At 71.9% G+C, this 57,191-nt stretch carries 50 protein-coding genes (2 of these 50 only partly in view); 26 read left to right on the plus strand and 24 right to left on the minus strand.

What is annotated here, in order from left to right:
• Both ACQEVJ_RS36335 and ACQEVJ_RS36340 read left to right on the plus strand, forming a co-directional pair.
• Positions 1-598, plus strand: partial view of a tetratricopeptide repeat protein gene (locus tag ACQEVJ_RS36335; protein ID WP_433109100.1) — the 3' portion only. Its footprint begins 92 nt before the window's first position; only the last 598 of its 690 coding nucleotides appear in the window; its start codon lies beyond the left edge, outside the window; its stop codon occupies positions 596-598.
• Between the two features lie 173 nt (positions 599-771).
• Complete coding sequence (locus ACQEVJ_RS36340; protein WP_433109103.1) at positions 772-1,638, plus strand: alpha/beta fold hydrolase; 867 nt, start codon at positions 772-774, stop codon at positions 1,636-1,638.
• A 14-nt stretch (positions 1,639-1,652) separates the two neighbouring features.
• Here the strand turns inward: ACQEVJ_RS36340 and ACQEVJ_RS36345 are convergent, their stop codons facing one another.
• The 3 genes from ACQEVJ_RS36345 to ACQEVJ_RS36355 are packed head-to-tail and all read right to left on the minus strand — an operon-like array spanning position 1,653 to position 7,578.
• Positions 1,653-3,197 (minus strand): N-acyl-D-amino-acid deacylase family protein, encoded by a 1,545-nt coding sequence (locus tag ACQEVJ_RS36345; RefSeq protein WP_433109105.1) that lies wholly within the window; start codon positions 3,195-3,197, stop codon positions 1,653-1,655.
• Positions 3,198-3,210: 13 nt separating this feature from the next.
• On the minus strand, positions 3,211-6,864 hold the full coding sequence (locus ACQEVJ_RS36350) for a DUF4153 domain-containing protein (protein ID WP_433109107.1): 3,654 nt from the start codon (positions 6,862-6,864) through the stop codon (positions 3,211-3,213).
• A 24-nt stretch (positions 6,865-6,888) separates the two neighbouring features.
• A complete protein-coding gene (locus ACQEVJ_RS36355) occupies positions 6,889-7,578 on the minus strand; it encodes a response regulator transcription factor (protein ID WP_079319272.1) in 690 nt (229 codons plus the stop codon).
• A gap of 199 nt (positions 7,579-7,777) precedes the next feature.
• On the opposite strand from ACQEVJ_RS36355, the gene ACQEVJ_RS36360 reads away from it, so the two are divergent.
• Positions 7,778-8,371 (plus strand): hemerythrin domain-containing protein, encoded by a 594-nt coding sequence (locus ACQEVJ_RS36360; RefSeq protein ID WP_433109109.1) that lies wholly within the window; start codon positions 7,778-7,780, stop codon positions 8,369-8,371.
• Positions 8,372-8,615: 244 nt separating this feature from the next.
• The gene (locus tag ACQEVJ_RS36365; RefSeq protein ID WP_433109111.1) at positions 8,616-8,810 is read left to right on the plus strand and encodes a hypothetical protein; all 195 of its coding nucleotides are present in this window, start codon (positions 8,616-8,618) and stop codon (positions 8,808-8,810) included.
• Positions 8,811-8,878: 68 nt separating this feature from the next.
• On the opposite strand, the gene ACQEVJ_RS36370 is transcribed toward ACQEVJ_RS36365, so the two are convergent.
• Together ACQEVJ_RS36370 and ACQEVJ_RS36375 are read right to left on the minus strand one after the other, a co-directional pair.
• Positions 8,879-9,199 carry a DUF3817 domain-containing protein gene (locus ACQEVJ_RS36370; protein WP_433109113.1) on the minus strand — a complete coding sequence of 107 codons (321 nt, stop codon included), beginning with the start codon at positions 9,197-9,199 and terminating at the stop codon, positions 8,879-8,881.
• Between the two features lie 68 nt (positions 9,200-9,267).
• Complete coding sequence (locus ACQEVJ_RS36375; protein ID WP_433109115.1) at positions 9,268-10,062, minus strand: SURF1 family protein; 795 nt, start codon at positions 10,060-10,062, stop codon at positions 9,268-9,270.
• A gap of 216 nt (positions 10,063-10,278) precedes the next feature.
• Between ACQEVJ_RS36375 and ACQEVJ_RS36380 the strand changes: the two genes are divergently transcribed.
• Positions 10,279-10,452 (plus strand): hypothetical protein, encoded by a 174-nt coding sequence (locus tag ACQEVJ_RS36380; protein ID WP_433109118.1) that lies wholly within the window; start codon positions 10,279-10,281, stop codon positions 10,450-10,452.
• A gap of 225 nt (positions 10,453-10,677) precedes the next feature.
• Positions 10,678-12,132, plus strand: coding sequence for a flavin-containing monooxygenase (locus ACQEVJ_RS36385; protein WP_433109120.1), 1,455 nt, complete (start codon positions 10,678-10,680; stop codon positions 12,130-12,132).
• A 10-nt stretch (positions 12,133-12,142) separates the two neighbouring features.
• Here the strand turns inward: ACQEVJ_RS36385 and ggt are convergent, their stop codons facing one another.
• Positions 12,143-13,915, minus strand: coding sequence for a gamma-glutamyltransferase (gene ggt, locus ACQEVJ_RS36390; RefSeq protein WP_433109122.1), 1,773 nt, complete (start codon positions 13,913-13,915; stop codon positions 12,143-12,145).
• A gap of 168 nt (positions 13,916-14,083) precedes the next feature.
• Here ggt and ACQEVJ_RS36395 point away from each other — a divergent pair, with 168 nt between their 5' ends.
• Positions 14,084-15,241, plus strand: coding sequence for a histidine kinase (locus ACQEVJ_RS36395; protein ID WP_433109124.1), 1,158 nt, complete (start codon positions 14,084-14,086; stop codon positions 15,239-15,241).
• On the plus strand, positions 15,238-15,900 hold the full coding sequence (locus ACQEVJ_RS36400) for a response regulator transcription factor (RefSeq protein WP_433109126.1): 663 nt from the start codon (positions 15,238-15,240) through the stop codon (positions 15,898-15,900). Before ACQEVJ_RS36395 ends, ACQEVJ_RS36400 begins: the two co-directional genes overlap by 4 nt.
• Before the next feature lie 74 nt (positions 15,901-15,974).
• Here the strand turns inward: ACQEVJ_RS36400 and ACQEVJ_RS36405 are convergent, their stop codons facing one another.
• Entirely contained in the window at positions 15,975-16,793 is an 819-nt protein-coding gene (locus ACQEVJ_RS36405) for a MerR family transcriptional regulator (protein ID WP_433109128.1), read from the minus strand.
• A 144-nt stretch (positions 16,794-16,937) separates the two neighbouring features.
• Here ACQEVJ_RS36405 and ACQEVJ_RS36410 point away from each other — a divergent pair, with 144 nt between their 5' ends.
• Positions 16,938-17,903: a MerR family transcriptional regulator gene (locus ACQEVJ_RS36410; RefSeq protein WP_433109130.1), complete on the plus strand. Its 966-nt coding sequence runs from the start codon at positions 16,938-16,940 to the stop codon at positions 17,901-17,903.
• 24 nt (positions 17,904-17,927) lie between these two features.
• Here the strand turns inward: ACQEVJ_RS36410 and ACQEVJ_RS36415 are convergent, their stop codons facing one another.
• Together ACQEVJ_RS36415 and ACQEVJ_RS36420 are read right to left on the minus strand one after the other, a co-directional pair.
• Entirely contained in the window at positions 17,928-19,079 is a 1,152-nt protein-coding gene (locus tag ACQEVJ_RS36415; RefSeq protein ID WP_433109132.1) for an anhydro-N-acetylmuramic acid kinase, read from the minus strand.
• A 38-nt stretch (positions 19,080-19,117) separates the two neighbouring features.
• Positions 19,118-19,747, minus strand: coding sequence for a TetR/AcrR family transcriptional regulator (locus ACQEVJ_RS36420; protein WP_433109134.1), 630 nt, complete (start codon positions 19,745-19,747; stop codon positions 19,118-19,120).
• Between the two features lie 76 nt (positions 19,748-19,823).
• Between ACQEVJ_RS36420 and ACQEVJ_RS36425 the strand changes: the two genes are divergently transcribed.
• A complete protein-coding gene (locus ACQEVJ_RS36425) occupies positions 19,824-20,543 on the plus strand; it encodes a carboxymuconolactone decarboxylase family protein (protein ID WP_433109136.1) in 720 nt (239 codons plus the stop codon).
• Between the two features lie 170 nt (positions 20,544-20,713).
• Here the strand turns inward: ACQEVJ_RS36425 and ACQEVJ_RS36430 are convergent, their stop codons facing one another.
• Positions 20,714-22,285: a glycoside hydrolase family 10 protein gene (locus ACQEVJ_RS36430; RefSeq protein WP_433109138.1), complete on the minus strand. Its 1,572-nt coding sequence runs from the start codon at positions 22,283-22,285 to the stop codon at positions 20,714-20,716.
• A 245-nt stretch (positions 22,286-22,530) separates the two neighbouring features.
• Here ACQEVJ_RS36430 and ACQEVJ_RS36435 point away from each other — a divergent pair, with 245 nt between their 5' ends.
• A complete protein-coding gene (locus ACQEVJ_RS36435) occupies positions 22,531-23,427 on the plus strand; it encodes a MurR/RpiR family transcriptional regulator (protein WP_433109141.1) in 897 nt (298 codons plus the stop codon).
• 32 nt (positions 23,428-23,459) lie between these two features.
• Here ACQEVJ_RS36435 and murQ read toward each other — a convergent pair whose 3' ends face one another.
• The 6 genes from murQ to ACQEVJ_RS36465 form a co-directional block, all read right to left on the minus strand.
• Positions 23,460-24,434, minus strand: a complete 975-nt coding sequence (gene murQ, locus ACQEVJ_RS36440; protein WP_433109143.1) for an N-acetylmuramic acid 6-phosphate etherase — start codon at positions 24,432-24,434, stop codon at positions 23,460-23,462.
• Positions 24,435-24,523: 89 nt separating this feature from the next.
• A complete protein-coding gene (locus ACQEVJ_RS36445) occupies positions 24,524-25,528 on the minus strand; it encodes an ABC transporter ATP-binding protein (RefSeq protein ID WP_433109145.1) in 1,005 nt (334 codons plus the stop codon).
• On the minus strand, positions 25,525-26,556 hold the full coding sequence (locus ACQEVJ_RS36450; RefSeq protein WP_433109147.1) for an ABC transporter ATP-binding protein: 1,032 nt from the start codon (positions 26,554-26,556) through the stop codon (positions 25,525-25,527). Before ACQEVJ_RS36450 ends, ACQEVJ_RS36445 begins: the two co-directional genes overlap by 4 nt.
• 2 nt (positions 26,557-26,558) lie before the next feature.
• Entirely contained in the window at positions 26,559-27,467 is a 909-nt protein-coding gene (locus ACQEVJ_RS36455; protein WP_433109149.1) for an ABC transporter permease, read from the minus strand.
• Positions 27,464-28,471 carry an ABC transporter permease gene (locus ACQEVJ_RS36460; protein ID WP_433109151.1) on the minus strand — a complete coding sequence of 336 codons (1,008 nt, stop codon included), beginning with the start codon at positions 28,469-28,471 and terminating at the stop codon, positions 27,464-27,466. Before ACQEVJ_RS36460 ends, ACQEVJ_RS36455 begins: the two co-directional genes overlap by 4 nt.
• Positions 28,472-28,474: 3 nt before the next feature.
• Complete coding sequence (locus ACQEVJ_RS36465; RefSeq protein ID WP_433109153.1) at positions 28,475-30,289, minus strand: ABC transporter substrate-binding protein; 1,815 nt, start codon at positions 30,287-30,289, stop codon at positions 28,475-28,477.
• A 256-nt stretch (positions 30,290-30,545) separates the two neighbouring features.
• Here ACQEVJ_RS36465 and ACQEVJ_RS36470 point away from each other — a divergent pair, with 256 nt between their 5' ends.
• The 3 genes from ACQEVJ_RS36470 to ACQEVJ_RS36480 are packed head-to-tail and all read left to right on the plus strand — an operon-like array spanning position 30,546 to position 33,339.
• A complete protein-coding gene (locus ACQEVJ_RS36470) occupies positions 30,546-30,746 on the plus strand; it encodes a hypothetical protein (protein WP_433109155.1) in 201 nt (66 codons plus the stop codon).
• A gap of 2 nt (positions 30,747-30,748) precedes the next feature.
• Positions 30,749-31,783 carry an urease accessory protein UreH domain-containing protein gene (locus ACQEVJ_RS36475; protein ID WP_433109157.1) on the plus strand — a complete coding sequence of 345 codons (1,035 nt, stop codon included), beginning with the start codon at positions 30,749-30,751 and terminating at the stop codon, positions 31,781-31,783.
• A 59-nt stretch (positions 31,784-31,842) separates the two neighbouring features.
• Positions 31,843-33,339, plus strand: a complete 1,497-nt coding sequence (locus tag ACQEVJ_RS36480; protein ID WP_433109159.1) for a tetratricopeptide repeat protein — start codon at positions 31,843-31,845, stop codon at positions 33,337-33,339.
• A gap of 16 nt (positions 33,340-33,355) precedes the next feature.
• On the opposite strand, the gene ald is transcribed toward ACQEVJ_RS36480, so the two are convergent.
• On the minus strand, positions 33,356-34,471 hold the full coding sequence (ald, locus tag ACQEVJ_RS36485) for an alanine dehydrogenase (RefSeq protein WP_433109161.1): 1,116 nt from the start codon (positions 34,469-34,471) through the stop codon (positions 33,356-33,358).
• Between the two features lie 68 nt (positions 34,472-34,539).
• Positions 34,540-35,922 carry an aspartate aminotransferase family protein gene (locus ACQEVJ_RS36490; protein WP_433109163.1) on the minus strand — a complete coding sequence of 461 codons (1,383 nt, stop codon included), beginning with the start codon at positions 35,920-35,922 and terminating at the stop codon, positions 34,540-34,542.
• A 242-nt stretch (positions 35,923-36,164) separates the two neighbouring features.
• Between ACQEVJ_RS36490 and ACQEVJ_RS36495 the strand changes: the two genes are divergently transcribed.
• Positions 36,165-37,517: a M20/M25/M40 family metallo-hydrolase gene (locus tag ACQEVJ_RS36495; RefSeq protein WP_433109165.1), complete on the plus strand. Its 1,353-nt coding sequence runs from the start codon at positions 36,165-36,167 to the stop codon at positions 37,515-37,517.
• Positions 37,518-37,629: 112 nt separating this feature from the next.
• Here the strand turns inward: ACQEVJ_RS36495 and ACQEVJ_RS36500 are convergent, their stop codons facing one another.
• Positions 37,630-38,877 carry a pectate lyase gene (locus ACQEVJ_RS36500; RefSeq protein WP_433109168.1) on the minus strand — a complete coding sequence of 416 codons (1,248 nt, stop codon included), beginning with the start codon at positions 38,875-38,877 and terminating at the stop codon, positions 37,630-37,632.
• A 431-nt stretch (positions 38,878-39,308) separates the two neighbouring features.
• Between ACQEVJ_RS36500 and ACQEVJ_RS36505 the strand changes: the two genes are divergently transcribed.
• The 7 genes from ACQEVJ_RS36505 (at position 39,309) to ACQEVJ_RS36535 (ending at position 49,428) form a co-directional block, all read left to right on the plus strand.
• Positions 39,309-40,256, plus strand: coding sequence for a LysR family transcriptional regulator (locus ACQEVJ_RS36505; RefSeq protein WP_433109170.1), 948 nt, complete (start codon positions 39,309-39,311; stop codon positions 40,254-40,256).
• A 287-nt stretch (positions 40,257-40,543) separates the two neighbouring features.
• Positions 40,544-43,729 carry a M28 family peptidase gene (locus ACQEVJ_RS36510; protein ID WP_433109172.1) on the plus strand — a complete coding sequence of 1,062 codons (3,186 nt, stop codon included), beginning with the start codon at positions 40,544-40,546 and terminating at the stop codon, positions 43,727-43,729.
• 166 nt (positions 43,730-43,895) lie between these two features.
• Positions 43,896-44,741, plus strand: a complete 846-nt coding sequence (locus ACQEVJ_RS36515) for a carbohydrate-binding protein (protein ID WP_433109174.1) — start codon at positions 43,896-43,898, stop codon at positions 44,739-44,741.
• A 233-nt stretch (positions 44,742-44,974) separates the two neighbouring features.
• On the plus strand, positions 44,975-45,808 hold the full coding sequence (locus ACQEVJ_RS36520; protein WP_433109176.1) for an ABC transporter ATP-binding protein: 834 nt from the start codon (positions 44,975-44,977) through the stop codon (positions 45,806-45,808).
• The gene (locus ACQEVJ_RS36525; protein ID WP_433109178.1) at positions 45,805-48,153 is read left to right on the plus strand and encodes a YhgE/Pip family protein; all 2,349 of its coding nucleotides are present in this window, start codon (positions 45,805-45,807) and stop codon (positions 48,151-48,153) included. Before ACQEVJ_RS36520 ends, ACQEVJ_RS36525 begins: the two co-directional genes overlap by 4 nt.
• Positions 48,150-48,764: a TetR/AcrR family transcriptional regulator gene (locus ACQEVJ_RS36530; RefSeq protein WP_433109180.1), complete on the plus strand. Its 615-nt coding sequence runs from the start codon at positions 48,150-48,152 to the stop codon at positions 48,762-48,764. The genes ACQEVJ_RS36525 and ACQEVJ_RS36530 overlap by 4 nt, the downstream gene beginning before the upstream one ends.
• Positions 48,765-48,897: 133 nt before the next feature.
• Positions 48,898-49,428 (plus strand): GNAT family N-acetyltransferase, encoded by a 531-nt coding sequence (locus ACQEVJ_RS36535; protein WP_433109182.1) that lies wholly within the window; start codon positions 48,898-48,900, stop codon positions 49,426-49,428.
• 113 nt (positions 49,429-49,541) lie between these two features.
• Here ACQEVJ_RS36535 and ACQEVJ_RS36540 read toward each other — a convergent pair whose 3' ends face one another.
• Positions 49,542-49,817 (minus strand): hypothetical protein, encoded by a 276-nt coding sequence (locus ACQEVJ_RS36540; protein WP_433109184.1) that lies wholly within the window; start codon positions 49,815-49,817, stop codon positions 49,542-49,544.
• 297 nt (positions 49,818-50,114) lie between these two features.
• On the opposite strand from ACQEVJ_RS36540, the gene ACQEVJ_RS36545 reads away from it, so the two are divergent.
• Positions 50,115-51,956: a substrate-binding and VWA domain-containing protein gene (locus ACQEVJ_RS36545; protein WP_433109186.1), complete on the plus strand. Its 1,842-nt coding sequence runs from the start codon at positions 50,115-50,117 to the stop codon at positions 51,954-51,956.
• Positions 51,957-51,986: 30 nt separating this feature from the next.
• Positions 51,987-52,739, plus strand: a complete 753-nt coding sequence (locus tag ACQEVJ_RS36550; RefSeq protein ID WP_433109188.1) for a hypothetical protein — start codon at positions 51,987-51,989, stop codon at positions 52,737-52,739.
• Between the two features lie 11 nt (positions 52,740-52,750).
• Here the strand turns inward: ACQEVJ_RS36550 and ACQEVJ_RS36555 are convergent, their stop codons facing one another.
• Genes ACQEVJ_RS36555 through ACQEVJ_RS36570 form a run of 4 tightly spaced genes read right to left on the minus strand, consistent with a single transcriptional unit; the run spans position 52,751 to position 55,234 of the window.
• A complete protein-coding gene (locus ACQEVJ_RS36555) occupies positions 52,751-53,128 on the minus strand; it encodes a hypothetical protein (RefSeq protein ID WP_433109190.1) in 378 nt (125 codons plus the stop codon).
• Complete coding sequence (locus ACQEVJ_RS36560; RefSeq protein WP_433109192.1) at positions 53,122-53,589, minus strand: acyl-CoA thioesterase; 468 nt, start codon at positions 53,587-53,589, stop codon at positions 53,122-53,124. The genes ACQEVJ_RS36555 and ACQEVJ_RS36560 overlap by 7 nt, the downstream gene beginning before the upstream one ends.
• A 1-nt stretch (position 53,590) precedes the next feature.
• A complete protein-coding gene (locus ACQEVJ_RS36565) occupies positions 53,591-54,223 on the minus strand; it encodes a TetR/AcrR family transcriptional regulator (RefSeq protein WP_433109194.1) in 633 nt (210 codons plus the stop codon).
• Positions 54,224-54,256: 33 nt separating this feature from the next.
• Complete coding sequence (locus ACQEVJ_RS36570; RefSeq protein ID WP_433109196.1) at positions 54,257-55,234, minus strand: threonine ammonia-lyase; 978 nt, start codon at positions 55,232-55,234, stop codon at positions 54,257-54,259.
• Positions 55,235-55,310: 76 nt separating this feature from the next.
• On the opposite strand from ACQEVJ_RS36570, the gene ACQEVJ_RS36575 reads away from it, so the two are divergent.
• Both ACQEVJ_RS36575 and ACQEVJ_RS36580 read left to right on the plus strand, forming a co-directional pair.
• A complete protein-coding gene (locus ACQEVJ_RS36575) occupies positions 55,311-56,189 on the plus strand; it encodes a LysR family transcriptional regulator (protein ID WP_433109198.1) in 879 nt (292 codons plus the stop codon).
• A gap of 88 nt (positions 56,190-56,277) precedes the next feature.
• Positions 56,278-57,191, plus strand: the 5' portion of a protein-coding gene (locus tag ACQEVJ_RS36580) for a serine hydrolase domain-containing protein (protein ID WP_433109200.1). Its footprint extends 325 nt past the window's final position; the window shows 914 of its 1,239 coding nt (coding positions 1-914); it begins with the start codon at positions 56,278-56,280; its stop codon lies off the right edge, out of view.

The raw sequence follows: 57,191 nt of genomic DNA on the forward strand, positions 1-57,191 counted from the left end.
GGAGCTGGACGCGGTGGAAGCCGACCTGGCCACGGTGGGGACGGGACGGGAGATCGGCGCGGTCGAGGCCGGTCTCGCGCTGGCCCGCGGCCGGATCGTCCACGCGCGGTTCCTCGAACACCGTGAGGAGGACCCACGCGAGCTCGAGCTGTTCGAGCGGGCCGCCGATCTCTATCGGCGGCTCGGCGACGTACGCGGCGAGGGCGAGGCGCTCTTCTGGATCGGCTGTTTCCACCAGGTCGTACGGCACGACGACGAGGCGGCCGGACCCGCGTTGAGGCGGTCGAACGAGCTCGCGGCGGCGGCCGGCGACAGGCTGACGATGTCCTACGCGCTCAGGCACCTGGGCATCGCCGAGCACAGGGCCGGACGGCTGGAGGCGGCGCGGGAACGGCTAAAGGAATCGGTGCGGCTGCGCCGGGAGATCGGTTTCCGCCCGGGTGTCGCCGCCAACCTGGTCGGGCTGGCCTACATCGCCGCCGCGGAGGAGCGCCGGGACGACGCTCTGCGGCTGCTCGACGAGGCGGCCGCCCTCGCGGAGGCGAGCGGAGCCCTGGGCATCGCGCGGCACGTGGAACAGGCGCGGACGGCCCTGTGACCCCGGCCCTGTGATCGCGGCCGGGCGACCCCGGGGGCGGGTCGCATCGTGCGTCCGCCGATTCCGCGGATCGGCCTTCATTCGATGACACGTTCGAGATAGGGTGTGATGGCCCTCACAGGGGCTATGTGTTTCCGCAGATCAGATCACGCGCGCCGAACAGGAGCGACTCCATGACCGAGCCCAGGACCCACACCCTTGAGGTGCCCGGCTGCGCTCTCCACTACGACGTACGCGAGGCCGAGGGAACCACCGAGCCGATCCTGCTGCTGATCGGATCGCCGATGGACGCCACCGGGTTCACCGCCCTTGCCCGGCGCTTCCAGGATCGGACGGTGGTCACCTACGACCCGCGGGGCATCGGGCGGAGCACACGCACCGACGGCGCCGCCGAATCGACCCCCGACCTGCACGCCGACGACCTGCACCGGCTGATCGACGCGCTCGGAGGCGGGCCGGTGGACATCTTCGCGAGCAGCGGAGGCGCGGTCAACGGGCTCGCGCTCGTGGCCCGGCATCCGGAACAGGTGCGCACGCTCGTGGCGCACGAGCCGCCCGCCGCCCAGGTGCTGCCGGACCGGGAGCAGGCGCTGGCCGCGATCGCGGACATCCGGCGGACGTACGAGCGGGAGGGTTTCGGCCCGGCGATGGTGAAGTTCATCACGGTCGTCGGCCTCCAGGGCGAGATCCCGTCGGACTTCGCCGATCAGCCCATGCAGAGCCCGGCCGCTTTCGGACTGCCCACGGAGGACGACGGCACTCGCGACGACCCCATGCTGCGGCAGAACCTCATGACCTGCACGCACCACGAGCACGACTTCGAGGCGCTCCGCGCGGCCCCGACCCGCGTCGTCGTCGGCGTGGGCGTCGAGTCGGAGGGCCAGATGGCCCGCCGTGCGGGCGAGGCGGTCGCCGAGCGGCTCGGCACCAAGCCGGTGACGTTCCCCAGCAACCACGGCGGGTTCCTCGACGACACGTTCGGCATGCCGGGCGACCCGGACAACTTCGCCGTCACGCTGCGCGAGGTCCTGGCCGAGTAGGCCCAGGATCGCTTTCAGGCGGGGCGCAGCGCGCGGCCGGGGGTGGCCCCGGTGAGTGCGCCGCCCCGCAGCACCGGCACGCCGCCGACGAGCACGTCGTCCACGCCCACGGCGAGCGATCGGGGCTTCTCGTAGGTCGCCGTGTCGGCCACCGTGGCCGGGTCGACGACGACCAGGTCCGCGACCTGACCACGCCGTACGAGGCCGCGGTCGGGCAGCCGGAAGCGGCGCGCCGGGTGTGAGGCCAGGTGCACGGCGGCCTGTTCCCAGGTGAGGTCGCCGAGTTCGCGTACGTGCCGGCCCAGGTAGCGGGCGAACGCGCCGAAGCCGCGCGGGTGCGGGTGGCCGCCCACGTAGATGCCGTCGGAGCCGCCGGTGTGGCCGGGGTCGCGCATGACGGCGCGCACCGACTCCTCCCCCGCCTGGCCCTCGTCGGGGCGGGCCTGCACGCAGCCCGCCTGGAGCCGGGTCTTCGCCAGCAGCACCCGGCAGAACTCCGCCGCCGTGACGCCGTACTCGGCCGCGGCGGCGGGCAGGGTCATCCCCTCGGCCCACTCGAACCCGGGGGCGTGCGAGAGCGTGATACGCGGCCACAGGTCGTCGCGTCCCGCCCACTCCTCGGCGAGGCGTTCGCGTTCGGAGGACAGCATCGCCACGGCGCGGTCGGGGTCGGCGGCGGGCACCCACGGCGGCAGCGTCACCATCGCCAGGATCGTGCTGCCGCGCAGGTAGGGATAGGTGTCGAAGGTCAGGTCGACGTCCCGCCGCCGGGCGTCCTCGACCAGCGGCAGCAGGATGGACGCCGGGCCGTGGAGGTGCGAGACGTGCGCGGCCGCGCCGGACCGCCGGGCGATCTCGACGACCTCCGTCATCCCCACCGACGCGGCCGGGCCGTACGCGCGCATGTGGGTCACGTACGGCAGGCCGCCCAGCGGGGTACACAACGCTGCCAGTTCGGCGGCGTCGGCATACCGGCCGGGGGCGTACTCCAGGCCCGACGACAGTCCGGCCGCCCCTTCCGCCAGGCCCGTCTCGACCGCACGCAGCATGGCGCGCAGTTCGTCCTCGTCCGCGGCCCGCTCCGCCGGGCCCATCGCGTCGAACCGGATCGTCGCGTGCGGCAGCAGATAGGCGGTGTTGAGTGCGGTCCTGCCGTCATATCCGGCGAGCAGATCGGCGACGCTCACCGGCCCGTCCACGTGCGGGTGCGCGCCGTTGACCGCCGCGAAGTAGCGGCTCGCGTACGCGAAGGCGGCCGGGGACGTGGCCGGCGCGAACGACAGCCCGTCCTGCCCGAGCACGAACGTCGTGACCCCCTGCCGCAGCGCGGCGTGCTGCACGAGAGGGTCGAACACGGCCGCGTCGCCGTGCGCGTGGCAGTCGACCAGGCCCGGCAGCACGCACCTGCCCGCCGCGTCGATCCGCACGGCCGCCTCGGCGGCGCCGAGCCGGCCCACCGCCTCGACGCGGCCCCCGCGCACGCCGACGTCGGCACGGAACGCGGGAGCCCCCGTGCCGTCGACGACGCGGCCACCTGTGATCAGCACATCGAAGGTCACGTCCCCGATTAGATCAGTCGGACGGGCCGGGCACACGTGACGAGCCGGGGCATCCACCGGGCCGCACGATGGGCCGCCGCTCCAGCACCTCGCGGGCGCGGGCGCGGGCGAGGTTCCAGCCGTTCCAGGGATCCGGCTTGGAGAGGTCGTTGACCGCCACCACGTCGCTCAGCACGCAGCTGCGGTCCGGCTCGGGCAGGCGGTCCAGGATCGGCACGGCCTCCGCCCCCAGCTCGCTCAGGTAGCCGTGGTCGAGCCGCTCCAGGCCCCTGACCGTGAGCTGGGTCTCGGCCACCCGCGCGTCGGGGTTCCACACCGCGAACGCCAGCAGCGACATCCCGGTGAGCAGCACGAGCGCGCGGAAGAACCAGGACGTGCCGCCGCCGGACAGGCGCACCGCTCCCGTCGCGAGCACCAGCACGAACACCGCGCCGAGCCACCAGATCGTCGCCTCCACCGAGGCCCGCAGCCGCGACAGGCCGTACGCGTCGGTGTAGAGGCCGAGCCGGTGCAGCGCCGAGGCGAGGATGACCAGCGTGAACGCGCACAGCAGGCCGAGCAGCACGGCGAGCAGCCAGCGGTCGGTCCGGTTCTCGCGGCGCAGCAGGGCGACCGCGGCCGCCACCACGCCGAGCACGAAGACGCTGACCGTGACGAGTTCGAAGAAGCCCGACCTCGCGTACTGCGCGTAGGTGAGCCCCGCCGTCGTCAGCACCCTCCGGCTCCCCCCGAACAACACCGTGATCTGCACGGTCACGAACGCCGCGAACAGCAGGTTCAGCCCGGCCAGCGGGATCACCCACACCTGGCGGCCGAGGGACATCCGCAGGTCGGGCGCGGCGGGCTCGGCCACCGGGCGCAGGCCCACCAGCACCGCCGCCCCGGCCAGCGCCGCGAACACGCCGAACACGAAGATCCGATATGGCAGGCTCTGCGCCCATTCCGGCGTCCGCAGCAGGTCGCTGAGGAAGGCCGAGAAGACGGCGTCGGCAGAGGAGAACAGCAGGCCGAAGACGGCCAGCAGGACGACGGTCACCGCGGCGCCGACCAGCGTGGGCAGCATCCGGCGGCGCCGCGCCAGGGTCCGGAGCGGCCCGGCCAGGAACCATGGCAGCGGCAGCACCGCGAACGCGACCGAGACCCCTCCCCTGATCACCGCGAGCCAGCCCCGCCCGCCGCCCGACAACGCGAGGGACCCGACTCCGAACGCGGCCAGCAGCATCGGCCCGACCAGCCAGTCGGCGTCGCGGAAGAGCGCCACGGAGACCAGCGCATACGCCAGGAGGCCGAAGGCCACCGTCCACGGCGTGATCCGGCCACGCCGGAGCGGCAGCACCGCCGCGAACGCCGCCGCGCCCATCGCGACCGCCGTCAGCACGAGGCCCAGCCCGGCCGGCGCGTACGGGAGGGCGACGGCGGCGACCAGGCCGGCCGCGGCGGCGGCCGGCAACAGCCACCGGGGCGCGTCCGGCAGCTCCGGCCGTGGGAACAGCGGCGGCGGCACGTACGCGGGGGGCGGCGGGTACCGCCCCGGCCCCTGCACGCCGGTCACGGACAGCTCCGGGGAGAGCGGCCGCTGCTCGGCCGGGGCGCCACCACCCGGGCCGCCACCACCTGCAGCGGGCACCGGGGGCGGCGGGGAGACGTCCATGCCCTGGGTGGCGGCCTCGGCGGAGCCCTGGGGCATGCGAGCGACCGGCGCGGGCGTCGGCCCGGGTGTCGGCCCAGGCATCGGCGCAGGCATCGGCCCAGGCATCGGCACGGAGGCGTGCCAGGGCGACGGCGGCGCGAACGCCGCCGCCGCTCGGTGGGCCGATGCCGCCGCGGCTCGCTGGGCCGATGCCGATCCGCGCATCACTCCCGCGACCGTGCCGACGGCGGTGAACAGCACCAGCGCTATGACGCCCGTGCCGAGGAAGACCGAGACGATCAGCCCGGTGAAGAATCCGGCGATCATGCCGACACCCGCCCCCAGCGCCACCCGCGCCAGGTGCCCGGCGCGATCGTAGGCGACGCCAGGGTTCGGCGCGAGCAGGTGCGGTGCGAGCAGGTGCGGTGCGAGCAGGTGCGGTGCGAGCGTCCGCGGGCCGGCGCCGCCGACCGGCGCGGCCGCGTACGGCTGGTCCGCTCCCGCATGGACGAGGTCCGGCCGCAGCGAGTCCTTCCGGTCCTCGCCGTCGTCGGCGGCGCCGGCGCCGTCCGAAGAGCGGCCGTGGTCCCCGATCTGGAGATCACCGCGCTCCGCGATCTCGGTCGGCCGCGACGGAGCCGGGACCTCGTGGAGGGCCTCCGATCTCTCCCCCTGGCGATCCTCTGGCCGCTCGCCACCGTCCGGGGTCCCGGGCGAGGACGGCCGCGCCCCCTCGTCCCCCGCGTCCTCGTCCCGCACGCCACCGTCCCGGGCGCCGTGCACGTGCTGCGCCGCGCCCCCGCCTGCCGGAGCGACCGCGTCACCGGTCTTCCCCGGCCCCCCGGCCGCGACGAGTGCGCCTTCGGTCAGGTCGGCACCGCCGTCCCCGGCTGAGCCCTTCCCGCCGGGCCGACCCGCAGTGCGGCCCGCATCCGCCTTCCTGACGTCCATGTCTCCCTTTCCTGCCTGGACGGGTCCGTCCGCGCTCTCCCCCGTCGCAGGCTCCCCGTGACGCGGAACCACGACGACCATCCGGCACCCCGGAGCCATCCCCCGGCCTCCCCCCGCGGGCCGTCTCGCGGCCGGGATCGGGTCGGTCACCGAGATCGATCCGCCGTGCAACTCGACGATCTCCTTGGCGATGGCCAGCCCGAGCCCGGCCCCGCCCGCGTCGGCGGCCCGTCCGGCGTCGAGCCGCGAGAAGCGCTCGAACACCCGGGCCCGCTCCGCCGGCGGAATGCCGGGGCCGTCGTCGGTCACGCTGATCTCCAGGTTCGGCCCGGCGGGCCGCGCCTCCACCCGGACCGTGCCGCCGGACGGGCTGTGCCGTACGGCGTTGTCGAGCAGGTTGGCCAGCACCTGGGCGAGCAGGGCCGCGTCGGCGGACAGCGCCGTCCCCCGCGCGACCGCGCTCACCACCGTGACGTCGTCACGCGCGAGAGCCGCCTCCGAGACGGCCTGGCGGCACAACGACGCCAGGTCCAGCTCCTCCGGCTCGATCAGCCGCGCCCCCGAGTCGAGCCGCGACAGGTCGAGGAGCTGGGCCACCAGGCGGCCGAGCCGCTGCGTCTGGGCGAGGGCCGTGCCCAGGGTGTCGAGGTCGGGCGGCGTGACGCCGTCCACGACGTTCTCCAGCACGGCCTGCAGTCCGGTGATCGGCGTGCGCAGCTCGTGGCTGACGTTGGCCACCAGCTCACGCCGTTGGCGATCGACCTCGGCGAGGTCGGCCGCCATGGCGTTGAAGGCCCGCGCCAGCTCCCCCACCTCGTCCCGGGACGTCGCGCTCACGCGCAGGCCATACCGGCCCTTGGCGATCGTCTGCGCGGCGGCGGCCATCTCGCGCAGCGGCCGGATCATGCCGCGGGCGAGGAGCTGCACCATGATCAGCGCGAGCACGACGGCGATCGCGATCCGCAGATCTCGGGACAGGCCGGAGTTGATGCCGACCTCGTTGACGACGAACGCCGCGACCACGGCGAGCACGATCACGATGCCGAGCTTGACCTTGATCCGGCCGAGGAAGTCGAGCGGCCTCAACGCCTGGCTCTCCCTAATGAAGCGTCATGAGCGGACGAGCGCGTATCCCACGCCGTGGACGGTGCGGACGACCTCCGGGCCGAGCTTGCGGCGCAGCGCGCGGACGTGGCTGTCCACGGTCCGGGTCGCGGCGGCCTCGGAGAAACCCCAGATGTCCGACAGCAGCCGTTCGCGCTCGAAGACCTGGCCGGGCCGCTCGGCGAGGCGCCGCAGCAGGTCGAACTCGGTCCGGGTGAGCTGGGCCTCTGCCCCGCGTACGAACACGCGGCGCTCGGCCGTGTTGATCTCGACGTCGCCGACCCGGATCACCGTGTCCTCATGGGCCAGCAGGCTGGCACGCTCCACCCGCCGCAGCAGCGCGTGGATCCTCGCGACGAGTTCCCGCATGCTGAACGGCTTGGTGATGTAGTCGTCGGCCCCCACGCCCAGCCCGACCAGCACATCCGTCTCCTCGCCGAGCGCGGTGAGCATGAGCACCGGCACCGGCCGGGCGGCCTGCATCCTGCGGCACACCTCGAGCCCGTCCAGGCCCGGCAGCAGCCGGTCGAGGACGACGACGTCGGGCTCCGCCTTCGCGTAGGCCGCCAGCGCCCCCTCGCCGTCGCTCGCGACGCGTACGTCGAAGCCCTCCGCCACGAGCCGGAGCCGTACGGCGTTCGCGATGGTGTCGTCGTCCTCGACCACCAGGACGCGACGTTGCTGAGGGGTAGCCATGGACGGAAGCGTAGATGCCCTCTGTGCAGAGCCGCCGTCCGGAAATGTGCAGATCCCGTGCATCGGAGAATGCCGGCCGCCCGCGCCGGCCGTGCCGGGGCTGCGGGCCGTGTCACCGCCCCCGTAAGCCGAATCCGCAGGTCAGGGGTTTCGCTCCCCGGTTACGGGTAGCCCCGATATGACCAGGAAGGAGGCGCTAATGGACCGCCAGTCAAGGCCGGAGACCATGCGGGAGAACGACGTGATCGATCTCCTGACACAGCAGCACGTTCGCATCCGGGAGCTGTTCGACGAGGTCGACAGGAGCCAGGGGGAGCAGCGCAAGGAGGCCTTCAGCCGCCTCGTCCGCCTGCTCGCCGTTCACGAGACGGCGGAGGAGGAGATCGTCCACCCCTACGCGCGGCGCAAGCTGGTCGGCGGCGACGCGATCGTGGACAACCGCCTCCAGGAGGAGGAAGAGGCCAAGGAGATGCTCAGCCGTCTCGACGACATGGACGTGACGACGGCGGAGTTCTCCCAGGAGCTGGAGAGGCTGCGAGCCGCCGTGTTCGCGCACGCCGCCGCCGAGGAGCGCTACGAGTTCTCCGAGCTCAAGGCGAGCACGTCCGAGGGCGAGCGCAAGGCGATGGCCGTGGGCGTCAAGGCAGCAGAGGCGATGGCTCCCACGCACCCGCACCCCGGGGTCGAGTCGGCGACGGCGAACATCCTGATGGGGACGCCGATCGCGATCATGGATCGCGCCCGCGACCTGATCCGCAAGGCGATGGGCAAGTCGGAGTCCGGCGAAGGCTGAGTCTCCGGACGGGCTCGTACGGGGTCGTAGCCGAGCCCGGCGAGGCCGGAGGCCGTACTGTGGACATCGGGAGCGCGGCGCCGCGGAGCCGGACGGGGACGATCACTCGTCTCCCGGGCACCGCGGCGCCGCGGCGCGGAAGAGCCGTCCACCCGCGTTCGCGGAACTCGGCCGGGACCTCGGACGTTCTCCCAGGCGACGCGGGACGACGCCCCGCGCGGGACCCGACACGAAAGGCCTGACGATGTCGCCACTGGGCAAGTACTACGTGGGCGCGGCGGTGGTGACCGTGCTGGTCTTCATCCTTCCGCTGCCGTCGCTCCTGGCCTGGCTGATCGCGATCGGCGCGCTGGGGGCGCCGATCGTCGCCTACTTCATGCTGGACGAGTCGCAGCGGGCGCGGCTGCGGCGCATCCGCCGCCGCCAGATCGGCGGCTGAGACCCCACAAAGACCGATGAAGGGACACGGCCGGGCCGCCCTCGCGGCGCCCGGCCGGTCCGCTTCGCTCAGGAAGCGGTGGCGATCCTCCTGCGAACCCGCTCGGTGACGTTCCGCTCCAGGACGAAGGACAGGAGCGGGATCGTGCCCGCGATGAGCACCAGCAGCAGGTAGCCGACCGGCCAGCGGGCCTTGATCAGGCCCAGGTTGATCGCGGCCACCAGATAGACCATGTACAGGAAGCCGTGGATCGGCCCGACGATCGCGACCATCGCGCCGTTGTCGAAACCGTACTTGACGACCATCGCGGCACACAGCACGAGCAGCATCACGCCGACGATGTACGCCATGACGCGGTAGAAGTTGAGCGCGGATTCCACGTCGATCATTACCTCTGCTGGGGAAACGGTCACCACACGATATCCGTGCCACCCGGTGGTCCCGGCCTCAGGGCCGCTCAGGCCTCCACGGGCGCGGCGGGCTCGGCCGGCTGCGGCTCCTCACGCTCCCGCTCCCCACGCCGGGCGTCGCGTACGAAGTGGAACCACATGTACACGGCGAACAGCGCGAAGATCCACCACTGGAGGGCGTAGGCCAGGTTGCGCCAGGTGAAGCCGCCGCCTTCGGTCGGCGGCGACACGGCCACCGGCGTCGCACGGGAGGGCGGCTCCTGCGCGGTCGCGACGACGAACCCGTCCCGCACCCGCGCGTCCGGCCACACGTTGATCAGCTCCGCCGTCGACACCGTCGCCACCTGGCCGCGTGGCAGGTTCCCGCTGCGCATCACGTCGTCGGTCTGCTCGGCCGGCCGCAGCCGCCCGGCCACGGTCACGGCGCCCTCGGGCACGGCCGCGGCGGGATCGGCCGCCGCGGGAACCCAGCCGCGTACGACGGGGACGACCGTGCCGTCCGCGAGCCGCAGCGGAGTGAGCAGCCAGAACCCGCTCCCCTGGGCCGCCCGGCCGCCGGGGGCGGCGACGTCGGCGACCCGGTCGGCCACCAGCAGCTGGTTCGCGGCGTCGTAGGTCCCCGTGGCGGTCACCCTGCGGCTGATCGCGTCACCGCTGACGTGCTGTCCCACCTGGGTCAGCTCGGTGACGGCCACGGGCGCGGGGTCGGGGGCCCGCCGTGGGGCGCCCGACGCCTCGAAGACGCCGAGTTGCCAGCGGCCGAGGAAGGTGAAGGACACGAGCACCCCGATGACCAGCAGGTGCAGGGCCACCAGCCGGGGAGCCAGGAGGGTGCGGAGCATGTATACAACGCTATCCGCCGCCCATACCGGTCCGGTATTCGCGCCGGTGTCAGGGCGGGGAGGAGCGGAGCTTCCGGCCGGTGCGGTGACGTCTCAACGACGACGCCAGGCACCCTGACCCCGCCGTACCACATCTTTCCCCGAGCCGTCGCCATGGAAGGTCAAAATCCGACAAATCACAGCCAGGGCGCACCATGTGTCGCTAGAGTCATGCTCATGTCCGACCCTCAGATCGACCCGGCCGGAAACACGCAGGCTTTCCGGGTGTTCGCGCAGCAGCAGGACGCGGAGGCCTCCAAGGAGCAGCCGTCCCGCCTGCCGATTTGGATCGCCGTCGGTGTGGCGCTCGTCGTGATCCTCGCCGTGGTGGCGTACCTCCTGGTTCGCTGACATACCTGTGCCAGCCGCCGACGACCGCGCCCGTCGGCGGCTTTGTCATGCCCGCTGACGCCTCGCCCCCGCTGACACGACATACAGTGACGGAGTGCTGCGAACGCCCGCACGACGGCCCCCGGGGGCACTCCCCTGCCGCTCGGGCCGTACGCGTCGGTCCCTGGACCCGGCCCACCCGCACGAATATATTGGACAAATCTTCCAATAGGACGGGGAGGACGCATGCCCAGTCCGGGCGTCACGATCATCGGTTCCGGGTTCGCCGGGCTGTGCATGGCCATCAAGCTCAAGGAAGCCGGCTATCACGACTTCGTGATCCTGGAGAAGGCCGGTGAGCTCGGCGGCACCTGGCGGGACAACACCTATCCCGGCTGTGCCTGCGACGTCCCGTCACCGATGTACTCCTTCTCGTTCGAGCTCAACCCCGGCTGGTCGCGGCTGTTCTCCCCGCAGGAGGAGATCTGGGACTACTTGCGGGCCTGCGCCCGCAAGTACGGCCTGGAGCCCCACCTGCGGTTCGGCAAGGAGGTCCGCGAGCTGGAGTACGACGACGAGCGGGCCCTGTGGCGGGTGTCGACCGGCGACGGGGAGACGTTCGAGACCCACGCCGTCGTGTCCGGCATCGGCGCCCTGCACGTGCCGTCGTTCCCCGACATCCCCGGCCGTGAGCGCTTCACCGGCGCGGCGTTCCACTCCGCCCAGTGGGACCACTCCGCCGACCTGAACGGCAGGCGCGTCGCGGTCGTCGGCACCGGCGCGTCGGCGGTCCAGTTCGTCCCGGTCGTCGCCGAGCAGGCGAGCCGGCTCACCGTCTTCCAGCGCACCCCTCCGTGGATCCAGCCGAAGCCGGACCTGCCGATCGGCGGGCGGCTGAAGCGGGCCATGGAGACGCCCGGCGCGGCCCGCCTGCTGCGCGACGCCGTCTACTGGCTGCTGGAGACCCGGGCCGTGGGCTTCACGATCGACCCACGGCTGATGAAGGTCCACCAGGCGATGGCCGAGCGGCACCTGGCCCGGCAGGTGCCCGACCCCGAACTGCGCGCGAAGCTGACGCCCGACTACACCATCGGCTGCAAGCGCATCCTGCAGTCCAACGACTACTATCCCACCCTGACCAGGGACAACGTCGAGCTGGTCACCGACAGGATCACCGAGATCAGGGAGCGGTCGGTCGTGGACGCGGCGGGGCGCGAGCACGAGGTCGACGTGATCGTGTACGGCACCGGCTTCCGAGTGGTCGACTCCCTCAACGAGCAGCGGATCGTCGGCAGGGACGGCGTCAAGATCCAGGACGCGTGGCGCGACGGCATCGAGGCCTACTACGGGATCACGACCGCGGGCTTCCCCAACCTGTTCTTCCTGCTCGGCCCCAACACCGGCCTCGGGCACACCTCGGTCGTCTTCATGATCGAGTCGCAGGTCCGGTACGTCTTGGACTGCCTGCGGCTGCTGTCCAGGACCAGGGCGAAGGCCCTGGACGTGCGGCCGTCGGCGCAGCGGGCCTACAACGACCGCCTGCAGCGGCGGCTCGACCGGCTGGTGTGGAGCGAGGGCGGCTGCACGAGCTGGTATCTGGACGAGCACGGCAAGAACCGCACGCTCTGGCCCGGCTTCACCTTCGAATACTGGGCGCGCACCCGGAAGGTGAAGCCGGAGGCCTACGAGCTCATCGGCTGAGCACCGGCCTTCACCGGTGTGAGCTGAGCACGAGGGCGCTGCCTCCCCCACGCCGGGCGGGCTCGGCGACCGCCTGCACGCGGCCGTTCCGGAGGAACTCCAGACCGGTCGCCGCGCCGATCTCCCCCGCCGGCGGCCCGGGGACGTCCGTCAGCGTGTGACCGAGCGCGGTCAGCTCCGCGCCGTACCGCTCGGTGAACGCGGGCTCGGCCTGGATGGCGGCGGTGTTGCGCTGCGAGGCGCGCGGCGCGGCCACGGCCTCCGGGAGCGACATGCCGAAGTCGAGCCGGTTCACCAGGATCTGCAGCACGGTCGTGATGATCGTCGCGCCGCCGGGCGAGCCGACGGCGAGCAGCGGCCTGCCGTCCTTGAGCACGATGGTGGGGGCCATGGACGACCTCGGGCGCTTGCCGGGAGCGGGCAGGTTGGGGTCGCCCGGCGCCGGGCCGAAGGTGAAGTCGGTCAGCTCGTTGTTGAGCAGGATGCCGCGGCCCGGCACCACGATCCCGCTGCCGCCGGTCTGCTCGATCGTGATGTTGTAGGCGGCCACGTCGCCCCACCGGTCGGTCACCACGAGGTGGGTGGTCTCGGGGCCCTCCTTCTTCTCCTCCGGGGCCGAGGCCGCCGGGGCGGCGGAGGCGCACGAGGAGTAGGAGCCGTCGGGCGACCCGGGCGCGGCGGGGTGCGGCATCGCCCGCGCGCCGATCAGGCAGGCACGCTCCTTGGCGAACCCGTCGGAGAGCAGCTGATCCAGTGGCACGTCCACGTACGCCGGGTCGCCGACGTAGGCGTTGCGGTCGGCGAAGGCGAGCCGGGACGCCTCCAGGTATTCGTGCAGGCCGACCTTCGGAAGGGCCTCCAGGATCTTCAGCGCCTCCCCGACGGTCGATCCGCCCGACGACGGGGGCGCCATGCCGTACACGTCGAGGCCCTTGTACGTGACCTTCGTGGGCGGCCGTTCGAGCGCCCGGTAGGCCGTGAGGTCGGACACCTCCATCAGCCCGGTCCTGACGTTCCTGGTGGCCCCCTGGCGCACCGGCGGCTTCTTCACCGTGGCGACGATCTCCCGGCCGAGCGCGCCGCCGTACAACCAGGCCGGGCCGCGAATGCCCAGCTCACGGTAGGTGCGCGCGAGGTCGGGATTGCGGAAGACCGATCCGACCGGCGGCGGCTGCCCGCCCGGCAGATAGAGCGAGGCGGTCGAGGTGAAGTCGGCGAACCGGTCGGCGTTCTGCTGCGTCTGGTCGTAGAACGTCTGGTCGACGACGAAGCCCTTCTCGGCGATCTCGATCGCGGGGCGCAGCGCCTGCCGCAGCGGCATCGTGCCGTATCTGCGCAGCGCCATGTCCCACTGCGCGACGCTGCCCGGGACGCCGACCGACAGCCCGCTGGTGACGGCCTCCGCGAACGGGATGCCCTCGAACGCCGTCGAGGTCATCGCCCGCGGGGCGGTCTCCCGCCCGTCGATCGTGGTCACCTTCCGCTTGCGGGCGTCGTAGTAGACCATGAAGCCGCCCCCGGCCAGCCCGGCCGAGTAGGGCTCGGTCACGCCCAGGGCCGCCGCGCCGGCCACCGCCGCGTCCATCGCGTTGCCGCCCTGGCGCAGCACCGAGAGCGCGGCCTTGCTCGCGTCCAGGTCCACGGTGGCGACGGCCCCGCCGTACCCCTCCGCGACCGGCCGCTTGACCTCCGCCGCGGATCCCGCCGGTGTGGCGTGGGCGGGCGGCGCGAGGAAGCCCGCGAACGTGACCAGTCCCAGCGACGCGACGACGACGCTCCGCATGCCCGCACCTCCACAGCAGACGACACTCCAGGATGACTCAGAAGAGTCAGATTCTGTGAGGGGTTGTCCGCATCTGGACGCCGGTGCGGGGGCTACTCCTTCCGGCGTACGGCGGACTGCCGCGCCGGGCGGATGCGGTGACCAGCGGCGATGGCCTAGCGTGCGGATGTGCGTTCCCGTTCCGCGATGTATCACCGCATCGATCCCGTTCTGCCGATCATCGTCGGGATCCTCCAGGTGTTCCTCACGATGGGCGCCCAGTACTGGCAGTTGCGGAATCCCGACCTCGGGCGGGCGCCGCTGACCTGGTGGGGCTACGCGCTGCTGCTGGTCGGGCCGCTCGCGCTCGCGCTGCGCCGTCGCGCGCCGGTGGCCGCTCTGGTCGTGACGCTCACCGCGACCTCGGTCTATCTCCTGCTCGACTTCTCGTACGGGCCGGTGTTCCTCAGCCAGATCATCGTGGTCTTCAACGCGGTGATGTCCGGGCACCGCCGCGCGGCGTGGCTGTCGTCGGGGGCGTTCTTCCTGTTCGTGATCGCCTACGCCACCTGGTTCATCCCCCACCGGGCGAGTCTCTTCCACCACACCGCCGTCGCGGCCTACCTGCTGCTCACGCTCACCGTCGCGGAGTTCTACCGGGTGCGCCGCGAGCGCCTCGCCGAACGCGAGCGGGTGGAGCGTGAGGAGGCCAGGCGGCAGGCGAGCGAGGAACGGCTCACCATGGCGCAGGAGCTGCACGACGTGCTCGCCCACAACATCTCGCTGATCCACGTCCAGGCGTCCACCGCCCTGCACATCCTGGACGACCATCCCGAGCAGGCCCGCACCGCGCTGACCACGATCAAGCAGGCGTCCAAGGACGTGCTGACCGAGATGCGCGGCGTGCTCAGCCTGCTCAGGGACGGCGCGCCGCGCTCCCCCACGGCCGGGATGGCCCACCTGGCCGACCTCGCCGAGCGCAGCGGGCTGCCGGTCACGCTGGAGGTCACCGGGCAGGCGCGCCCGCTGCCCGCCGGCATCGACCGGGCCGGCTACCGGATCGTGCAGGAGTCGCTGACCAACGTCTCGCGGCACGCGCCCGGCTCGCGGGTGACCGTACGCGTGGCGTACGCGCCGGAGGAGCTGACCGTGGCGGTCGCGGACGACGGCGCGGGAACGGCGCGGGCCGAGGCGGGCCTCGGCAGCGGCAACGGCATCCCCGGCATGCGCGAGCGGGCCGCGGCGCTCGGCGGGTCGCTGGCGGCGGGCCCCCGGCCCGGCGGCGGCTTCCGCGTCGAGGCCCGCCTCCCCCTGCCCCCGTCCGACGACCAGAAGGAGCCAAAGTGATACGCGTCCTGCTCGCCGACGACCAGGCACTGGTCCGGGCCGGGTTCCGGGCCCTGCTCGACGCGCAGGAGGGCATGACCGTCGTGGGCGAGGCCGGCGACGGTGAGCAGGCCGTCCTGCTCACCCGGGACCTGCGCCCCGACGTTGTGCTGATGGACATCCGCATGCCCGGCACCGACGGCCTGACGGCCACCCGCCGCATCGGCGACGATCCCGCCCTCGCCGACGTGAGGATCGTCATGCTCACCACGTTCGAGCTGGACGAGTACGTCTTCGAGGCCCTGCGCGGCGGCGCCAGCGGCTTCCTGGTCAAGGACACCGAGCCGGCCGAGCTGATCCAGGCCGTCCGGGTGGTGGCCTCCGGCGACGCCCTGCTGTCCCCCGGCGTGACGCGCAGGCTCATCGCCGAGTACGTCGCCCGCGCCAAGGAGCCCGGCATCGTGACCCGCCTCGACCCGCTCACCGAACGGGAGCGGGAGGTGCTCGCGCTCGTGGGCACCGGCATGACGAACGACGAGATCGCCGCCAGGCTCTACATGTCCCCGGCGACGGCCAAGACCCACGTGAGCCGCACCATGACCAAGCTCCACGCCCGCGACCGGGCCCAGCTCGTCGTGATCGCGTACGAGTCTGGCCTGGTCAAACCCGGCTGGCTCTGAGACGTCGTACGGCCAGGCCTGCCGCCGCGGACGGGCACGGCCTGATCGACGTGGTCGGCACCTCCAGCCGTCCTCTAGCCGGCGAGCGGCTCCTGGAGTTCGGTGACCCACCGGGCGGAGTCGTCAGGGCACTCCAGGTAGAGCTCCCTGGCGTACCCGGCGGAGCGGTGGCCGCCGTCGGCGATCCACCGGGCCAGCGTCTGCGCGGTCGGGAGGACGTCGTCCATCGATCCGCGGTGCACGACGGTGGCCGCCCGCTCGATCGCGGGCAGGTCCACGATCGCGAAGTCGTGACCGTTCCCGGGCGCGATCGCGACCGGCATCGCCACGTGCGCGAGGATCCCATCGCCGCCGGGGGCGTCCTCGTAGTAGGCGATCCCCGCCCCGACGGGGGTCACCCCGGCCTCGTCCAGCCTGCGGCACAGCTCATGGAACAGCGGGCCGACGACCGGGCCGATGTCCTCCGGCTCGTAGCTGCGCGCCACGCCGCTGAGTTCCGCCACCCGGACGGCGGGGATGCGCTTGACCACCACGTCTTCGGTGTTCATGTGTCCCTCACTCTCGATCGTCCGGAGCCTCGCCTCGACCTGGGCCAGCCGGGCCGCCGCGGCGGCCATCGCCGCCTCCAGCTCCGCCTGCCGCAGCCGAAGCATCCCGCGTAGTTCCTCGGCGCTCACCTGCTCGTCCAGGACCTCCCGCACCTGTCTGAGGGTGAAGCCCAGGTCCTTGAGCGCGGCGATCCGGTTGAGGCGGGCAAGCTGGCCCGCCTCGTAGAAGCGGTAGCCGCTCGCGGGATCGACGTGGGCCGGGCGGAGCAGCCCGATCGCGTCATAGTGGCGCAGCATGCGGACCGACACGCGGCCGTGCCTGGCGAAGTCTCCGATTGTGAACATGGTGTGCCGATTCCAGCGCCTCACACGGTGTCAGGGTCAAGCGCCGCGTCTCCGGCCGAAGGCGGCGGGACGGCGGCCATGGCGGCGTTCCGTCGCGAAAAAAGTAGTTGAGCTTCCAGTGACTGGAAGGTCGAGGCTGTAGATGTGAACGACCGCACGGAGCCCCGCCGCACGGATTCGGCCGCCGCCCGCCGGGACACCGGTGAGAGGGACGATCTCGGGCCGCTCACGATCGGACGGCTCGCGCGGCTGACCGGCGTGCCGGCCCGCACCATCCGGTTCTGGTCCGACATCGGGGTCATCCCGCCGGCCGGCCGGTCGGCGGGCGGCTACCGGCTGTACGACGCCGAGGCCGTGGCCCGGCTGCACCTCGTGCGTACGCTGCGCGACCTGGGGCTCGACCTCGCCACCGTGGAGCGGGTCGTGACCAGGCAGGCGGGCCTCGCGGAGGTCGCCCGGGCGCACGTCGCCGCGCTGGACGCGGAGATCGGCATCCTACGGGCGCGGCGGGCCGTCATGCGGTCGATCGCGGAACGCGACGGCACCATCGAGGAGATGAGACTCATGCACGAACTGGCACGGCTGTCGGCACGGGAGCGGCAGCGCATCATCGACGAGTTCGTCGACGAGGTGTTCGCCGGCACCGACCCCGACGCGCCCGGCGCGGGCATCGCCCAGAGCATGCGCCGCCTGCCCGAAGCGCTGCCGGACGAAGCCACCACCGAACAGGTGGAGGCCTGGATCGAGCTCGCAGGGCTGGTCTCCGACCCCGGCTTCCGGGAGCGGGTGCGCAAGATGGCGACCGGCCCGGCCGACCTCGGGACGCCGGTGCCGTACGACTCGCAGGCGGTCCTGGACGAGGCCGGGCGAGCCCTCGACCAGGGCATCGCCCCGGAGTCGGCGGAGGGCGGGCGGATCGTGGACCGGCTGGTAGGTCCCGGCGTGCCCGCCGCCGAGCGCGCACAGCTCGCGGAGACGCTGGAGCGGTTCACCGACCGCAGGGTGGAGCGATACTGGCAACTGCTCGGCGTGCTCAACGACACGCCGCCGTTTCCGTCCGGGGTTCCCGCCTACGAGTGGTTCATCGCGGCGCTGCGTGCCGCACGCTGAGCCGGTGGATGAAGGCCATCAGGATCAGGGCGAGGCGTGGTGCGCCGCCCCTCGCCCTTCCATGTGAATGCTCCGGGGTGGCAGGTCCAGCGGTTCCGGCAGCCGCAGCGGCCCACGACCCGGGGTGATCGTGCCGAGCACCCGTGAACCTGCCGCGCCGGTGCATGCGGGCACCGTGCCGGGCAGGCCGTGCGCGGTCAGCCAGCCGAGATAGGAGAACGCCACGGCCTCCTTGGCGTCCGAGGGCACGCCGAGGTCGTCGCTCGGCAACAGCCGCACGCCTCCGGCCCGCTCGCGGAGCGCGCCCATCAGGGCCGGGTTGCGCACGCCGCCGCCGGAGACGACCACCGTGCCGAGCCGGTGCCGCCGGATCTCGGCCGCGGCCGTCTCGGCGGTGAGCGCCGCGAGCGTCGCCACCAGGTCGGGCAGGCCCAGCGCGTACGGCCCGGCGACCCGGTCCAGGTAGCCCGCGTGGAACAGCTCCTTGCCCGTCGTCTTCGGCGGCGGCCGGTGATAGTACGGCTCGGCGAGCAACTCGGTCAGCAGGCCCTCGTGGACCTTCCCCGCCGCGGCCAGCCTGCCGTCCTCGTCGTACGGCAGGCCGGTGGCGGCGCGTACGGCCGCGTCCATCAGCGCCGAGGCCGGGCCGGTGTCGTAGGCGAGCGGAGGCTCGCACACGGTGAGGTTGGCGATGCCGCCGAGGTTCAGCGCGCCGGTCCGCCCCGCCGAAGCGGGCAGCCCGGACAGCAGCGGCAGGTCGAAGGCGGACACGAGCGGCGCGCCCTGCCCGCCTGCGGCCACGTCGCGCACCCGCAGGTCAGCCACGACCGGCACACCGAGCCGTTCGGCGATCCAGGCGGGCTGCCCGAGCTGGAGCGTCCCGCGCACGCCCCCGTCCTCCACCCAGTGGTACATCGTCTGCCCGTGCGAGCAGACGAGGTCGGCGGCCGGGCAGGCCGCCGCCGCCTCGGCGAACGCCCGGCCGACGAGCGTGTCGAGATGGCAGACCTCGCCCATGTCCGTACGGCCCGGCGGCAGCGCGGCGACGATCGCGGCCCGCAGGTCGGGCGGGTACGGCACCGTGCCGGTGTGCTCCACGACCCCGGTGAGCCGGTCGCCGTCGCGCGACCAGTGGACGAGCGCGCAGTCGATCCCGTCGTGGGAGGTTCCCGACATCAGCCCGAGTACGCGCACGCCTGCCTCGCAAGGAATCTTCAGCCGGCTCTCGGCGGGAGGCCGACGAGCTTGGTGAGGAAACGGTCGATCTGCTCCTCGGCGGGCGGCCAGGGCAGGTCGGGCTCGTTGATCCGCTGCGACAGCATGCCGTTCACCGCCGTACGCAGGTCGATCGCGACCGTGGCCGCGTCGTCGCGCGGGGCGACCCCGGCGTCCATGCAGCGCTGGACCGCCTCCGTGGTCCGGGCGACCAGCACCTCCTTGAACGGCATGCCGAGCCGGCGGTGGACCGCGCTCTCGTGCAGCACCTTGTAAAGGCCCGGATGCTCGTGCGCCCAGGAGGCCTGCGCGAGGATGCGCGCCCGCAGCCGCGCCGCGGGATCCTCGTGCGCCGCGTCCGCCTCGTCACCGGTCCGCACCAGTTCCTCGTGGCAGCGCCGCAGAACCGCGAGCACGAGCGCGTCGCGGTCGGGGAAGTGCAGGTAGACCGAGGTGGCCGCGATCGACACCTCGCGCGCCACGGCCCGCAGCGACAGCGCCTCGTCGTCGGCGAGGTCGTCGAGCATGCGCAAGGCCGCCGCGACGATCTCCTCGCGCAGCCGCTCGCCCTGCCCCCGCGCGTTCGGACGACGGCGGGCGGCGGGAGTCGGGGGCGTGATGGCTTCCATGACCGGCCCATTGTACGAGGACGATCCTCACGCTACAGTCGTAGCGCTACACACGTTTACCAAAGGAGAGATTCCTGTGACCGTCCACGCTTCGACGGACTTCGACACGATCAACGAGATGGACCCGGTGTTCGCCCAGATGGCGGCCGCCAGCGTCGGGCACTGCTGGGCGGTGCCCGAGCTGACCGACCGCGAGAAGGTGTTCCTGGCCCTGGTGGCGGACGTCTGCCAGCCGGCCCTCGGGTTCCCGTTCGAGATGCACGTCCGCGCGGGCCTGCGGCGCGGCGTGTCCACCGCGGACATGCGGGCGCTGCTGCGCCTGATCTCCTACGACAGCGGGTACGTCGCCGCGCTGGCCGCGCTGGAGCGGCTCGCCGAGATCGAGGCAGCGGCCGGGCTGCCCCGCCCGGACGCGGAACCACTGCCCCGGGAACTGCTGGAGACCGGTCCCGGCGCGGCGCCGACCCCGCTGCCCGCGCCGGTGCGGGCCGAGCTGACCGAGCTCGACCCGTACTTCCTGGAGTACTTCGACCTTCAGTCGCGGATGCGGGGCGTCCAGGGGCCGGGCACGTTGAGCGTCCGCGAGCGGGCGTTCATGACGATGAGCATCGACGTGCACTACCAGACGCTGGACGAGACGTTCCGCATCCACGTGGGCCGCGCCCTCGGGGCCGGCGCGACGCACGACGACGTGCGGGCCGTGCTGCGCTTCAACGCGCAGTTCGGGGCGACGCGGGCGTGGCAGGCATGGAAGGCGCTCAACGCCTGCCTCGCCGAACTCAGCCCCGCCCGCTGACGCCCCGCGCCGCGGCAGCCACGGCCCGCACCGCCTGACCGTGCGGACCGTTCGGCGGACCGGCGGGCGGACAGGCAGGGCGGGCGGGGACCGGCCGGACGGGACGCCGGTGCGCTACGGCGTCCCGCTCCGGCCGGAGGACTACTCGGTCCTGCTCTCAGTGGACCCTGCTAATGGACCCTGCGTTCTTGGCTCGGCTCGCTCTGCCGGGACGCGCGGTCGACGGCCGTGACGTGGTAGCGGTGACCGGGCGCGCCGTCGGGGTCGACCCAGCGGAGATGCCGGTCCCCCGGGACGACCGCGACCAGATGCGCCGCGTCGGCGAAGTCCTGCGGCCGGGCGGGCCGGTCGAACCGGAAGACGGCGAACTGGAACGGGGCGCGGGGTCCGGTGGCCTCGACGTGCAGTTCCACGCCTCCGCTCACGCGGCGGGCGGAGGCGAGCACGGGACGGCGGGGCGGCTCGCCGCCCGCGAGCCTGGGCAGCAGCGGCGCGAGCGCCGGACGCGTGTAGTGCCCGCTCACGACCGCGCCGATCGACCCGAGCCGGTCGTCGCGGACGTCGGCCGCGTTGTACCAGATGTCCCCGCCGACCTCCGGATGGTCGCGGTTGAGCGTCAGGTGCCGGGCCAGCTCGTCCGGCTGGAACCACTCGGCGGGCTGCCCGGCCGTCCCCGCCTTGTACGCCGCCTGGCCGATCCACAGCTGCACGCCGGTGCCCGCGGCCACGCCGGACCACCAGGGGACGAGCTTGGCGTAGTCGGCGTTCGACTGGCCGATGTACCAGTAGAGCTGCGGCGCGACGTAGTCGAGCCAGCCCTTCTTGACCCACCCGCGGGTGTCGGCGTGCAGGTTGTCGTACGACTGGCTGCCGCTGGTGTCGGAGCCGAGAGGGTCGGTGGCCTTGTTGCGCCAGATGCCCGACGGGCCGATGCCCCAGATCACCTCCGGCTTGGCCCGGCGTACGCGCTGCTGCATCTCCCGCACGAGCAGGTCGACGTTGTTGCGCCGCCAGGCGGCCAGGTCGGGGAAGCCCGCGCCGTACGCGGCGTAGGCGGCGCTGTCGTCGAACGCCGTGGTGTTGACCGGGTAGAAGTAGTCGTCGAAGTGCACGCCGTCGATGTCGTAGCGGGTGACCGCGTCCATCATCGCGTCCTGCACGAACGCGCGGACCTCCGGGATTCCGGGGTTGTAGTAGAGCTTCCCGCCGTACGAGACGATCCAGTCGGGGTGTTTGCGGCCGGGGTGGTCGGGGTGCAGCTTGGCCGGATCCGCCTGCATGGACACCCGGTAGGGGTTGAACCAGCCGTGGAAGGCGAGGCCACGCTCGTGAGCCGCCTCGACCGCGAAGCGGAGCGGGTCGTAGCCCGGGTCCCGCCCCTGGACGCCGGTGAGGTACTCCGACCACGGCTCGTACGGCGACGGCCAGAAGGCGTCGGCGGTCGGCCTGATCTGCACGAACACGGAGTTGAGCCGGCGCGCCACGGCCAGGTCGAGCCAGGCCGTGAACTCGGCCTGCTGCTGCTCGGGGGTCAGCCCGGGCTTGGAGGGCCAGTTGATGTTGACGACCGAGGCGATCCACATGCCGCGCATCTGGCGCAACGGCGGGACGTACCCATCGGAGGAGGCGGCGGAGGCGGAGAAGGCGGAAGCGGGGGATGCGAGGGCCGGCAACGGGACTGCCGACGCCGCGGCGGCGAGGGCCAGGCCGCGCAGCACGGCACGCCGGGAGGGGGAGCTCAATCGGACCTCCGAAGGCCGGGGGGATGCAGCGATCACGACACTGGCAGAAACTTACTTTCAGATCAATGCGGATAAAAGAAAGTGTCATCGACGTGTAATCTGCCCCAAGAGGTTCTCGTGGGAGACGGCGCCGGGCATCCAGGTCACGCCGTACATGTCTCGACATGTGGACTTCTGGTCCCGTTGTCCCGCCACCGGCGGGCGCGTGGATCTAAGCTGATCGCGCACAGGAGAGGCTGCACGTCATGAACGAGAACGAGGGCGCCGCACCGGTCAACCCGATCGCGACGGTGCGTGCGGTGCTGCCCTCGCTCACCCCCGCCGCCCAGACCATCGCGCGCCTCATCCTCGACGATCCCGCGATGGTGGCCCGCAGCACCATCACGGAGGTCAGCGCGGTCTCGGGGATCAGCGAGGCGACGATCGTGCGGACCGCACGGGCACTGGGCTTCGCCGGCTACTCGCAGCTGCGGTTCGCGCTGGCGGCGGCCGTGGCCAGGGACACCCCCGAGCGGCTCGTGCCCGGCGACCTCGCCCCCGACGACCCCCTGACCGACGTGATCGCCAAGGTCACGCGGGCCGAGTCGCAGGCGCTCGCCGACACGGCGGCCCAGCTCAACCCCGACGGGCTCGGCTCGGTCGTGGACGCCGTGGCCGGCGCCCGCCGCGTGGACGTGTACGGCGTGGGCGCCTCCGGCCTCGTCGCGGCCGACATGGCGCAGAAGCTGATGCGGATCGGGCTGCCCGGCCACTACTTCACCGACGCGCACCTCGCGCTCACCAGCGCCGCGCTGCTGCGCGAGGGAGACGTGGCCGTCGGAGTGAGCTGCACCGGCGAGACGCCCGACGTGCTCGGGCCGATGCGGGTCGCCCGCAAGGCCGGCGCGACGGTCGTGGCGATCACCAACAACCCGCGCTCGTCGCTGGCCGGGCTCGCCGACCACGTCCTGATCTCCGCCGGGCGCGAGACGGCGTTCCGGCCGGGCGCGCTGGCCAGCCGGATCAGCCAGTTGCTCATCGTCGACTGCGTCTTCGTCGGCGTCGCGCAGCGCACCTTCGACGCCTCCGACGCCGCCTTACGCGCGACCCGCGACGCGCTCGACGACTACCTCGACGGCCACCGCCGCGCCCGCTCGGCCTGAGCCTCCCCCTTCACGCGGCCCGCCGGCACCGGTCAGGCGGCGCCTCCGGCGTGGCGGGCGGCCTCCAGCCGGTCGCCGTTGGCCTTCAACAGCGCCCGGGCGCCGTCCGGACCGAGGTCGTGCTCGATCATCAGCACGGCCACCTTGACGTTCCAGTCCGCCGTCTCAAGCGCGGCCCGCGCGGCGGCGGACCCGGCGCCGGTGATGTCGCCGACGATCCGCGTCGCCCTCAGCGCGAGCTTCTCGTTCACCGCCGAGACCTCGATCATGGCGTTCCCGTACGTCCTGCCGAGCCGGATCATCGAGATCGTGGAGATCATGTTGAGCACGAGCTTCTGGGCGGTCCCCGCCTTGAGCCGGGTGGAGCCGGCCACCACCTCGGGGCCGACGACCACCTCGATCGGATGCTCGGCCCGCTCCGACAGCGGCGACCCCGGGTTGCACGACAGGCTCACGGTCAGCGCCCCGCGGCGGGCGGCCTCGCCCAGCGCCCCGAGCACGAACGGCGCCCGGCCGCTGGCGGAGATTCCCACGACCGAGTCGAGCGGGCCCAGGCCGCGGTCGGCGACGGCCGCCGCCCCGCCGTCGTGGTCGTCCTCGGCGCCCTCCACCGACCGGGTCAGCGCGGCCTCGCCGCCCGCGATGACGCCCTGCACGAGTTCGGGGTCGGTGCCGAAGGTCGGCGGGCATTCCGAGGCGTCGAGGACGCCCAGCCTGCCGGACGTCCCCGCCCCCACGTAGAACAGGCGTCCGCCCCGCGCCATGCGGCCGGCGATCGCGTCGATGGCGGCCGAGACGGCCGGGATGGCCTTGGCCACCGCGCCGGGCACCGTGGCGTCGGCCGCGTTCATCAGGCGGGCGATCTCCTCGGTCGGGAGCCGGTCGATCTCGCGGTAACGCGGATCGCTCTGCTCCGTATAAAGCTCGGTTCGCTCTGAGTTCACCTCGCTCCGCTCTGCGCTGAGCTCGCCGTGCTCTGTGGACAGGCCCGCCAGTGGGTCAGTCATGTTGTCCCTGTCGTCGGTTTCCATCTCCCGCCTCCCCCGATGCCGCACTCGTTCGCCGTACGCCTCCGCGGCGCCTCCTCACTGCTTCCTCACCGCCGGCTCACCGGCACGGCGACCACGCTGCGGTGCTCGGGATGGAAGCAGGCGTGCTCCTGCGGTATGTCACCGTCGCGGCCCAGCGCGGGCCGCTCGCGTTCGCACCGCTCGGTCCGAAACGGGCAGCGCGGCGCGAACAGGCACCCGTCCGGGTGCTCCTCCGACGCCTCCACCGGCACGACCCGCTGCTCGCCCGGCGACTCCAGGCCGTGCAGCACCGGGATGGCCGACAGCAGCGCCTGCGTGTAGGGATGCACCGGAGCGGAGATGACGGTCTCGACCGGGCCGCGTTCGACGACCTGGCCGCGGTAGATGACGTACAGCTCGCCGTCGGTGCCGATGTAGCGGGCCGTCGCCACGTCGTGGGTGATGAACAGCACGCTCACCCCGAGCCGCTCGCGCAGGTCCTTCAGCAGCGCGAGGATGCCCAGGCGCAGCGACACGTCGATCATCGAGACGGCCTCGTCGGCGACCAGGACCTCGGGGTCGACGGTGAGCGCGCGGGCGATCACCACGCGCTGGCGCATGCCGCCGGACAGCTGGTGGGGATAGCGCGGCAGCACGTAGCCCGGGTCGAGCCCGACCAGGCCGAGCAGTTCCCGGGCCCGCTCGTCCGCCCACGAGCGCGGCCGGCCCGTCTGTCCCGCCCGCAGCGCGAGCGGCGCGGCCAGCGCCTGGTGGATCGTGCGCGTCGGGTTCAGCGCGGAGTACGGGTCCTGGTGGATGAGCTGGATCCGGCGGAAGTACGGCTGCCGCCTGCGATGAGTCAGCGACGACATCGCCACGCCGTCGATGACGATCTCCCCGGAGTCGCACGTCTCCAGCCCGGCGATGATCCGGCCGAGCGTGGTCTTGCCGCAGCCCGACTCGCCGATGAACGAGACGGCGCCGCCCTTCGGGATCGCGAAGTCCACGCCGCGCAGCGCCGGAACCTCCCGGGCGCCGAGCACGCCGCCGCGCTGCCGGAACGTCTTGGTGATGCCGGTCCCGCTGATCACGCCTGGTCCTCCCCCGTCGCGGCGGCCACGGCCGGTCTGTCCCCGTCGTCGTCCCGTACGGCGTGGCACGCCGCCGACCGGGAGCCCCAGGTGACGACGGGCGGGCTGCCGGTCTCGCACACGTCCATGCGCAGCGGGCAGCGCTCGCGGAACACGCACCCGTCGGCGGGAATGTCGGCCAGCGTCGGCGGGCGGCCCGGCAGGGCGCGCGCCTCGCCGATGTCGCCGACGAGGCGCGGAATGGCCCCGAGCAGCCCCCGCGTGTACGGGTGACGCGGCTCGGCCAGCACCTCGCGGGTGGGACCGTGCTCGGCCACCCGCCCGCCGTACATGACCGCGAGCCGGTCGGCGACCTCGGCGACCACCCCGAGGTCGTGGGTGATGACGAGCGTGGTGAGCCCGCGCTCGGCGTGCACCTCACGGACGATGCGCAGGATCGTCGACTGCGTGATCATGTCGAGGGCGGTCGTGGGCTCGTCCAGCACGACGAGGCGGGCGTTCAGCACCAGGGCCAGCATGATGCCGACCCGCTGGCGCATGCCGCCGGACAGCTCGTGCTGGTAGGAGTCGAGCACGCGGGCGCCGTCCAGGCCCATCCGGCCGAGCAGGTCCCGGGCGTCCGCCAGCAGGCCGCGCGGATCCTCGACGCCGTGGGAGCGGCCCAGGTCGAGCACCTGTTTGCCGACCGTCTTGAGCGGGTTGAGGGAGTTCTGCGCCGCCTGGAAGACGTACCCGACGTGCCGTCCCCTGGCCCGGCGCAGCCCCTCGCCGCCGAGCGCCACGACGTCGCCGAGGCCGTCGATCTCGACGCTGCCCGCCGCGATCCTGCCGGGCGGCTGGACGGCGTTGAGCAGCGACAGCGCGAGCGTGGACTTGCCCGAGCCCGACTCGCCGACCACGCCCGTGATCGTGCCGGGCGCGAGGTCGAGGTCGACGCCGGACACCGCAGGAAGCTCGCCGGCGGGGGTGCGGTACACCACGGTCAGCCCGCGGATCCGCACGCCGGGAGGGCTCTGCTCGGGAGCCATGCTCACTCCTCCCGCAGCCGGGGGTTGAAGATCTCGTCCATGGCGTCCACGACCAGCACGATGCCGAGCGTGAGCAGCAGGATCGCCAGCAGCGGCGCCAGCAGGTAGGGCAACGCGGCCGTCGTGGTCAGCGCGCCGCCGCCGAAGACGGCGAGGTTGAGCATGACGCCCCAGTTGTTCGCCTCGAACGGCAGGACGCCAAGGAAGAACAGGCCCACCTGCGCGTAGACCGCGCCGGTCACCGCGATGAGCGCGTTCATCGCGATGTACGGAGCCATGCCGGGCAGCAGCTCCCTGCCGACGATGTGCGTCGTGGACAGGCCGAGACCCCGGGCAGCCTCGATGAAGCCGCGCTCGCGCAGCGACAGCGTCTGCGACCGCACGGCCCGGGCCACGCCGCCCCAGCCGAGCAGCCCGAGCACCAGGCCCATCTCGACGGCGCCGGTGAACTTCCACACCGTCGACAGCACCAGCAGCAGCGGCAACCCGGGGATCGTGAGCTTCATGTCGGTGAACCGCATGAGCACGGTGTCCCAGCGGCCCCGCCGGAACCCGGCGAACAGCCCGATCCCCGCGCCGACCACGACCGTGATGACGGCCGTCACGACGGCGGTCAGCAGAACGTACCGGGAGCCGGTGACGACGAGGGCGAGCACGTCCGTGCCCTCGAAGTCGGTGCCGAACGGATGCCGCAGGCTCGGCGGGGCGTAGAGCGCGCTCGTATCGCGGGGCAGCGGGTCAGGGTAGAGCATCGGCCCGATGATCCCCATGAAGGCGAACACCGCGAGGATGACCGCCCCGGCCATCCTGCTCGGCTTGCGCCGCATGACCCGCCACACGCCCCGCCAGAAGTTGCGGCGGACGGCCGCGGCGGCCCCCGCCTCCGCCTCCGGCACGATCGTGGCACTCATGCGGCCTCCTCTCCGCCGCGCACCCGGGGGTCGATGACCGTGTAGAGCAGGTCGGCGGCGATGTTCGCGACGACGACCGCGGTCGTGATGAGCAGGAACGCCCCGCCCATCAGCGAGTAGTCGCGGTTGTTGATGCTGTCGATGAGCATCAGCCCCAGGCCCGGGTAGTTGAAGATGCGCTCGATGAAGATCGCGCCGCCGAAGAGCAGGCCCAGCGAGAGCGCCAGGATCGTGAACAGCGGCAGGATCGCGTTGCGCGCCACGTAGCGGAAGATGATCGACCGCTTCATCCCGCGCAGCTCGGCGGCCAGGATGAAGTCGTCGCCGAGCACGGTGACCACGCTCGACTTCATCGCGAGGATCCACCCGCCGTAACCGGCCAGCGCGTACGTGACGACCGGCAGGGTGGCGTGCTGGACAAGCGAGCCGATGTAGTCGGCGGTGAAGCCGGGGTCGATGATGATGTCGGCCGTTCCCCCGGCGGGGAGGATCGGGATCAGCGTGGTGAAGATCGCCCCAAGCAGCAGCGCCAGCACGTACTGCGGGACGCCGTGCAGCAGCGATCCGGAGATCGCGAGGAGGTCGCCCAGCACGCCGGTCCGCTTGATCGCCGCGTACACGCCCATGACGACACCGGCGAGGAAGCTCAGCAGCGTCCCGGCGAGCACCGGGATCACGGTCCACTTGGCGGCGGAGAACAGCACGGTGGACACGTCGGCGCCGGGCACGGACAGCGACTGCCCGAGGTCGAGGTGGGCCAGCCCGCCCATGTAGTGGAGGTACTGCTCCCACAGGCTGCCCTTCGGCGTGAAGCCGTACAACGCCTCGACCGCGCGCTGTGCGGCGTCGGGGGCCATGCCCTGCTCGACGAGCTTCTGGTAACGGGCCAGGAGCGGGTCGCCGGGCACGCTCCTGATGATCAGGAAACTGATCGTCGTGACGACCAGGATCATGACGAACCCGCGGGCCACATGGCCCGCGAGCCGCCGGAGGAGAACCGCCATTGATTACTGCTTCTTCTTGATCATGCCAAGCTGGAGCCAGACGCCGGAGGGCTGGCGCAGCAGGTCGCTGTCGTCGGCGGGGAAGCCGGTGAAGCGGTTGGTGTTGACGAACTGGGTGTTCACGTAGTCCCAGAGCTGGATCACCGGCAGGTCCTGGTTGGCCGCCTTGGCGAGCTTGGCGATGACCGCCTTCTGCTCGTCGCCGCTGACGCTGTTGAGCTGCGTGGTCAGCTCGCCGGGGTTGACCGCGCCGGCGCCCTCGACGTCGATCGTCTCGGGGCCGCCCATCCAGTTGCCGTCCTTGCCGGCGGCCGAGTGCTTGACCTTGCCGCCCAGGATGTTCCAGCCGTTGGAGGAGCCGTACAGGCGCTGGAAGATGTTGTACGGCGCGGGGCCGAGCGCGATGAGCCAGAAGCCCAGGTCGTACTTGCCCTCGGCGAGCTCCGACAGGTAGAGCGGGTAGTCGGCGGTGGTCACCACCTCGGCGTCCACGCCGGCCGCGGTGAGCTCGCTGGTGATGGCCTTGGCAGCGGAGACCCAGTCGGAGAACGGCGCCGGGATGTGGATGGTCACCTTCCACGGCTTGCCGCCGGCCAGCGTCCACTTGCCGTCCTTCTTCTGGAGACCGGCCTCCGTGAACTCCTTCTCGGCCTTGGCCGGGTCCATCTTGTACGGCTCCAGCGCGTCGAGCTCGGCGCCGAGCCATTCCCTGGCGGCCTTCTGGTGGATGCCCGAGGTGGTCACGGCCGCCGTGCCGCCCTCCGGAGAGGCGATCTGCGTGACCTCCTCACGGTTGATCAGGTAGGCCAGCCCGCGCCGCACGTGCACGTTGTCGTACGGCTTCTTCGCCTGGTTGAACGCCAGCGAGACGGCCACCGGGGAGTAGCCCTTGATGACCTGGTTGCCGGGCGTCGCCTTGATGCGCTTCATCACGTCGGCGGGCACCGCGGTGAACGGAGCGTTGTCGAGCTTGCCGGAGGTCAGGTAGTTCCAGATCTGCTCGTTGCCGGTGGTGTTGAGCAGCTTGAGCTGGTCGGGCGCGACGTTGGCGGCGTTGTAGAAGTTCGTGTTCTTCACCAGCAGCGCCTCGCCGGGGTTCATCCGCTTGAGGACGAACGGCCCGGCCGACACGTCCTGGGCCGGAGCGAACGCGAGCACCTTCTCCGACAGCGCCTTGATCTGCCCGCGCGCCGCCTCCGCCTCCGGGCCGTCGCCGCGGGCGGCCTTGAGCGTGTCCCAGAAGTCGGCGGGAACGACGCTCTGCCACACGTGCTTGGGCACCACGAAGGCGTCCATGACCCCGCGCACGAACGTGACGCTGGGGTTCTTCATGTCCTGGGTGATCTTGATGGTCTTGTCGTCGACGGCTTCGACGTCCGAGGCGGCGCCGGCCGCGCCGGGATCGACCGCGAAGGCGGTGCTGCCCTGGGTATAGGCCAGCGCGATGGAGAACTTCACGTCCTCGGCGGTGACGGGCTGCCCGTCGGACCACTTGTTGCCCGGCTGCAGGTGGAGGGTGATGGAGGAGTTGTCCGGCGCGATGTCCCAGCTCGCCGCGATACCCGGATAGAACTGGTTCGGGTCGGTGAGGGTGTTCTTCGCCCAGGCGATCCTCATCGCGTTGTAGCCCCAGAACGCGTTGCCCTTGGGGTTCCACGGGTTGATCGGCGCATTGACGTCGAGCTGCGGCTTGTTGATATCGACCGTGGTGTAGACGCCGCCACCGCCGCCTGTGGAGTTCCCGCTCGTGCCGCCGCCGCTGCATGCCGCGACGGCCGCGAGACTGAGCAACGCCGCGACCGCTGTCAGACGTTTCATTGACCGCTCCGGGGGGTTGTTCTGATGCGGATCTTGTCCGGACTTTATGCGGCGGCCCAAGCTCAGGTCAATAATCTGCAAAACTCGTGAGGGTTCTGCAACTTTCCTTCATCCGAATCGCGGCGAAACCGAGCGCCGTAATCGCCCGCCGGAAGTGGCGGTCTTCTCTCCGGCCGGTCAGCGAACTGTTACTGGTCGCCCCCATGCGATCACATTACGTTGCGAGCAAAGGCCCCGCCGTACGAGGAGGACTGGCGTGAAGTCCATCGCCCGATTCTGTGGCAACTGCAGCTGCGGCTGCCCCGAGCTGTTCGTGGACGCCTCCGCCCCGGCAGAGCGTCAGGTCGTCATCACCGACGACTTCGGCCAGAAGGTGGAGATGAGCCTCGACCAACTCGGCTCACTCGTGGAGGCGGCGAAGACCGGCGCGCTGGACGAGCTCGCGCTCACCGGCTGACCGTGAACCCGGCCGCCCTGTTCGCCGGGGGCCTCGCCGCCGGCCTGGCCGCGGGCACGGCGTCGTGCGCCGCGGTCCAGGGCGGCCTCCTCATCGGCCTCGTCTCCCCCTCCGGGAACCCGCGCGGCCCGTCGCGCGGTCTCCCGCCGGTGGCCGCGTTCCTGACCGGCAGGCTCGCCGCCCACACCGCCCTCGGGGCGCTGCTCGGCCTGGCGGGCGCGGTCGTCCAGATCGGCCCGCGCACCCGAGCGGCGCTGCTCGTCGCCGCCGGAACCGCGGTGGTCGTGCTCGCCGTACGGATGCTCCGCCGGCGCCGAGAGACGGGCTGCGCGCCGGCGAGGAAGGGACCCGCCTCGGAAAGCGGCCACCCGCCGTCTTCCGCCTGCGCGACCGGTCCCCCGGACACCGGTGCGCGCTCCCCGGCTCTCCTGCGGGCGGCGGGACTGGGCATGGCCACGATCTTCGTTCCCTGCGGCGTCACGATCGGCATGGAGGTCGTGGCCGTCTCCGCGGGTTCCGCGCTGGGGGGCGCGGCCGCGCTCGCGGGGCTCGCCCTCGGCACGGCGCCCGCCTTCGCCGCCCTGGGACTGCTGCTGCGCACGCTCGCCTCGACCAGGCTGGCCGCCCTGGCGGGGATCGCGGCCCTGGCCGCCGGGCTCTTCACCGTCGCCTCCGGCCTGCGGCTCGGCGGCTGGCTCCCGGATTTCTCGCTGCCACAGTTCGGCTCCCCCGCCGCCGCCGCGGGACGCGCCCTCACCGGAACGGACGGCGTACAGCGGCTCACGATCTGGGCGACCGCGGAGGGTTTCCGGCCCGGCATCGCCGTCGCCGCCGCCGATCGGCCCGTCGAAATCGTCTTCAGGACGAAGGACAACCGGGGCTGCACGCGCACGCTCGCGATCGACGACAGCGACGTCGTGCTCCCCGTGACGGGCGAGCGCGTGGTGCGGCTCGCGGCCCACCCGGAGGGTCGGCTGCGCTACGCCTGCGGGATGGGAATGTACGTGGGCTTCGTCAGGTTCGAGCGCGTCCCTTAACACCAACGTCTTATCAATAACCCTCCGTGACGACTCGGTTACGTGTCACCCTGTCTCCCATGACACTAGTGGGAGCGACGGAGGCGACCGCGTGGCCCGGGATACCGGTCCCGCGCACCCCTGAACCCCTGGACCCGGCCGAGGCGAACCTGGTCGACAGGGCCCGCGACGGCGACCGCGACGCGGCGCACCGGCTGGGCCGGCTGTGCGCGGAGCGCGACGACCGACTGGGCGCCCGGCACTGGTGGGAACGGGCGGCGCGGGCGGGCAACGTCGACAGCGCCTACAACCTGGGGCTGTGGCACCGCACGCACGGAACGACCGAGGAGGCCATCGGCTGGTTCGAGCTGGCCGCGGGCACCGGCGACGCCGACGCGGCGACGAACCTGGCCTCGCTGCTGCTGGAGCGGCGCGGCGACACCGACGGAGCACGCAAGTGGTTCGAGCGGGCGGCCGAGGACGGCTCCCGCCACGCGGCCCGGCGGCTGGCCCTGCTGTGCGAGGACCAGGGCGACGGCATCGGCGCCCGGCGCTGGCACTTCAGGGCGGCCGTGGACGGCGACCTGCGCTCGGCCCACGGCCTGGGCTTCCTGGGCTACGCCGCGGGCGACGAGGCCGAGGCGCTGCACTGGTGGGAGTACGCGGCGCGCGGCGGCCACGCGGAGGCCGCCTATCACATGGCCCTGCTCCTGCACGCGGCCCGCGATGAGAAGGGCGCCGAGGCGTTCTACCGGCTCGCCGCCCGCGCCGACCACCCCGGCGCGGCCTTCCGGCTCGGCGACATGGCGCTGTGCCGGGGCGACCTGCCCACGGCGCGTGCCTGCTTCGAACGGGCGGCGAAGACCGGGCGGCCCGACGCGCGGCGGATGGCCGGCCTCGTCTGCGCCCGCATGGACGACAAGCCGGCGGCCGCCCACTGGTACGGGCGGGCCGCGGCCGACGACCCCGAGGCCGCCTTCCGCTTCGGGCTGCTGCTCATCGCGGAGCACAACGACCTGAAGGGCGGGCGCCACTGGTTCAGGCGGGCGGCCGAACGCGGGCACCACGGCGCCATGGTCGAGCTGCGGACGCTGCTGCCCCTGCTCGGCGCGTCCCCCGAGGCCGAGGAATGCCTGCTCGACCCGGCCCCGCCTTACTGGAGCCGGCCCGCGGAACCCGGACAGGCCGCACGCGCGGAACTCGTCGTCGCGGCGGCGCGCAGGCGCGGCGACCCGGCGGCGGAGCCCGCGGACCTGGTCGAGATCCTCGGCACGTGGGACCTGGTCACGGGGGAACTGGTCACCGGGGATCTCATCACCGGGGATCTCGTCACCGGCGGCCTGCCCGGCACCGACTTCCCCGGTGGGACGTTATCCGCCGTGGACGAGGTGGGCCCGGCTGACACCGTCGGGTGGCTCGCGCGGGCGAGCGGACTGCATCGGGCCGCGATCGAGCACCTCGGCCTGGTGCGCGCGACGCTGCTGCGGCCGGGCACGGCCCCGTGGCCCACCCCGGCCGAGGTCGAGCACGTGCTCGGCACCGCGAGGGATCTGCGCAGACGCCTCGGACTGCGCTGATCCCCCACGTGTTCGGTCAGGCGGCGAGGATCTCCGCGACCGGCGTGTACCGCAGGTCGTGCGCCGCCGCGACCGGCTCGTTGGTGAGCACGCCGGCGTGGGTGTTGAGGCCCAGGCCGAGCGCGTCGTCGCCGCGCAGCGCGTCCTTCCAGCCCTTGTCGGCGAGCCTGGCGACGTAGGGCAGGGTCGCGTTGGTCAGGGCATAGGTGGAGGTGTTGGCCACCGAGCCCGGCATGTTCGCCACGCAGTAGAACACCGACTCGTGCACGCGGAACGTCGGGTCGTCGTGCGTGGTCGGGCGGGAGTCCTCGAAGCAGCCGCCCTGGTCGATGGCGATGTCGACGAGCACGGAGCCCGGCTTCATGCGGGAGACCAGCTCGTTGGAGACGAGCGTCGGGGCCTTCGCGCCCGGGATGAGGACGGCGCCGATGACCAGGTCGGCCTCGATCACGGCCCGCTCGATCGCGTACGACGTGGAGACCAGCGTCTTCAGCCGGCCCTGGTAGATGGCGTCGATGAAGCGCAGCCGGTCGATGTTGACGTCGAGGATCGTCACGTCCGCGCCCATCCCGACGGCGATCTGCGCCGCGTTCAGGCCGGAGACGCCGCCGCCGATCACGACGACCTTGGCGGGGGCCACGCCGGGCACCCCGCCGGGGAGCACGCCGCGGCCGCCGTTGAAGCGCATCAGGTTGTACGCGCCGACCTGGGGAGCCAGCCGCCCGGCGACCTCCGACATCGGGGCCAGCAGCGGCAGGCCGTTGCCGACCTGGACGGTCTCGTACGCGATGGCGGTGGTGCCTGCCGCGAGCAGCGCGTCGGTGCAGGCGCGGGAGGCGGCCAGGTGGAGGTAGGTGAACAGGATCTGGTCCGCGCGGAGCCGGTGGTACTCCTCCGCGATCGGCTCCTTGACCTTGAGGATCATCTCGGACTCGGCCCACACCTCGTCGGCGCCCTCGACGAGCTTGGCGCCGACCGCGAGGTACTCCTCGTCGGTGATGTGGGAGCCGAGTCCGGCGCCGCGCTGGACGCTGACCTCGTGGCCGTGACGGACGAGCTCGTGGACGCCGGCCGGGGTGGCGGCGACGCGGTATTCGTGGTTCTTGACCTCGGCGGGCACACCGATCTTCATGAGTTGTGTCCTTTCAAACGGTCACTCGTCACGGTCGCCCCCCTACCCGGCCGCACGAGCTCCATGGTCTAAAGGCGGGCCCACGCCTCGGTGAGCACCGAACGGAGGATCGACTCGATCTCGTCGAACTCCTTGGGGCCGCAGATCAGCGGCGGGGCGAGCTGCACGACCGGGTCCCCGCGGTCGTCCGCCCGGCAGTACAGGCCGGCGTCGTACAGCGCCTTCGAGAGGAAGCCGCGCAGCAGGCGCTCCGACTCCTCCTCGTTGAACGTCTGCTTGGTGGACTTGTCCTTGACCAGCTCGATCCCGTAGAAGTAGCCCGAGCCGCGGACGTCGCCGACGATCGGCAGGTCCAGCAGCCGGTCGAGGGTCGCCTTGAACACCGGCTCGTTGGTCGTGACGTGCTCGAGCAGGCCCTCCCGCTCGAAGATGTCGAGGTTGGCCAGAGCGACGGCGGCCGACACCGGGTGGCCGCCGAAGGTGTAGCCGTGCGCGAAGGTCTCGGTGCCGTCCTTGAACGGCTCGAACAGCCGCTCCGAGACGATCATCGCGCCGATGGGCGAGTAACCGCTGGTCAGACCCTTCGCACAGGTGATGATGTCCGGCACGTAGTCGAACTTCTGGCCGCCGAACATCGTGCCCAGCCGGCCGAAGGCGCAGATGACCTCGTCCGACACGAGCAGCACGTCGTGGGCGTCGCAGATCTCGCGCAGGCGCTGGAAGTATCCGGGGGGCGGCGGGAAGCAGCCGCCGGCGTTCTGCACCGGCTCGACGAAGACGGCGGCCACGGTGTCCGGGCCCTCCATCTCGATGGCCTTGCCGACCTGGTCGGCGGCCCAGCGGCCGAACGCCTCGGCGTCCTTCTCCAGGCCGGGGAAGCCGGAGATCTCGTCGGCGCGGTAGAGGTTCGTGTTGGGCGCCTTGATCGCGCCGGGCACCAGCGGCTCGAAGACCTGCTTGAGCGCCGGGATGCCGGTGATCGACAGCGCGCCCTGCGGGGTGCCGTGGTAGGCGATGGACCGGCTGACGACCTTGGTCTTCAGCGGCTTGCCCTTGAGCTTGTAGTACTGCTTGGCCAGCTTCCAGGCCGACTCGACGGCCTCGCCGCCGCCGGTGGTGAAGAAGACGCGGTTGAGGTCGCCGGGGGTGAGCTCCGCGAGTCGCGCGGCGAGCTCGGCGGCCTTCGGGTGCGCGTACGACCACAGGGGGAAGAACGCGAGCTCCTGGGCCTGCTTGGCGGCGGCCTCGGCCAGTTCGGCGCGGCCGTGCCCGACCTGGACCACGAACAGTCCGGCCAGGCCGTCGAGATACCGCTTGCCGTGGATGTCGTAGACGTAGGCGCCCTCACCGCGCACGATCATGGGCACCTCCCCTCCCTCATAGGAGGAGTGGCGCGTGAAGTGCATCCAGAGATTGTCCTGTGCGGCCTTGAGTACGTCGGGGCGCGTCATCGCAACCTTCCCTCGGTGATCCGTCGCTGTTGGACAGTGTGCATGCCACTTCCGCGTTTTGCCAAGTGATTACGTGGCTTCACTGTGAAAGAAGTTCGGATTCCGCGACATCGACATGTAACAGCAACGAAATCCGTCACGGTAGATTGAGGCGGTCCAGACGCGGGAGATGGGTCCGCCGGACCTGTGGTCAAATGGGGTCCAACCAGCCGGGAAGATCCGCTTACATCCGGGAGAACGCCGTGACACCTGAGGAGATCGAGCGCGCCGTCGAGGAGGGCATGCCCCAGACGGTCGAGGACCTCAGGCGCCTGGCCGCCATCCCGTCCGTCGCGTTCCCCGGCCACTCCGAGGCCCCGGTCCTGGAGGCCGCGGCGCTCGTGGAGCGACTGCTGCGCGCCGCCGGCCTCCCACACGTCCGGCAGATCCCCATCGAGGGCAGCTTCCCCGCCGTGTTCGCCGAGGCGCCCGCCCCCGACGGGGCCCCGACCGTGCTGCTCTACGCGCACTACGACGTGCAGCCCGCCGGCGACCTCGCCCTGTGGCGCACCCCGCCGTTCGAGCCCACGATCGTCGACGGGATCATGTACGGCCGGGGCGCGGCCGACGACAAGAGCGGCGTCATCACCCACGTGGCCGCGCTGCGCGCCTTCAACGGCCGGTTCCCGGTCGGCGTGAAGGTCATCATCGAGGGCCAGGAGGAGTACGCCGGCGAGCGCCTGGAGGCGTTCGTCGAGGCCAACCCCGACCTGCTGCGCGCCGACGCCATGGTCATCGCCGATGTCGGCAACCCCGAGGTGGGCGACCCCGCGATCACCACGTCGCTGCGCGGCATGGCCGCGTTCACCGTGGAGGTCCGCACGCTCGCCGAGTCCCTGCACAGCGGCGCGTTCGGCGGCGCCGCCCCCGACGCGCTGGCCGCGCTCATGCGCATGCTGACCGCCCTGCACGACGACCAGGGGAACGTGCGGGTGCCCGGCCTCGAACCGGGGACCTTCCCCGGCGTGGCCTCCTCCGAGGAGGAGTTCCGCGAGCTCGCCGGGGTGCTCGACGGCGTGTCGCTGGTCGGCGACGGCTCGCTCTCCGACCGGCTCTGGGCCTCGTACGCGATCACGGTGACCGGGCTGGACGTGCCGACGGTGACCGGCGCGATCAACGCGGTTCAGGCGGTGGCCCGGGCCCGCGTCACGATCCGCATCCCCGCGAGCGGGGACGCCAGGCAGGCGCTGAACGACGTGACGGCCTTCCTGGAGAAGGTCGCGCCGTGGGGGGTCAAGGTCTCCTTCGGCGACTTCGTCAGCGGCTCCGGCTTCCAGATCGAGCCGGGCGGCCCGGCCATGAACGCCGCGGAGCGTGCGCTGGAGCGCGCCTTCGGCCGGGCACCGCGCCAGGTCGGCCAGGGCGGCTCGATCCCGCTGGTGGCGGCCCTCGCCCGGCAGTTCCCCAAGGCCGAGATCCTGCTGTACGGCGCCGAGGACGACGGCGCCTCGATCCACGCCCCGAACGAGCGGGTGGTGCTGGAGGAGCTGCGCCGCATCATCGCGACCGAGGCCCTGTTCCTCGCCGACTACGGCGGCTGGCACGGCGCGACCTGACGACGATCGTTCAAACGGGAAGGCCCGGTGGCTGGGGGGGACCACCGGGCCTTCCGTCTTTTCGCACCGCCGTCACACGCGGCCCCGGGGATCGCGGGACCGGTCGGCGCGCTTACTGGTAGTGGATGTCGGAGGAGCTGTAGATGCAGTTCGTCCCGTCGGCGCCGCTGCCGATCTCCGTCGGCTCACTGCCCTTCGGCACGCCCTTGTACTTCAGGCACACGATCATCTTGTGGTTGGGGTCGTTCTTGATCGTGATGTTCGAGAAGCGCGCGGTGTCGCCCCAGTTGGTGTTGATGCCCGCGAGCGCCTTGCCGGGGTAGGTCGCCACGATGTTCGACATCTGGACGTGCCGCTGGTAGGAGTTCGTGCAGTTGCCGCAGGCGCGGTAGAGCTTCCCGAAGTTGTCCACCTGGAAGTTCTTGATGATCATGGTGCCGGGGCCGTTGTGCTGGAACACCTTGTCGGACGCGCTCTTGGCACCGCCGCCGTCGATGGTCATGACCTGCGACGACGAGCTGCCCAGCAGGGTCGCGGCGTCCTCGCCGACGTCTTCCCACCAGACGTTCTGCAGCGTGCAGCTGCCCAGGCAGTGGATGCCGTCGGCGCCGGGCGTACCGATGATCACGTTCTTGAGCGTCGCGCCGTTGGCCAGCTCGAAGATCGGCTTCTGGCTCTCGCTCTGCCCGCCGTCACCCATGTTGCCGCTGGCGTAGTAGCGCTTCAGGCCTCCGTCCACGGTGCCGGAGACGCTGATCGTGCTGGTGACCGCCTGCGAGCCGTTCGCACTGGGCCAGCCCGACGGCGGCGTCGGATTGGTGGTCGGGCTCTTCGTCGGCGTGACGGTGGGGGTCGACGACGGCTGGGAACCGGCAGGCTGGAGGGTCCACTGCTTGGTGGCCACCGAGTCGCAGGAGTTCTGCTGCGCCAGCGCGCCCGAGGAGGTGGAGTCGTCCTGGGTGTTCAGGCACTTGTCGCTGTTGGCGTTGACCACCCGGTAGTTCGATCCCGAGGCGGTGAGCTCCCAGGTCTGCGACGAGGAGCCGGTGCAGGACTCCTGCTGGACGGCCTTGCCCGCGGACGTGGATGCGTCCTTCACCCCGGCGCACTTGCCGCTGTTGCCCGCGGCCAGGCGGAAGCCGCTGCCCTGGGCCGACAGGTTCCAGATCTGGTTGCTCGCGCCGTTACAGCCGGAGACCGTGAGCTGCACGCCGTCCGAACCGCTGCTGCCCGGGACGGTAAGGCACAGGCCGCTGGCGCCGTTCACGATCCGGTAGGCGCCCGCGCTCGGCGCCGCGTTGGAGACGCCGGCGAAGACGCCGCCGACCAGGGCGGCGACCCCGACGACGGTGCCGATCACCCCGACTCCGGTTCTGGTACTCCTTCTCAAAGCCGAGCTCCTCGCAGGTCGTGCAGGACCCCTGACCGAGGCGGTGGCGGCGCCACTCTTGGTCCCGCTTAGGGAATTCATGGATGTGAACAACATCCATGAACCGGAACACGGCCAAAATTACGGACCTCGGGAACCCGGGTCAATGCTCTGTGTCGGGCAGGTGACCGCTCGATCCGAGCACGCGCCGATTCGTCCAGGTGAGAGCCGGCGCACTCGGCGTCCGGCCGTGAAATTTTCATGAAACACGCCCACGCCGGGCCGAGTGTCCCTCCGGGAGCGCCCACTCGCGCGAGTGGCGGTGCCGGATGACCCTCAGGCTCCCCTTCGCGGCGGTCACCCGGGCTGACGAGCCGCTATTGGGTCTACTGCAAAGTTTCTTTACTTATTACGCTCGTGCCGTGGAGCTAGAAGTGCGTCATCTGCGCGCGGTCTGCGCCATCGCGGACCACGGGAGCATCTCCAAGGCCGCCGCTGCGCTGAAGACCTCCCAACCGTCCCTGACGGCTCAGCTTCGGCGCATCGAGTCGATGTTCGGCAGCCCGCTGTTCGAGCGCGGGAGGGAGGGAGCCTCGCCCACGCCCCTCGGGGAATGGGTGCTGGCACGCTCCCGCTCGCTGCTGCCCGCGTTCGAGGAACTGCGGCGTGACGGCATGAGGTTCGCCGGCCGCAGGGTGCTGCGCGTGGGCTGCATGTCCAGCCACCTCGCGCTGCACATCATCGGAACGCTGCGAGAGCTGCTGCCGGACGCCGAGGTCACCCTGCGGACGGAGGAGGCGATGGACGTGCTGCCGAGCCTGTTGCGCTCACGGCGGCTGGAGCTGGCGACGCTCGCCGACTACCCCGGCCTTCCGCTCACGCCGCCCGCCGGCGTCGGGTACGCGCCGGTCGCCTGGGAGCCGATCTTCGTCGGGGTCGCCGAGTCGCATCCCCTGGCCGCCCGGCGGGAGATCGACCTGGCCGACCTCGCGGAGGAGGAGTGGTCGCTGCCGGTGATGATCGAGGTCGGCCACCGCGAGCACTTCGGCGAGGCCTGCGCGCGGGCGGGGTTCGTCCCGAAGATCGGCTGCGAGGCCACCCTCAGCGTGGCGGTGGACCTGATCGCCGCGGGCCGCTGCGTCGGGATGTTCCAGGCCACCAGCCGCGGCTACCCGGGCATCACGATCCGCCCGCTGGCCGGGACGCCGCTCAGCTTCCGCCACCTGATCGGCTGGACCGAGGCAGGTCCCGTCGATCCGCACATCGCCGGACTCGTGGCGGCGGTGCGCCGGGCGTACTGGGCCGACGCCGAGAAGTCGTCGGTCTACCAGGACTGGCTCGGGCGTCACGGGCCTCTTTCCCAGCTATAGCCCCCTAGGGTCGTGTCCCGTGATCTTTCTCGCCTACTGCGGTCGCCCAGATGGCGCCTCGCTGCGTTCTCGTCGTCGCCCATAGCTCCGCTATGGGCTCCTCCTCGGCCTTGCGATGCATCCATCTGGCCGATCCTCGCTACGGCAAAAGATCACGGGACACTCCCTATAGCGCGACCGTATAGGAAGGTGCGGGGTTACCCGTCTCCCCTCGCGAATGTCACGGTGTGTCTCAGCCCCGGCCGGGCTCCTCCCCTCAACCCCCCAAGGGACAGGAGTCACCAGGAGTGAGACCCCCTGCAAGGTCAGCGGCGCTGGCCGTACTGACGGCGGTAGCCCTGACCTCGTCATCCCTCGCGGGAGCGGCCACAACGCCGGCTTCCGCGTCGAGCGCCACGGCCCCACCCGGCCCCGAGGCGCGCGCACTCGCCAGCGCGGCGAACGCGCTCACCGCTTCGGCGGAGGCGCTGCACACCGCGCCCTCGGACGAGTTCGCGCTCGCCCGCACCGTCACCGGCGCGGGCGGGCTGCGCTACCTGACCTACACCCGCACCCACGCGGGCCTGCCCGTCCACGGCGGCGACGTCATCGTCTCCACCGACGCCTCCGGGCAGACGGTTCAGGTCGTCACCACGGGTCAGCGCACCGAGCTGAACGTCTCCGAGGTGCCCCGCGTGACCGAGGCCCAGGCCGCCGTGAAGGCGCGCGGCCTGCTGTCCTCGGTCGAGTCCGTCGGCACGCCCACGCTTCTCGTCGACGCCGCCCTCGACACGCCCAGGCTGGCGTGGGAGACGGTGGTCACCGGCAGGAAGAAGGGCGGCGTCCCGAGCGTCCTGCACGTCTTCGTCGACGCCGTCACCGGCAAGGTGCTCGACTCCTACGACGACGTGAAGGCCGGCGTCGGGCACAGCTACTACAACGGCAACCCGGTGACGATCCAGACCTCCGGGTCGGGCGGCAGCTACTCGATGACCGACACCACCCGCCCGGGCGTGCGCTGCGGCGGCCAGAACGGCGCCGCCTACACCGGACCCGACGACGACTGGGGCAACGCCTCGGGCACCAGCCTCGAAACCGCGTGTGTCGACGCGCTCTACGCGGTGCAGACCGAGTGGAACATGCTGCGCGACTGGCTCGGGCGCAACGGCATCAACGGCTCGGGCGGCGGGTTCCCCATCAAGGTAGGCCTCAACGACGTCAACGCCTACTGGGACGGCAGCTCCACCTCGTTCGGGCACAACCAGGCGAACAACCAGCAGGCGACCTCGATGGACGTGGTCGGCCACGAGTTCGGCCACGCGATCGACCAGTACAGCGGCGCCGGCGCGGGCAGCGGCAACGAGGCCGGTGGCATGGGCGAGTCGACCGGCGACATCTTCGGCGCGCTGCTGGAGCACTACGCCAACAACCCGAACGACCCACCGGACTACCAGGTCGGCGAGAAGGTCAACCTGGTCGGCAGCGGGCCGATCCGGTACATGTACCAGCCGTCGACCAACGGCGACCCGAACTGTTACAGCAGCTCGATTCCCAACACCGAGGTCCACTCGGCGGCCGGCCCGCAGAACCACTGGTTCTACCTGCTCGCCGAGGGCACCAACCCCGGCGGCGGCAAGCCGAACAGCCCCGTCTGCAGCGGGCCGTCGTCGCTGACCGGCATCGGCATCCAGAAGGCCGGCCAGATCTTCATGGCCTCGCTGAACCTCAAGACCCTCCCGCGTACGCACGCCAAGGCGCGGGTGAACACGCTGAACGCCGCCAAGTCGCTGTTCCCCGGCAGCTGCACCGAGTTCAACGCGGTCAAGGCGGCCTGGACCGCCGTCAGCGTCCCGGCGACCAACGACCCGACCTGTACCGCGGACCCGGGCGGCAACGATTTCTCCGTCTCGGTCAATCCGGCCTCCGGAAGCGTGCAGGCGGGCCAGCCCGCGACCACCACGGTGAGCACGACGGTCACCAAGGGCAGCGCTCAGCAGCTCACCCTGCGGACCGGCACCCTGCCCACCGGCGTCACCGCGACGTTCACCCCGGCCACCGTCACCGCCGGGCAGAGCTCGCAGCTCAGGCTGGCCACGTCCGCGAGCACGCCCGCGGGCGCCTACCCGATCACGATCGTGGCGGACGGCGGTGGCGTCAGCAGGCAGGCGACCTACTCGCTCACGGTGGGGTCCGGCAATCCCGACCCGGGCACGCCGGACATCCCGGTGGCGAACATCAACGCCCACCTGCAGCAGTTGCAGTCGATCGGCAACCGGCCCTCGCCGTCCAGCGCGTACACCAACGCGCTGAACTACGTGAAGGGCAAGCTCGACGCCGCGGGATACACCACGCGGACGCAGAGCTTCACCTACAACGGCCAGACGCACACCAACCTCATCGCCGACTGGACCGGCGGGCCGGCGAGCCCGACCGTCCTGCTCGGCGGCCACCTGGACAGCGTCGCGGCGGGCCCCGGCATCAACGACAACGGGTCCGGCTCCGCCTCGCTGCTGGAGGTCGCGCTCACCCTCGCCGCGCGCAACCCGACCCTCACCAAGCACGTGCGGTTCGCCTGGTGGGGCGCCGAGGAGCTGGGCATGGTCGGCTCGACCTACTACGTCCAGAACGGCGGCGCCGCCGGAGTGGAGACCTATCTCAACTTCGACATGACCGCCTCGCCCAACGCCGGCTACTTCGTCTACGACGACGACGCCGCGCTCCAGAAGCTGTTCAACGACTACTACGCGACGCTGAACATCCCGACGGAGATCGAGACCGAGGGCGACGGCCGCAGCGACCACACCCCGTTCAAGAACGCGGGCGTGCGGGTCGGCGGCGTCTTCACCGGCGCCGAGACGATCAAGTCGGCGGCCCAGGCGCAGAAGTGGGGCGGCACGGCCGGGCAGGCCTTCGACCGCTGCTACCACTCCGCGTGCGACACCTACCCGTCCAACATCAACACCACGGTCCTGGACCGCAACGCCGACGGCATCGCGTACGTGCTGTGGAAGCTCGCGGTCGGGCAGGGGCAGCCGCCCACGGACGACTACACCGTCTCGGTGAGCCCGTCCTCGGCGTCGGTGCAGGCGGGCCAGTCGACGACCACGACGCTGTCCACCCAGGTCAGCTCGGGCAACGCCCAGCAGGTGACGCTGTCGGCGTCGAGCGTCCCCGCCGGGGTGTCGGTGTCGTTCTCGCCGCAGACGATCACCACGGGGCAGTCGTCCCAGGTGACGATCTCGACGACCGCGAGCGCGGCGCCGGGCACGTACTCCATCAGCCTCAACGCCGACGGGAGCAGCGCTCACCACTCGGCCTCCTTCTCCCTCACCGTCGGCGGCGGCCAGGGCGACACCACCTGGAAGGAGTGGACCCCGTACACCGTCGGCCAGACGGTGACGTACGCGGGCAGGACCTACCGCTGCCTCCAGTCGCACACCTCGCTGCCCGGCTGGGAGCCTCCGAACGTCCCGGCCCTCTGGCAGCCCGTCTGACCACACGACGTCGCCCGGACCTGACTCGCGCAAGCGGGCGACGTCTCCAGACCGGGCGGAAGCCGTCCGCCCGGTGAGGAGTCAGGACGGCGTACCTCGCGGAGGGGAGGCCGCCGTCCTGACTCCTCCACAAGCCGAACCCGAACCACCCAGGTGGAGGAAACCCATGGAACCCGTAGACCTCGGAGACGAGGAAAGGCCGGGCGGGATCACCCGCAAGACCCTGCTCAAGGCGGCGCTGATCGGCGCCCCGATGTCGATCCTGGCGGGCACGGCGGCCCATGCCTCACTCGCCCGCGACGTCGTGGGCACCGGCGCGCCGCTGCTCCCCACGCCCTTCTGCGACGACGACGAGCCGACGGTCGAGCAGATCGAGGGCCCGTACTTCAAGCCGAACTCCCCGCAGCGCACCACGCTGCCGGGCAGCGGCACCCCTCTGACCCTCAGCGGCTACGTCTTCGGGCTCTCCTGCCAGCCGCTCGCCAACGTGCTGCTGGACTTCTGGCAGGCGGACAACAACGGCGCCTACGACAACGTCGGCTTCAACTTCCGCGGCCACCAGTACACCGACGCCAACGGCGCGTACAAGCTGACCACGATCGTCCCCGGGCTGTACCCGGGACGGACACGGCACATCCACGTGAAGGCGCAGGCCCCCAACAAGCCCATCCTCACGACGCAGCTGTACTTCCCCGGCGAACCGCGCAACAGCACCGACACGATCTACGACGCCAGGCTGCTGATGAACGTCCGCACCAACGGCACCGGCCGCGAGGCGACGTTCGACTTCGTGCTGAACGTCCAGGGCGCGCCGCCCACCAGCAGCCCGTCCCCCAGCCCGAGCGCCAGCCCGACCACCAGCCCCGGTGGGACCTGGCAGGCCGGCCGGACGTACGCGGCCGGCAACACGGTCACCTACGGCGGCTCGACCTACCGCTGCCTCCAGGGACACACCGCCCAGGTCGGCTGGGAGCCGCCGAACGTGCCGGCGCTGTGGCAGCGCATCGGCTAGCCGCGGGCCACGACCCGGCACGGCCGCCGCGCCATCGGCCGACGTAGCCCGGACGCCCCGGCGGCCGTGCCGTTCTCCCAGCGAACCCTTCCCCCCACTCACGAGGCCCGGTCACCGCTGACCGGGCCTCGTCTCGTGTAGGTGAAATCACACCTTGCCGGGGCATAGGGCGAGGAGCCCTCGGCGATATTCTTTTGTACCGACTGGTCAGTGCAAAAGGATGGAGCACAGACGTGGATGCCGCGCGGACCGCCGAGGACGTCACCCCCTCAGCCGGAACTCCCGCCGGGCCGTCCGGCCCGGTGTTCGGCGGCGTCGAGGTGGTGGCGCGGGGCCTGGGCGTGCGGAGTGGTCACGGCTGGGTCTACCGGCACGTCTCACTGCACGCGGCCCCCGGGACGCTCACCGTCGTCACGGGCGAGGCGGGCAGCGGCCGTACGAGCCTGCTGCTCACCCTGGCGGGACGGATGAAGCCCACCGAGGGGACGCTCACCGCCGGCGGCCTGGCGGCACCCCGCAGGATCAGGCAGATCGCCGCCCTCGGGCTCTTCACGCAGGTGAACCCGTTCGACGACGCCCTGTCCGTGCGGGAGCACCTGCAGGAGCGGCTGCGCCCGCACGGCTTCCTGTGGCGCAGGCGGCACCCGGACGCCGCGCGGTCGGCGCTCGCCCACGCCGGGCTCGACCCGGACGTGCTGCCGCAGGGCGATCGGACCCTGACCAGGGAGCTCACCCGGGACCAGGCGGTGCGGCTGGGCGTCGCGCTCGCCCTGCTCGACCAGCCGGGCCTGCTCCTCGTCGACGACGCCGACACCGGCATCCCCGCGGGCAGGCGGCACGAGCTGTGGGACGTCCTGCGCGACCTCGCCGATCAGGGGCTCACCGTCGTCGCGGCGTGCACCGACGCCGAGGAGGCGACCGGCGTGGCCACCACGCTGCTGCCGCTGCCCGTTCCCACTCCCCCGCCGCCCGCCGCCCCGAGCGGCCCGAGCGGCCCGGCGGCGGCGCACGGCGACGACATCCGCGACAACATCCGCGACAACGCCGAGGAAGGAGAACGTCGATGAGGGTCCCCCTCCCCGGCCGGCTCGAACTGCGCAGGTTCATGCGCTCGCGGCTCACCCGGGCCGCGCTGGTCGCCGTCGTCATGCTCCCCCTGCTGTACGCCGGGCTCTACCTGTGGTCGTTCTGGGACCCGCAGGCGAACCTGAGCCGCGTACCGGTGGCCCTCGTCGTGGAGGACCGTCCCGCCACCGCCGCCGGAGCCGCGGGAGGCCCGCCGAGCACGGTGGACGCGGGCCGCGAACTCGCCGCCGAACTGGAGGAACGCAAGGTCTTCGCCTGGCACCGGGTCGACGCGGCCGAGGCCGACAGGGGCGTCCGCGAGGGCCGTTACTACCTGTCGCTCACGATCCCGGCCGACTTCAGCGCCGACCTCGCCTCACCCTCAGGCGACGGCACGCCGCGCCCGGCCCAGCTCGGCGTACGGGTGGACACCGGGCGCAGCTACATCATGCGGACGATCTCGGACGCCGTGTTCCGCGAGGTCAAGGAGGCGGCCGGGCGCAGCGCGGTCAACGACTATCTGGACCAGATCTTCCTGTCCTTCGGCGAACTGCACGACAAGACCGCACAGGCGGCCGACGGCGCCGACCGGCTGCACGACGGAGCCGCCGCCGCGAGCGACGGCGCCGCCTCGCTGGCCAAGGGGCTCGGGTCCGCGCAGAACGCGACCGGCAAGCTGTCATCCGGAGCGGACGCCCTGTACGGCGGGTCGAAGCAGCTGACGAGCGGGCTGCACCAGGCCAGGACCGGCTCGGCCTCGCTGTCCACCGGCCTGTCGAAGGCGGCCGCAGGCGCGGCCGACCTGCGCACGGGCCTGTCCGCGCTCGACAAGGGGGCGGCCAAACTGGCCGAGGGTAACCGCGAGGTCTACCACCAGGTCCACACCCTGTCTCCCACCGTCAACCGGGCGGCCGACAAATACGTCCCCGTGCTGGAGAAGAACGGCGACCGCATCCGGCAGGGCGCGCTCACCCTCGCGGAGGGCGCCGACGGCTTCGCGGACGCACTCGACGGCCTGCCCCGGGAGGTGCAGGGCTCGGCCGGCGCGGCCAGGCAGGACCTGCGCGCCGTCGAACGCTGGCTGAACTCCCATCCCGACGCCGATCCCGAGCTGCGCGCGCTGGTCGAGCGGGCCGCCGGGTCGGCCGGCGACCTCGCGTCGGCCGCGGGACGGCTGCAGAACCGCCTCGGGGCCCAGACGGGGAGGCTCGACGGCCTCGCCCGTACGGCACGGGCGGTGGCGGACGACGCCCGCGAGCTGGCCGCCGCCGCACCCGGCCTCGGCGGCGCGCTGGACGACACCCGCGACAAGTTCAACCAGCTGGACAAGGGGCTCAGGCAACTGGCCGACGGAGCGGCCGACCTCCACGACGGCACGGGCAAGGCGCTGACCGGGGCCTCCTCGCTGTCCCGCGGTCTCGGCACGCTGAACAGCGGCGCGCGGAGCCTGTCCACGGGCCTGGCCAGGCTCGACAACGGAGCGAGCAGTCTCAACACCGGCCTCGCCTCGCTCGCCTCCGGGGCGGGCAAGCTCGACAACGGCATGGGCAAGCTGCAGCAGGGGGCCGGCAAGCTCGACTCCGGGCTGGTCAAGCTGACCGACGGCTCGGGCGAACTGGCCGGCAAGCTCGGCGACGGGGCCACCCGGATTCCCGACTACGGCACGCAGGAGCGCGACAGCCGTACGGACATGATGAGCGACCCCGTCCGGCTCGCCACCGAGGTGGACAACGAGGTGCCCAACTACGGGACCGGGTTCGCTCCGTTCTTCGTGCCGCTCGCGCTGTGGGTCGGCGCGATGGTGACGTACATGCTGCTGCGGCCGCTCAACCCGCGCCTGCTCGCCGGGTCGGCGCCGGCGTGGCGCACGGCCCTCGCGGGCTGGCTGCCGGGGCTCGCGATGGGGACGCTCCAGGTGGCGGTGCTGCTCGCCGTGCTGCGCTTCGGCCTGGGCCTGGAGGCGGCAAACTGGCCGGGCGTCGTGGCCTTCCTGGTGCTGGTCACGGCGGCGTTCCTCGCCGTCGTGCAGGCGGTCAACGCGCTGCTCGGGCCGCCCGGGCGGGTGGCGGTGCTGGCGCTGCTCATGCTGCAGCTCACCTCGTCGGCGGGCACCTATCCGATCGAGACCTCCCCCGGGTTCTTCCAGGCCATCTCGCCGTGGCTGCCGATGAGCTGGGTGGTGTCGGCGATGCGCCGCCTCGTCAGCGGTGGCGACACCGCCGTGGTGTGGCAGGCTTGCGGCGTGCTGTCCGCGTTCGTCGCCCTCGGTCTCGCCCTCACCGTGCTCGCCGTCCACCGCGGCCGTACGTGGTCGATGCGCCGCCTCAAGCCGGAGCTGTCGCTGTGAGCCGCCCCGCGGACGGCCCGGCGAAGGAGCAGGGCGGCAGGCGGGCCGAGACGCGGCAGCGGCTGTATCGGGCCGCGGCCGACCTCATCGCCGAGCAGGGCTTCGCCGCCACGACCGTCGACGCGATCGCCGAACGCGCCGGGGTGGCCAAGGGCACCGTCTTCTACAACTTCGGCAGCAAGGAGGCGCTGTTCGCCGGCCTGCTCGACCACGGGATCGAGCGGCTCGCCGACGCCCTCGCGGAGGCCGCGCGTCGGCCCGCCGCCTCGCCGGTCGCCGTGCTCGACGCGCTCATGCTCGCCCAGCTCCGCTTCTTCGACGAGTACGGACCGTTCGCCCGGGTGCTGCTCGCCGAGATATGGCGGGCCGCGTGGCAGGACGCCGTCCTGCGGCTGCGTACGAGTGTGCTCGCGGTGTACGAGCGCGTCCTCGCGGACGCCGTGGCGGCCGGCGAGCTGCGCCCCGGGTTCGACACCGGCACCGCCGCCACGGCCGTCTTCGGCATGGTGCTCACCGTCGCCATCGAGCGTCGCGCGCTGCGCCCCGACCAGCCGGTCGAGGACGTGCACGCGACCCTGGCCGAGCTCGTCCACCGCCGCATCTCGCCCTGAACGGGCGCAGACCGTCAGAGTGCGGTTCGCGAGCCCATGTCCTTGATGCCGCAGTGTGATCGCATGTCGGCCGGTGAGCCACGCGTTGATGCCCAAGTTGAACGTCGTCCTACAGGGTTGTTAGCTTGCGCGCATGTCAGATCTGGGACATGTGGCTTGGCCGCCTGAGCCGATCCGGACCGAGCGGCTCGTGCTCCGTGAGCCCGAGGCGCGGGACCGTACAACGTTCATCGAGCTGCTCGCCTCGCCAGAGGTGCACACCTACCTCGGCGGTCCCCGCCCGCGTGACGAGCTTGAGCGTGAGATGCCCGAGGTGCCCGAGCGATGGCCCGGGAGTTTCGTCGTCGAGCTCGACGGGGCGATGATCGGCCAGATCCTGCTCAGGAGAGCAGCCGGGCACCGTCGCCCGGCTGCCGTGGGGAAGGCCGATCTCGGTTACCTGTTCCTGCCGAAGGCCTGGGGGCAAGGGTACGCCGCCGAGGCGTGCGCGGCGGCACTCGACTGGTTTGACGGCGCCCTTCCCGGCGAGCCGGTGGTGCTCACCACCCAGAGCGCCAACCTCGGCTCGATGCGCCTCGCGGCAAAGCTGGGGTTCACCGAGGTCGAGCGGTTCCAGGCCTGGGACGCCGAGCAGTGGCTCGGCCTGCGGCCCCCGGCCACGTGATGGGGCTACGCGATTGTGGCTCTGACGCTTTCCCTGGATGCTGTTGGTGATCTTCACGAACGCCATCCCGAGCGCAAGCGACGGAAGGGGACATCAACGTGCGTAACGCCCTCTCAGAGGAAGAGCTCGTCCACCGACGTCACCGTCACCGCCCGGCGAATCCACTTCTCCAGTAGATGCAGGTCGGAGCATCGACTGATCCGCTCACGCGCTTCGGAGGGAATGTCCAGCCCACGGGCGTCGAGCACGGTAAGGATCGCCTCGATCTCGCCTACCGCGCGTCCCTTGGCCTCACCCTCCGCACGACCCTCTTCCCAGCCCTCCGCGTGGTCCTCTTCCCAGCCCTCCTCGCGGCCCTGCGCGCGGCCCTGTTCCAGGCCCTTGTTCACCCACTCCGAGAAGTAGCGGGCGGCGACCCTCTCTGGCGAACTGGGGCGGCTCGATGCCGCCGACCTCGCGTAACAGCTCCACGGCGGCTATGGGCCGATCGTGGAAGAAGTCGACGGTCTGCTGATGGATGAGGTTCGGCACGCGGCAGATGTTACTCATTGTGTTCGAGTAATTACGGAGAATCATCAAGTTCTGTGGATGGACAGGAGAACGGAGCTGCGGTGTTAGCAGGACGAGATGATCGGCAACTAACGTGATCCGCCGTTCGTCGGGATAAATGCAGGTATCCCGTGACCATGGAGGAGACCGTGTACCCCCCACCGCAGCAGAAGCGCCGCCGCAGCGTGGCTCCGTTCGTCATCGCGGTCGTCTTCGCGGGCGCGCTCATCGTCGGGCTGAAGCTGCTGTTCGGCGGGGCCTCAGACGGCGGCGGGAACGCCGTCGACGACAAGGGCGGGAACGCGACCAGACGCGCCTGCGGCGACGGCGGGATCACGCTGACCATCGCCGCCTCCAGCGAGAAGGCCGAACTGCTGCGCACCATGGCCAACGACTACAACGGCCACAAGGTGGACGGGCAGTGCGTGGACGTGGTCGTGAACTCCAAGGCGTCAGGCGGGGCGATGCAGGCCCTGGCGCGCGGCTGGGACGAGCGGCAGGACGGCCCGAAGCCGGATGTCTGGACGCCGGCGAGCACCGGCTGGGTCACCCTCCTGAGGCAGCGCGTCGAGGGCGGCGACCAGGCGTCGCCGGTGTCCGCGGACAACCCGACGATCGCCACGTCTCCGCTGGTCATCGCGATGCCCAAGCCGATGGCCCAGGCGCTCGGCTGGCCGTCCAAGAAGATCGGCTGGTCGGACGTCCTGGACCTCGCCAACGACCCCAAGGGCTGGGCGAAGTACGACCACCCGGAGTGGGGAAAGTTCCGCCTCGGCAAGACGAACCCGAACTTCTCCACTTCCGGCCTCAACGCGACCATCGGAGCGTACTTCGCGGCAACCGGGCTGTCGGGCGACCTGACGGAACGGGACGTCGCCGCGGCGAGGGCGCGTGACTTCGTCGGGGGGGTCGAGCGGTCCATCGTCCACTATGGCGACACGACTCTGACCTTCCTGTCCAACCTCCAGCACGCCGACGACTCGGGGACGGCCATGTCGTACATCTCCGCCGTGACGGTGGAGGAGAAGTCGGTGTGGGACTACAACCAGGGCAACCCGACGGGCGATCCCAAGACGCTCGGCGACCACGCCAAGCCGAAGGTCCCGCTGGTGGCGATCTACCCCAAGGAGGGCACGCTCTTCTCCGACCACCCGTACGCCGTGCTGTCCTGGACGGACGGCGCGAAGAAGGCCGCGGCGGCCGACTTCCTGAAGTACCTGCGGGAGCCCGAGCGGCAGCGGGAGTTCGAGAAGTACGCCTTCCGGTCGTACGACAGCAAGCCGGGCGACCTCATCACGACCGCCAACGGCCTCGACCCCAAGCAGCCGGCGACCACGCTCAGCACCCCGACTCCGCAGGTGCTGGACCGGATCCTCAAGAGCTGGGCCGAACTGCGCAAGCCCGCCAACGTGCTGATGGTGATGGACGTCTCCGGCTCGATGGGCGCCGACGTCCCCGGCACCGGCAAGACCAAGCTCGACCTCGCCAAGCAGGCCGCGATCAACGCGCTGCCGCAGTTCGGGCCGAACGACCGCGTCGGCCTGTGGATGTTCAGCCTCAAGCAGGACGGCGACAAGGACTACCGCGAGCTCGTCCCCCTGGGCAAGGGCAACCAGTCGCGGCTCAAGAGCCGCATCAACGGCCTGATCCCCAACGGCGGCACGGGGTTGTACGACACAGCCCTCGCGTCGTACCGGTACGTGCTGCGGCACCAGGACGGCGACGCGATCAACGCGGTCGTGCTCCTGACGGACGGCAAGAACGAGGACAACAACTCCATCTCGCTCGAGAACCTGCTGCCCGACCTGCGCAAGGAGGCCGGGCAGGACACCGTGCGGATGTTCACCATCGCCTACGGCGGCGACGCCGACCTCGACGTCCTGCGGCGCATCTCGCAGACCACGGACGCGGCGGCCTACGATTCGCGCAAGCCGGGAAGCATCGACGAGGTGTTCACCGCCGTCATCTCCAACTTCTGATCGACCCCACCGTCCGACCTGGGAGCCCCCTTGTCCCGCTTCACCGAGGAACTTCGCGACCCCTGGGCGCTGCTGCTGGGCGCCACCGCCGTGGGCGCGGCCTGGGCGGTCGGCGTCCCTCCGGCGGGGCTGCCCGTCGCCGGGGTCGCGGTCTGGCTCATCAAGGCGTTCGCCTCCGCGTGGCAGTCCACCGGAGGCGAGAGCCGTACGGAACCGCAGGCCCCGCCGGTCGCGAAGGGCAGCGCGGAGGAGGCGTGGCTGCGGCGCGCGGAGCGGGCCGCCGCGTCGTTCGCCGACCTGACCGCCTCGATGCGCGGGCAGCTCCTGCTCGACCGGATCGCGGCGATGCGCCCGCAGGTGGACGACACCGTCGGCACGCTGCGCCGGCTGGCCGGGCACGCCTCCGTCACCGGCTCGGCGCTGGCCCGCTTCGACCCCCGGTTCCTTGAGCAGGAGCGCGTACGGCTTGCCCAGGCGCGGCAGACGGCCCGGCAGGAGGTCGCGGGCGAGCTCGACCGGTCGATCGCCGCCCTGGACGCGCAGCGCGAGGTGTACGACAGGTTGTCGGGCGCGCGGGAGCGGGTGCTGGCCCGGCTGCAGTCGGGCGCCATCAGCCTGGAGGGCCTGGTCGCGCGGGCCGTCGAGATCTCCACCATGACGGCGACCTCCGACGGCGAGGGCGGCGGCGCCCAGGCACTCGACGAGCTGACCTCGGAACTCGAACTGACCCGGCAGAGCCTGCACGAGGTCGAGGAGGCCACCCGGCACGACATCGGCCCCTGACGACCCCTCGCTCAGCCGGAGGAGGCAGTCACCGCGTGCCACAGGGCGGCCGTGTCCACGGCACCCACCTGCCAGGTGCGGGAACGCAGCGTGCCCCGGTTCCGGTACTCGCGCATGATCTCGACATGCGTGCGCAGCCGTACGAACTCCCGCAGATCGCTCTCCCTGCGCCACACCGAGAGCGAACCGGCCCGGCGGCCGGGGAGGTCCGTCCACAGCCACATGCCGACCGCGCCGGGCAGCGACGGCCACAGGCGGCTCAGCGCCAGCCCGCGCCGCGCGATGCCGGGCAGGTCGAGCATCCGGTCCATCCGGAAGTCCGTCAGCGCGGCCACCAGCGGTCCCGGCCGCTCCGCGGCGGGCCCGGCGATCCAGCGCGTCCTCAGCACGGCGCCGCCTCCGGAAGCACCGCGGGCGCCGTGAGCGCCGGGAGCATCAGGGGCGCGGCGGCGTCGCGGATCTCGTCGCTGAACGGTGTCGGCCGGAACGTGGCCGGATCCAGGTTGACGTTGACGCGGTAGCCCTCGGCGTGCACGGTGGCGCGGTCCGCGGACAGCACGCGAAAGCCGTACGCCCCGCTGGTGCGTCCCATCCGCTCCAGCCAGAAGTGCACCAGTTGCTCGCCCGGCTCCGCGATGGGCGCGTGGTAGGTCACCTTGAACTCGCGTACGACCATGAGCACGTCCCTGAACGCCGACCTGGCGGGGTCGGCCGCCCAGCCGAGCCGGTGCCAGTACGCGCCGATCGCCCGCTCGACGAGCACGGCGTAGCGCGAGTTGTGCAGCAGCCCCATCGCGTCGAGGTCGTCGAAATGCACCTGGACGGTCTCGTAGACGCCACCTGCGGTCATGTCAGTCCTCCGGGAGAAGTGCGGGGTGGGGGCAGAGCGCACGCAGGCGCTGCAGCACGGCACGGCGGGCATGGACGAGGGCCTGCGCCCCGTCGTGCAGCCGGGAATGGACGATCACCATCTCGCCGAGCGCGTCGATCTCGTAGGCCATCTGGGCCGGATCGACGCCGTCGGCCAGTTCGCCCAGCGTCACCGCCTCCGCGACCAGCCGGCGGATGAGACCCTGCCACTCGCGCATGGCCCGCGAGAGCCGGTCGCGGACGGCTCCGGGACGGTCGTCGAACTCGGCCTGCACGGCGAAGAAGAAGCACCCGCCGGGCAGCACGCCGTCACCGTAGAAAGCCAGCCGCGCCTCGTGCAGCGCGAAAAGGCGCCGTACGCCCGCGGGAGCGCGCAGAGCCGGCCCCACCACCTGTTCGGTCCACTGCCGGACGGCCCACTCCACGGCGTCGAGCTGTAGTTGCTCCTTGTCGCGCCAGTGGGCGAAGAGCCCGGATTTGCTGACGCCGGTCGCCGTCGCCAGCCGCCCCAGGGAGAGCCCGTCGAGCCCTTCGACGGAGGACAGCTCCACCGCCTGCCGGAGGATCGTCTCGCGGCTGCGCAACCCGCGTAGCCGCCGGCCGTCTTGTGTCACTCGTGCAAACTATATGAACGACCGGTCGGTCGTCTAATCGCCCCCATCTGATCGGCTCGTCTGATCGGCTGAGGCGAGGAGGCGGGCGAGTTCGGCCGGGCCCGCGTTGCCGCCCGTGCAGACCACGGCCACCCTGCGCCCGGCGAACTCCTCGCGCCGGGCCAGCAGCCCGGCGAGCGCCGCGGCCCCCGCTCCCTCGGCCAGGGTGTGGGCCTCGGTGAGCAGCAGGCGCTGGGCCCGCAGGATGTCGTCGTCGTCCACCAGCACGAAGTCGGCCAGGCCGTCCCGCATCACGGCCTGCGGGAGCGCGAACGCGGAACCGGTGGCGAGCCCCTCCACGACGGTCTTTATGGGCCGGGTCACCGGTTCCCGCAACCGCCAGGAGTCGTACGCGGCCGGAGCCTGGGCCGACTGGACGGCGATCACCCGGCAGCCCGGTGCGAGCGCGGCGGCGGCGAGGCACGCGGCGGCGGCCCCGCTGCCGCTGCCCACGGGCACGAACACCGCCTCCAGGTCCGGCCGGGCGGTGAACAGCTCGACGTAGAGCGTGCCCACCCCGGCCAGGATGTCCGGCTCGTCGGCCGGGCTGATCAGCCTGCGTCCCGTACGCTGGGCGAGGTCGCGTGCGTACTCGGCGGCCTCCACCATCGTCGCGCCCCGGACCTCGACGGTCGCCCCGAGCGCCTCGACCGCCGTGACCTTGGCGGGGTTCGGGTTCTCCGGCATGAGGACGGCGCACGGCACGTCGTACAGGCGGGATGCGTACGCGACGGACTGGGCGTGGTTGCCGGTCGAGTACGTGACGACCCCGCGACCGCGGTCCGCCATGCGGGCCAGCAACGTGATGCCGCCGCGCACCTTGAACGCCCCCGTGGGCTGGACGTTCTCGTGCTTCACGTGGACCTCGGCGCCGACCGCCGCGTCGAGCACGGGATAGGACCACATGGGAGTCTCGGGCAGGTGCGGAGCGATAAGCCGCCGGGCGTCCAGGATGTCGCGGATGTCGGTCATGGCCTCCAGCCTGGCCGCCGACGGGACAATAGGTCCAACTGAAGTTTCGACGCGAAGCCATAGACGGGATCGATGAATGCCGCTCGACGTCGTACGACTGCGAGTCCTCGTGGCCGTGGCCAGGACCGGCACGGTGACCGCCGCGGCGCGAGAGCTGCACTACTCGCAGCCCTCGGTGAGCCACCACCTCGCCCGGCTGGAGGCGGAGACGGGCGCGAAGCTGGTGCAGCGGGTGGGGCGCGGCATCCGCCTCACCGAGGCGGGCCGCCTGCTCGCCGAACGGGGCGCGGAGATCCTCGGCCGTCTCGACGCGGCGTCCGCGGAGCTCGCCGCGCACGTCGGGCTGCGGGCCGGACGCGTGCGGCTGGCCGCGTTCCCCTCGGCCCTCGGCACGTTCGTCCCGTCCGCCGCCGCGCGGCTCGCGCAGGACCATCCGGGGCTGGACCTGCGGCTGATGGAGGCCGAGCCGCCCGAGGCGCTGCGCCTGCTGCGGGCCGGCCGGGTGGACGTCGCCGTGGTCTTCCGATACGGCGAGACCGCTCCCGAGGACGACGGCATCCGCCTGGCCCACCTGCTCGACGACCCGAGTTTCCTCGTCACCCCCGCGGCGTACGGCGGCGCGGGGGACCTGGCGGCGTACGCGGACGGGCCGTGGATCGCGGGGTGCGAGCGGTGCCGTGCGCACCTGCTCGCGCTGTGCGCCGAGGCGGGCTTCGAGCCGCGCGTCTCGTTCACCACCGACGACTACGTGGCCATGCAGGCCATGGTCGCGGCCGGGCTGGGCGTGGCGATCCTCCCCCGGCTGGCGCTGTCGGCCCACCGCGACCCGGACGTGCGGGTGTCCGAGCTGCCGGGATCGAACCGCGGGGTCTACGCCGCGACGTACGGCGAGCCACCCGACCCGCCCGCCGTCGCCGCCCTGGTCGCCGCTCTCCTCCCCCGTACGGATGCGTGATATGTCTGCGACAGCGGCGTTGATCCACTAGAAATTGGACATGCAGAAAATGTCGCTGTTCGCATCCACATCCGCGGATCAGGGAGGTTTGAGCAGGAGGAACTTCCTCCAGATGGGCGCCATCACGGTGCCCGCCCTCGCATTCGGTTCGAGGATGCTCCCCGCGCCCGTCGTGGAGACCACCGGGGTGGCGCCCGCCTCGCTCGCCGGGTTCGACACGATGATGAAGACCTTCGTCAAGGAGCGAGGGATCACCTGCGGGCAGCTCGCCATATCCAAGGCCGGCAGGCTGGTGTTCGCCAGGGGCTACCGATACTCCGACGGCAGCCATGCCGTTCCGGCCGTGTCGCCCACGTCGCTGTTCCGCATCGCGAGCCTGAGCAAGCACATCACCGCCATCGCGATCATGCGGCTCGCCCAGGAGGGCAAGCTCAGCCTGACCGCCTCGGCCGCGCAACTCCTCGGCCTGTCCACCTCGGCCGACCCACGGCTGGCCAAGGTAACGGTCTGGCGGCTGTTGCAGCACACCGGCGGCTGGGACCGGGACGTCTCCGGCGACTACCTGCACATGGACCGCACCATCGCCAAGGCGCTCGGCGTGCCGCTGCCGATCACCCAGGACCACATCGTCAAGTACGCGAACGCCCGGCCGCTCGACTTCGCCCCCGGCACGCAGTTCGCCTACAGCAACTACGGCTACCTGCTGCTGGGCCGGATCATCGAGAAGGTCTCCGGGATGGGCTACGAGGCCTACGTCCGGCAGAAGGTCATGGCGCCCCTCGGCATCACCCGCCCTCGGCTGGGCCGTACGCTCCAGTCGCAGGCCGCCTCCGGCGAGGTGATCTACGAGTCGCGCTTCACCGGCCAGACCGTCCTGGACCAGTCCGGCCAGGTCCTGCCCGCGCCGTACGGCGGGGGGTTCGGCATGGCCTGCCAGGGCCCCAACGGGGGCTGGATCGCCTCCGCGGTCGACCTGGTGCGCCTGGCGAAGGTGCTCGACGC

The sequence above is a fragment of the Microbispora sp. CA-102843 genome (assembly GCF_050936215.1).
Lineage (GTDB): Bacteria > Actinomycetota > Actinomycetes > Streptosporangiales > Streptosporangiaceae > Microbispora.

What these genes read in the sequence shown, in the direction of transcription:
- ACQEVJ_RS36370 (WP_433109113.1), bottom strand. Translation starts at nt 9,199, where the DNA reads ATGATCGACGTGGAATCCGCGCTCAACTTCTACCGCGTCATGGCGTAC.
- ACQEVJ_RS36575 (WP_433109198.1), top strand. Translation starts at nt 55,311, where the DNA reads ATGCCGCTCGACGTCGTACGACTGCGAGTCCTCGTGGCCGTGGCCAGG.
- ACQEVJ_RS36545 (WP_433109186.1), top strand. Translation starts at nt 50,115, where the DNA reads ATGGAGGAGACCGTGTACCCCCCACCGCAGCAGAAGCGCCGCCGCAGC.
- ACQEVJ_RS36465 (WP_433109153.1), bottom strand. Translation starts at nt 30,289, where the DNA reads ATGAAACGTCTGACAGCGGTCGCGGCGTTGCTCAGTCTCGCGGCCGTC.
- ACQEVJ_RS36415 (WP_433109132.1), bottom strand. Translation starts at nt 19,079, where the DNA reads ATGTCGGGAACCTCCCACGACGGGATCGACTGCGCGCTCGTCCACTGG.
- ACQEVJ_RS36435 (WP_433109141.1), top strand. Translation starts at nt 22,531, where the DNA reads ATGAACGAGAACGAGGGCGCCGCACCGGTCAACCCGATCGCGACGGTG.
- ACQEVJ_RS36420 (WP_433109134.1), bottom strand. Translation starts at nt 19,747, where the DNA reads ATGGAAGCCATCACGCCCCCGACTCCCGCCGCCCGCCGTCGTCCGAAC.
- ACQEVJ_RS36525 (WP_433109178.1), top strand. Translation starts at nt 45,805, where the DNA reads ATGAGGGTCCCCCTCCCCGGCCGGCTCGAACTGCGCAGGTTCATGCGC.
- ggt (WP_433109122.1), bottom strand. Translation starts at nt 13,915, where the DNA reads ATGCGGAGCGTCGTCGTCGCGTCGCTGGGACTGGTCACGTTCGCGGGC.
- ACQEVJ_RS36340 (WP_433109103.1), top strand. Translation starts at nt 772, where the DNA reads ATGACCGAGCCCAGGACCCACACCCTTGAGGTGCCCGGCTGCGCTCTC.
- ACQEVJ_RS36490 (WP_433109163.1), bottom strand. Translation starts at nt 35,922, where the DNA reads ATGACGCGCCCCGACGTACTCAAGGCCGCACAGGACAATCTCTGGATG.
- ACQEVJ_RS36375 (WP_433109115.1), bottom strand. Translation starts at nt 10,062, where the DNA reads ATGCTCCGCACCCTCCTGGCTCCCCGGCTGGTGGCCCTGCACCTGCTG.
- murQ (WP_433109143.1), bottom strand. Translation starts at nt 24,434, where the DNA reads ATGACTGACCCACTGGCGGGCCTGTCCACAGAGCACGGCGAGCTCAGC.
- ACQEVJ_RS36365 (WP_433109111.1), top strand. Translation starts at nt 8,616, where the DNA reads ATGTCGCCACTGGGCAAGTACTACGTGGGCGCGGCGGTGGTGACCGTG.
- ACQEVJ_RS36570 (WP_433109196.1), bottom strand. Translation starts at nt 55,234, where the DNA reads ATGACCGACATCCGCGACATCCTGGACGCCCGGCGGCTTATCGCTCCG.
- ACQEVJ_RS36535 (WP_433109182.1), top strand. Translation starts at nt 48,898, where the DNA reads ATGTCAGATCTGGGACATGTGGCTTGGCCGCCTGAGCCGATCCGGACC.
- ACQEVJ_RS36480 (WP_433109159.1), top strand. Translation starts at nt 31,843, where the DNA reads ATGACACTAGTGGGAGCGACGGAGGCGACCGCGTGGCCCGGGATACCG.
- ACQEVJ_RS36460 (WP_433109151.1), bottom strand. Translation starts at nt 28,471, where the DNA reads ATGGCGGTTCTCCTCCGGCGGCTCGCGGGCCATGTGGCCCGCGGGTTC.
- ACQEVJ_RS36560 (WP_433109192.1), bottom strand. Translation starts at nt 53,589, where the DNA reads ATGACCGCAGGTGGCGTCTACGAGACCGTCCAGGTGCATTTCGACGAC.
- ACQEVJ_RS36360 (WP_433109109.1), top strand. Translation starts at nt 7,778, where the DNA reads ATGGACCGCCAGTCAAGGCCGGAGACCATGCGGGAGAACGACGTGATC.
- ACQEVJ_RS36355 (WP_079319272.1), bottom strand. Translation starts at nt 7,578, where the DNA reads ATGGCTACCCCTCAGCAACGTCGCGTCCTGGTGGTCGAGGACGACGAC.
- ACQEVJ_RS36455 (WP_433109149.1), bottom strand. Translation starts at nt 27,467, where the DNA reads ATGAGTGCCACGATCGTGCCGGAGGCGGAGGCGGGGGCCGCCGCGGCC.
- ald (WP_433109161.1), bottom strand. Translation starts at nt 34,471, where the DNA reads ATGAAGATCGGTGTGCCCGCCGAGGTCAAGAACCACGAATACCGCGTC.
- ACQEVJ_RS36515 (WP_433109174.1), top strand. Translation starts at nt 43,896, where the DNA reads ATGGAACCCGTAGACCTCGGAGACGAGGAAAGGCCGGGCGGGATCACC.
- ACQEVJ_RS36450 (WP_433109147.1), bottom strand. Translation starts at nt 26,556, where the DNA reads ATGGCTCCCGAGCAGAGCCCTCCCGGCGTGCGGATCCGCGGGCTGACC.
- ACQEVJ_RS36380 (WP_433109118.1), top strand. Translation starts at nt 10,279, where the DNA reads ATGTCCGACCCTCAGATCGACCCGGCCGGAAACACGCAGGCTTTCCGG.
- ACQEVJ_RS36405 (WP_433109128.1), bottom strand. Translation starts at nt 16,793, where the DNA reads ATGTTCACAATCGGAGACTTCGCCAGGCACGGCCGCGTGTCGGTCCGC.
- ACQEVJ_RS36385 (WP_433109120.1), top strand. Translation starts at nt 10,678, where the DNA reads ATGCCCAGTCCGGGCGTCACGATCATCGGTTCCGGGTTCGCCGGGCTG.